Annotated in this window: 47 protein-coding genes and 2 pseudogenes (2 of these 49 cut by a window edge); 30 read left to right on the plus strand and 19 right to left on the minus strand. The window is 73.3% G+C overall.

Going from position 1 to position 56,892, the window contains the following annotated elements:
• The 3 genes from ACIGAQ_RS26665 to ACIGAQ_RS26675 all read left to right on the plus strand — a co-directional run.
• Positions 1 to 189, plus strand: the 3' portion of a protein-coding gene (locus ACIGAQ_RS26665; RefSeq protein ID WP_094051890.1) for a ferredoxin. The gene continues 186 nt to the left of window position 1, outside the view; only the last 189 of its 375 coding nucleotides appear in the window; the start codon falls outside the window, past its left edge; its stop codon occupies positions 187 to 189.
• A gap of 112 nt (positions 190 to 301) precedes the next feature.
• Complete coding sequence (locus ACIGAQ_RS26670; protein ID WP_399786908.1) at positions 302 to 1,480, plus strand: acyl-CoA dehydrogenase family protein; 1,179 nt, start codon at positions 302 to 304, stop codon at positions 1,478 to 1,480.
• 137 nt (positions 1,481 to 1,617) lie between these two features.
• A complete protein-coding gene (locus tag ACIGAQ_RS26675) occupies positions 1,618 to 2,058 on the plus strand; it encodes a pyridoxamine 5'-phosphate oxidase family protein (protein WP_362281294.1) in 441 nt (146 codons plus the stop codon).
• A gap of 65 nt (positions 2,059 to 2,123) precedes the next feature.
• Here ACIGAQ_RS26675 and ACIGAQ_RS26680 read toward each other — a convergent pair whose 3' ends face one another.
• Positions 2,124 to 3,875 carry an ABC transporter permease subunit gene (locus tag ACIGAQ_RS26680; protein WP_399786911.1) on the minus strand — a complete coding sequence of 584 codons (1,752 nt, stop codon included), beginning with the start codon at positions 3,873 to 3,875 and terminating at the stop codon, positions 2,124 to 2,126.
• Between the two features lie 13 nt (positions 3,876 to 3,888).
• Positions 3,889 to 5,406 (minus strand): ABC transporter substrate-binding protein, encoded by a 1,518-nt coding sequence (locus ACIGAQ_RS26685; RefSeq protein ID WP_399786914.1) that lies wholly within the window; start codon positions 5,404 to 5,406, stop codon positions 3,889 to 3,891.
• 189 nt (positions 5,407 to 5,595) lie between these two features.
• Here ACIGAQ_RS26685 and ACIGAQ_RS26690 point away from each other — a divergent pair.
• The 4 genes and pseudogenes from ACIGAQ_RS26690 to ACIGAQ_RS26705 all read left to right on the plus strand — a co-directional run.
• Positions 5,596 to 5,886 (plus strand): annotated as a pseudogene (locus ACIGAQ_RS26690) (DUF2236 domain-containing protein); the annotation flags it as partial.
• A gap of 68 nt (positions 5,887 to 5,954) precedes the next feature.
• Positions 5,955 to 8,198 carry a tetratricopeptide repeat protein gene (locus ACIGAQ_RS26695; RefSeq protein ID WP_399786917.1) on the plus strand — a complete coding sequence of 748 codons (2,244 nt, stop codon included), beginning with the start codon at positions 5,955 to 5,957 and terminating at the stop codon, positions 8,196 to 8,198.
• 141 nt (positions 8,199 to 8,339) lie between these two features.
• Positions 8,340 to 9,917: a phytoene desaturase family protein gene (locus tag ACIGAQ_RS26700; protein ID WP_399786920.1), complete on the plus strand. Its 1,578-nt coding sequence runs from the start codon at positions 8,340 to 8,342 to the stop codon at positions 9,915 to 9,917.
• 95 nt (positions 9,918 to 10,012) lie between these two features.
• Entirely contained in the window at positions 10,013 to 10,204 is a 192-nt protein-coding gene (locus tag ACIGAQ_RS26705; RefSeq protein ID WP_311679029.1) for a DUF2795 domain-containing protein, read from the plus strand.
• Positions 10,205 to 10,330: 126 nt separating this feature from the next.
• Here the strand turns inward: ACIGAQ_RS26705 and ACIGAQ_RS26710 are convergent, their stop codons facing one another.
• Positions 10,331 to 12,112 carry a serine hydrolase gene (locus ACIGAQ_RS26710; RefSeq protein ID WP_399786923.1) on the minus strand — a complete coding sequence of 594 codons (1,782 nt, stop codon included), beginning with the start codon at positions 12,110 to 12,112 and terminating at the stop codon, positions 10,331 to 10,333.
• 162 nt (positions 12,113 to 12,274) lie between these two features.
• On the opposite strand from ACIGAQ_RS26710, the gene ACIGAQ_RS26715 reads away from it, so the two are divergent.
• Genes ACIGAQ_RS26715 through ACIGAQ_RS26730 form a run of 4 tightly spaced genes read left to right on the plus strand, consistent with a single transcriptional unit; the run spans position 12,275 to position 17,385 of the window.
• Positions 12,275 to 13,387, plus strand: a complete 1,113-nt coding sequence (locus ACIGAQ_RS26715) for a nitronate monooxygenase family protein (RefSeq protein WP_311679025.1) — start codon at positions 12,275 to 12,277, stop codon at positions 13,385 to 13,387.
• Between the two features lie 5 nt (positions 13,388 to 13,392).
• Positions 13,393 to 14,943 carry an acyl-CoA synthetase gene (locus ACIGAQ_RS26720; RefSeq protein ID WP_399787171.1) on the plus strand — a complete coding sequence of 517 codons (1,551 nt, stop codon included), beginning with the start codon at positions 13,393 to 13,395 and terminating at the stop codon, positions 14,941 to 14,943.
• A 51-nt stretch (positions 14,944 to 14,994) separates the two neighbouring features.
• The gene (locus ACIGAQ_RS26725) at positions 14,995 to 16,497 is read left to right on the plus strand and encodes an acyl-CoA synthetase (protein ID WP_399786926.1); all 1,503 of its coding nucleotides are present in this window, start codon (positions 14,995 to 14,997) and stop codon (positions 16,495 to 16,497) included.
• A gap of 54 nt (positions 16,498 to 16,551) precedes the next feature.
• Entirely contained in the window at positions 16,552 to 17,385 is an 834-nt protein-coding gene (locus tag ACIGAQ_RS26730; RefSeq protein WP_399786929.1) for an alpha/beta fold hydrolase, read from the plus strand.
• Positions 17,386 to 17,453: 68 nt separating this feature from the next.
• Here the strand turns inward: ACIGAQ_RS26730 and ACIGAQ_RS26735 are convergent, their stop codons facing one another.
• On the minus strand, positions 17,454 to 19,049 hold the full coding sequence (locus ACIGAQ_RS26735) for a sulfatase (protein ID WP_399786932.1): 1,596 nt from the start codon (positions 19,047 to 19,049) through the stop codon (positions 17,454 to 17,456).
• A 423-nt stretch (positions 19,050 to 19,472) separates the two neighbouring features.
• The gene (locus ACIGAQ_RS26740) at positions 19,473 to 21,092 is read right to left on the minus strand and encodes an acyl-CoA synthetase (protein WP_399786934.1); all 1,620 of its coding nucleotides are present in this window, start codon (positions 21,090 to 21,092) and stop codon (positions 19,473 to 19,475) included.
• Positions 21,093 to 21,268: 176 nt separating this feature from the next.
• Between ACIGAQ_RS26740 and ACIGAQ_RS26745 the strand changes: the two genes are divergently transcribed.
• From ACIGAQ_RS26745 to ACIGAQ_RS26780, 8 genes are all read left to right on the plus strand, one after another.
• On the plus strand, positions 21,269 to 22,069 hold the full coding sequence (locus ACIGAQ_RS26745; protein ID WP_399786937.1) for a crotonase/enoyl-CoA hydratase family protein: 801 nt from the start codon (positions 21,269 to 21,271) through the stop codon (positions 22,067 to 22,069).
• Between the two features lie 17 nt (positions 22,070 to 22,086).
• The gene (locus ACIGAQ_RS26750) at positions 22,087 to 23,028 is read left to right on the plus strand and encodes an OB-fold domain-containing protein (protein ID WP_362281262.1); all 942 of its coding nucleotides are present in this window, start codon (positions 22,087 to 22,089) and stop codon (positions 23,026 to 23,028) included.
• Complete coding sequence (locus tag ACIGAQ_RS26755) at positions 23,025 to 24,089, plus strand: thiolase domain-containing protein (RefSeq protein ID WP_399786940.1); 1,065 nt, start codon at positions 23,025 to 23,027, stop codon at positions 24,087 to 24,089. The genes ACIGAQ_RS26750 and ACIGAQ_RS26755 overlap by 4 nt, the downstream gene beginning before the upstream one ends.
• Positions 24,086 to 25,252, plus strand: coding sequence for a thiolase domain-containing protein (locus ACIGAQ_RS26760; protein ID WP_399786943.1), 1,167 nt, complete (start codon positions 24,086 to 24,088; stop codon positions 25,250 to 25,252). The genes ACIGAQ_RS26755 and ACIGAQ_RS26760 overlap by 4 nt, the downstream gene beginning before the upstream one ends.
• An 83-nt stretch (positions 25,253 to 25,335) precedes the next feature.
• Complete coding sequence (locus ACIGAQ_RS26765) at positions 25,336 to 25,578, plus strand: DUF397 domain-containing protein (RefSeq protein WP_094052129.1); 243 nt, start codon at positions 25,336 to 25,338, stop codon at positions 25,576 to 25,578.
• Between the two features lie 162 nt (positions 25,579 to 25,740).
• Positions 25,741 to 26,655: a universal stress protein gene (locus ACIGAQ_RS26770; protein ID WP_399786946.1), complete on the plus strand. Its 915-nt coding sequence runs from the start codon at positions 25,741 to 25,743 to the stop codon at positions 26,653 to 26,655.
• Between the two features lie 29 nt (positions 26,656 to 26,684).
• Entirely contained in the window at positions 26,685 to 27,353 is a 669-nt protein-coding gene (locus ACIGAQ_RS26775) for a CGNR zinc finger domain-containing protein (protein ID WP_399786948.1), read from the plus strand.
• A gap of 70 nt (positions 27,354 to 27,423) precedes the next feature.
• Entirely contained in the window at positions 27,424 to 27,921 is a 498-nt protein-coding gene (locus ACIGAQ_RS26780) for a hypothetical protein (RefSeq protein WP_311679009.1), read from the plus strand.
• A 79-nt stretch (positions 27,922 to 28,000) separates the two neighbouring features.
• Here the strand turns inward: ACIGAQ_RS26780 and ACIGAQ_RS26785 are convergent, their stop codons facing one another.
• Positions 28,001 to 29,140, minus strand: coding sequence for an aminoglycoside phosphotransferase family protein (locus tag ACIGAQ_RS26785; RefSeq protein ID WP_362285225.1), 1,140 nt, complete (start codon positions 29,138 to 29,140; stop codon positions 28,001 to 28,003).
• A gap of 234 nt (positions 29,141 to 29,374) precedes the next feature.
• Between ACIGAQ_RS26785 and ACIGAQ_RS26790 the strand changes: the two genes are divergently transcribed.
• Positions 29,375 to 30,868: a hypothetical protein gene (locus ACIGAQ_RS26790; RefSeq protein ID WP_094051872.1), complete on the plus strand. Its 1,494-nt coding sequence runs from the start codon at positions 29,375 to 29,377 to the stop codon at positions 30,866 to 30,868.
• Positions 30,869 to 30,872: 4 nt separating this feature from the next.
• On the opposite strand, the gene ACIGAQ_RS26795 is transcribed toward ACIGAQ_RS26790, so the two are convergent.
• Together ACIGAQ_RS26795 and ACIGAQ_RS26800 are read right to left on the minus strand one after the other, a co-directional pair.
• Entirely contained in the window at positions 30,873 to 32,282 is a 1,410-nt protein-coding gene (locus tag ACIGAQ_RS26795) for a PP2C family protein-serine/threonine phosphatase (protein WP_399786953.1), read from the minus strand.
• A gap of 273 nt (positions 32,283 to 32,555) precedes the next feature.
• On the minus strand, positions 32,556 to 33,650 hold the full coding sequence (locus ACIGAQ_RS26800) for a chemotaxis protein (RefSeq protein WP_399786956.1): 1,095 nt from the start codon (positions 33,648 to 33,650) through the stop codon (positions 32,556 to 32,558).
• Between the two features lie 295 nt (positions 33,651 to 33,945).
• Here ACIGAQ_RS26800 and asnB point away from each other — a divergent pair, with 295 nt between their 5' ends.
• On the plus strand, positions 33,946 to 35,787 hold the full coding sequence (gene asnB / locus ACIGAQ_RS26805) for an asparagine synthase (glutamine-hydrolyzing) (protein WP_399786959.1): 1,842 nt from the start codon (positions 33,946 to 33,948) through the stop codon (positions 35,785 to 35,787).
• 27 nt (positions 35,788 to 35,814) lie between these two features.
• On the opposite strand, the gene ACIGAQ_RS26810 is transcribed toward asnB, so the two are convergent.
• Complete coding sequence (locus ACIGAQ_RS26810; RefSeq protein WP_399786962.1) at positions 35,815 to 37,386, minus strand: alpha/beta hydrolase; 1,572 nt, start codon at positions 37,384 to 37,386, stop codon at positions 35,815 to 35,817.
• A gap of 272 nt (positions 37,387 to 37,658) precedes the next feature.
• Between ACIGAQ_RS26810 and ACIGAQ_RS26815 the strand changes: the two genes are divergently transcribed.
• Positions 37,659 to 38,339: a chaplin gene (locus tag ACIGAQ_RS26815; RefSeq protein WP_399786965.1), complete on the plus strand. Its 681-nt coding sequence runs from the start codon at positions 37,659 to 37,661 to the stop codon at positions 38,337 to 38,339.
• A 54-nt stretch (positions 38,340 to 38,393) separates the two neighbouring features.
• Here ACIGAQ_RS26815 and ACIGAQ_RS26820 read toward each other — a convergent pair whose 3' ends face one another.
• The 3 genes from ACIGAQ_RS26820 to ACIGAQ_RS26830 all read right to left on the minus strand — a co-directional run bounded on the left by ACIGAQ_RS26820 (position 38,394) and on the right by ACIGAQ_RS26830 (position 44,065).
• Positions 38,394 to 39,128 (minus strand): class I SAM-dependent methyltransferase, encoded by a 735-nt coding sequence (locus tag ACIGAQ_RS26820; protein WP_399786968.1) that lies wholly within the window; start codon positions 39,126 to 39,128, stop codon positions 38,394 to 38,396.
• Positions 39,129 to 39,134: 6 nt separating this feature from the next.
• Positions 39,135 to 43,442, minus strand: a complete 4,308-nt coding sequence (locus ACIGAQ_RS26825) for an aminotransferase class I/II-fold pyridoxal phosphate-dependent enzyme (protein ID WP_399786971.1) — start codon at positions 43,440 to 43,442, stop codon at positions 39,135 to 39,137.
• A 137-nt stretch (positions 43,443 to 43,579) separates the two neighbouring features.
• Positions 43,580 to 44,065, minus strand: coding sequence for a nucleoside deaminase (locus ACIGAQ_RS26830; protein ID WP_362285245.1), 486 nt, complete (start codon positions 44,063 to 44,065; stop codon positions 43,580 to 43,582).
• A gap of 144 nt (positions 44,066 to 44,209) precedes the next feature.
• Here ACIGAQ_RS26830 and ACIGAQ_RS26835 point away from each other — a divergent pair, with 144 nt between their 5' ends.
• Entirely contained in the window at positions 44,210 to 45,001 is a 792-nt protein-coding gene (locus ACIGAQ_RS26835; protein WP_399786975.1) for a GNAT family N-acetyltransferase, read from the plus strand.
• 96 nt (positions 45,002 to 45,097) lie between these two features.
• Here ACIGAQ_RS26835 and ACIGAQ_RS26840 read toward each other — a convergent pair whose 3' ends face one another.
• On the minus strand, positions 45,098 to 45,535 hold the full coding sequence (locus tag ACIGAQ_RS26840; protein WP_311678991.1) for an SPW repeat protein: 438 nt from the start codon (positions 45,533 to 45,535) through the stop codon (positions 45,098 to 45,100).
• A gap of 224 nt (positions 45,536 to 45,759) precedes the next feature.
• Here ACIGAQ_RS26840 and ACIGAQ_RS26845 point away from each other — a divergent pair, with 224 nt between their 5' ends.
• Positions 45,760 to 45,939, plus strand: coding sequence for a hypothetical protein (locus ACIGAQ_RS26845; protein ID WP_311678990.1), 180 nt, complete (start codon positions 45,760 to 45,762; stop codon positions 45,937 to 45,939).
• Positions 45,940 to 46,026: 87 nt separating this feature from the next.
• On the opposite strand, the gene ACIGAQ_RS26850 is transcribed toward ACIGAQ_RS26845, so the two are convergent.
• Complete coding sequence (locus tag ACIGAQ_RS26850) at positions 46,027 to 47,076, minus strand: acyl-CoA dehydrogenase family protein (protein WP_362285252.1); 1,050 nt, start codon at positions 47,074 to 47,076, stop codon at positions 46,027 to 46,029.
• Between the two features lie 239 nt (positions 47,077 to 47,315).
• Between ACIGAQ_RS26850 and ACIGAQ_RS26855 the strand changes: the two genes are divergently transcribed.
• The 3 genes and pseudogenes from ACIGAQ_RS26855 to ACIGAQ_RS26865 form a co-directional block, all read left to right on the plus strand.
• Entirely contained in the window at positions 47,316 to 48,206 is an 891-nt protein-coding gene (locus ACIGAQ_RS26855) for a glycoside hydrolase family 19 protein (protein ID WP_311678986.1), read from the plus strand.
• 71 nt (positions 48,207 to 48,277) lie between these two features.
• Positions 48,278 to 49,639 (plus strand): phospholipase, encoded by a 1,362-nt coding sequence (locus ACIGAQ_RS26860; RefSeq protein ID WP_399787174.1) that lies wholly within the window; start codon positions 48,278 to 48,280, stop codon positions 49,637 to 49,639.
• Positions 49,640 to 49,681: 42 nt separating this feature from the next.
• A pseudogene (locus ACIGAQ_RS26865) lies at positions 49,682 to 50,226 on the plus strand (aldo/keto reductase); the annotation flags it as partial.
• Between the two features lie 93 nt (positions 50,227 to 50,319).
• On the opposite strand, the gene ACIGAQ_RS26870 reads toward ACIGAQ_RS26865, so the two are convergent.
• From ACIGAQ_RS26870 to ACIGAQ_RS26880, 3 genes are read right to left on the minus strand one after another with little or no spacing between them, the layout of a single operon-like run.
• On the minus strand, positions 50,320 to 50,709 hold the full coding sequence (locus ACIGAQ_RS26870) for an STAS domain-containing protein (protein WP_399786980.1): 390 nt from the start codon (positions 50,707 to 50,709) through the stop codon (positions 50,320 to 50,322).
• On the minus strand, positions 50,706 to 51,779 hold the full coding sequence (locus ACIGAQ_RS26875) for a B12-binding domain-containing protein (protein WP_399786982.1): 1,074 nt from the start codon (positions 51,777 to 51,779) through the stop codon (positions 50,706 to 50,708). The genes ACIGAQ_RS26870 and ACIGAQ_RS26875 overlap by 4 nt, the downstream gene beginning before the upstream one ends.
• Before the next feature lie 11 nt (positions 51,780 to 51,790).
• Positions 51,791 to 53,455: a PP2C family protein-serine/threonine phosphatase gene (locus ACIGAQ_RS26880; protein WP_399786985.1), complete on the minus strand. Its 1,665-nt coding sequence runs from the start codon at positions 53,453 to 53,455 to the stop codon at positions 51,791 to 51,793.
• A gap of 260 nt (positions 53,456 to 53,715) precedes the next feature.
• Here ACIGAQ_RS26880 and ACIGAQ_RS26885 point away from each other — a divergent pair, with 260 nt between their 5' ends.
• Both ACIGAQ_RS26885 and ACIGAQ_RS26890 read left to right on the plus strand, forming a co-directional pair.
• The gene (locus tag ACIGAQ_RS26885; RefSeq protein WP_399786988.1) at positions 53,716 to 54,108 is read left to right on the plus strand and encodes a VOC family protein; all 393 of its coding nucleotides are present in this window, start codon (positions 53,716 to 53,718) and stop codon (positions 54,106 to 54,108) included.
• 45 nt (positions 54,109 to 54,153) lie between these two features.
• Positions 54,154 to 55,233, plus strand: coding sequence for an adenosine deaminase (locus ACIGAQ_RS26890; RefSeq protein WP_399786991.1), 1,080 nt, complete (start codon positions 54,154 to 54,156; stop codon positions 55,231 to 55,233).
• On the opposite strand, the gene ACIGAQ_RS26895 is transcribed toward ACIGAQ_RS26890, so the two are convergent.
• A complete protein-coding gene (locus ACIGAQ_RS26895) occupies positions 55,215 to 55,730 on the minus strand; it encodes a DinB family protein (protein ID WP_399786994.1) in 516 nt (171 codons plus the stop codon). The genes ACIGAQ_RS26890 and ACIGAQ_RS26895 overlap by 19 nt on opposite strands.
• A 133-nt stretch (positions 55,731 to 55,863) precedes the next feature.
• A complete protein-coding gene (locus tag ACIGAQ_RS26900) occupies positions 55,864 to 56,748 on the minus strand; it encodes a LysR substrate-binding domain-containing protein (protein ID WP_311678977.1) in 885 nt (294 codons plus the stop codon).
• 118 nt (positions 56,749 to 56,866) lie between these two features.
• Between ACIGAQ_RS26900 and mgrA the strand changes: the two genes are divergently transcribed.
• Positions 56,867 to 56,892, plus strand: partial view of an L-glyceraldehyde 3-phosphate reductase gene (gene mgrA, locus ACIGAQ_RS26905; protein WP_362285264.1) — the start only. It continues 967 nt past the right edge of the window; the window shows 26 of its 993 coding nt (coding positions 1-26); it begins with the start codon at positions 56,867 to 56,869; its stop codon lies off the right edge, out of view.

Genomic DNA, 56,892 nt, shown 5'->3' on the forward strand with positions numbered 1-56,892 from the left:
ACCTGCCGTGTGCTGTCCGAGCAGAACCAGGTGGACGAGAACAGCATCCGGGTCCAGGTGGAGTGGTGCCGGACCGTGTGCCTGGAGGCCGCGCACGTCTTCGACCGGCAACCGGGGGCCGAGGACTCGGCGGCGGCCTGCCGTGCCTGCGCGCGGGCCTGCACGGACTTCCTCGCGACGCTGAACTGACCGCCCGGCGGGCCGTCCCGCACCACCGCGGCCCGCCCTCGCCATTCCCAATTTCTGAAACACGTTCTACGGTGTGCGCCGACAGGACCGCTCTGGGGACCCTGGAGGCGCCGTGCACCTCGACCACACGCCCGAGCAGCAGCGGCTGCGCAGCGAACTGCGCGCGTACTTCGCCGAACTGGTCCCGGACCAGGCGTACGCCCGGCACACGGACCCGGCCGCCCAGAAGCGGTTCTACCGCGAGACCATCCGGCGGCTCGGGGCGGACGGCTGGCTAGGGGTGGGCTGGCCGCGGGAGTACGGCGGACGCGGCATGTCGGCGATGGAGCAGTTCATCTTCTTCGACGAGGCCGCCCAGGCCGGGGTCCCGCTGCCGCTCATGGCGCTGAACACCGTCGGCCCGACGATCATGCGGTACGGCACCGACGAGCAGAAGGCGTACTTCCTGCCGCGGATCCTCTCCGGCGAGATCGACTTCGCCATCGGCTACAGCGAACCGGGCGCGGGCACCGACCTCGCGGCACTGCGCACCCGCGCGGTGCGGGACGGCGACGAGTACGTCGTCAACGGGCAGAAGATCTGGACGACCAACGGCGACACCGCCGACTGGGTGTGGCTGGCCGTGCGCACCGATCCCGCCGCGCCGCCGCACCAGGGCATCACCATGCTCCTGGTGCCGACCTCCGACCCCGGCTACTCCTGCACCCTCATCAACACGCTCGCCTCGCACGACACCACCGCCAGCTACTACGAGAACGTCCGTGTCCCCGTCTCCCACCGGGTCGGCGCCGAGAACCAGGGCTGGCGGCTGATCACCAACCAGCTCAACCACGAACGCGTGACCCTGGCCGCCCACGGCACCATGGCGATCCGCGCCCTGCACGATGTGCAGCGCTGGGCGAGGGAGACCAAGCTCGCCGACGGGCGCCGCGTCGCCGACCTGCCCTGGGTGCGCCGCCTGCTGGCCCGCACCCACGCCCGCCTGGACGCGCTCGCACTGCTCAACCGGCAGATGGTCGGCGCCGTCCAGGACGGCACCCTCACCCCGCAGGACGCCTCCGCCGTCAAGGTGTACGGCTCGGAGGCCCGGCGCGACGCCTACGCCTGGCTCCTGGAGATCACCGCTGCCCCCGGCGCGCTCAAGGAGGGCTCGGCGGGCGCGGTCCTGCGCGGCGAGCTGGAGCGCGGCTACCGCTCGGCGGTCATCTTCACCTTCGGCGGCGGCAACAACGAGATCCAGCGGGAGATCATCTCGTGGCTCGGCCTGGGGATGCCGCGGGTGCGGCGCTGAGCCCGGGTGAGCCGGAGTCCGCCGAGGGGGTCCTTCGTCACCCGGCCGAGGGCCGATGGGCCCTGGTCCGGCACGGTCGCCCGCCCCAGGATGAGATCACGCAGCACGGCGGCACCGGACGAGAGACGAGACGGCGGATGGACCCGAACGACGGATTCCGTGAACTGGGCAGGCAGGAGTGCCTGCGGCTGATGGCCCAGGTGCCCGTGGGGCGGATCGTGTTCACCCGGCGGGCCCTGCCCGCCGTACGTCCCGTCACCTTCGGCCTGGCCGCCGACGGCTCGGTCCTGCTGCGCACCTCGGTGACGTCCGAGCTGGTGAGCGCCATCGCCGGGGCGGTGGTCGCCTTCGAGGCCGACGCGTTCGACGCGCGCACCCGGGCCGGCTGGAGCGTGGTGATCACCGGCACGGCCACCCTGGTCACCGACCCGGCCGAGCACACCCGGCTGCTGCGGGAGGGCCCGCCGTCCTGGGTCCCGGCCCCGGACGAGGTCTTCGTCCGCGTCGCGCCGGAACTCGTCACCGGGCGCGAACTGGCCGGTGGACGCACCCTCCACGGAGTCGAGCTGACCTCCTGACCGGCCGGGGGCCGGGCCGTGGAGGCGGAGGCGGCGTCCGGTCGGCCCCGGAGGCGTGCGGCCCGCTACCCGTCCTTCCCCCGTCCCAGCGCACTGCCCGTCACCGCCAGTACGGACAGCACCACCAGCGCGGCGGCGGGGCCGAGGACGGTCCAGGGGGCCAGTTCGGCGTACGGCTGGTTCTCCGACAGCAGGCGGCCCCACTCGGGGGTGGGCGGCTGTTCGCCCAGGCCCAGGAAACCGAGCGAGGCCAAGACCAGCACCGTGGTGGGCAGCCGCAGCAGGGCGTTGCGCAGCAACGGCGGCACCACCGCGGGGAGCAGATGGCGGCGCAGCAGGTGCAGCCGCCCCGCGCCGAGAGCCACCGCCGCGGCGATGTGACCGCCTGCGCGTTCCTGTTCGAGCAGCGCCGCGGTCTGGGCGGCGTAGGGGCTCCAGCCGACCACGCACACCGCGCAGGCAGCGCCCCACACCGACGGCCCGGTCACGCCCGTGACGAGCAGCCCCGCGAGGACGGCGGGCAGGGTCGACACCACTTCGGTCGGGCCGGCGCTCAACCGCGGTGCCATGCCGAGCAGGAGCCCGGCGAGCGCGCTGACGGCTGTCACGGCGAGGGCGACACCGGCCGTGCGCAGCGCCCCGTGGCCCAGCCGGGCCAGCAGATCCCTGCCCAACGCGTCCGTACCCAGGGGGTGTTCGGGGGACGGGGCCAGCAGCCGCGCGGCCGTGTCGACCTGGAGGGGGTCGCGCAGCAGGCCCGCCGCGACGAGCGCGAGCAGGGCGAGCGCGCAGGCCGCCGTGGTCCAGCGCAGGAAGCGCGGCACGGTCAGCGGGGGCCGGTGCAGGGCCGGCAGCGCGCCGTCCCGCAGGGGCCGGCCGAGGAGCGCGTGGCGCAGGGCCCGGATCAGGGCGCCGGCGCTCACCCCGAGCAGGACCAGGGCCAGGGTGGCCGTCTGCAGCACCGGGAGGTCCTGGGCGACGGCGGCCTCCAGGGCGAGCCGTCCGAGTCCCGGGATGTTGAAGATCTTCTCCACCGCGACCGCGCCGCCGACCAGGGCCACCACGGTCGGCAGCAGCTGCGGCAGCACGCCGGGCAGGGTGCGGCGCACCGCGTCGCGGGCGATGTGCCCGGGTGGGAGCCCGGCGGCGTGGGCCGTGCGGGCCCAGGGTTCGTGGAAGGCGGCCGGCAGCGCCTGGTCGAGCAGCCCGCCGAGCATGGCACCCGAGGGGACGCCGAGGGCGAGCGAGGGCAGCACCATCGACTGCGGCCCCTCCCACCCACTGGACGGGAACCACCCCCACCACACCCCGCACACCGTCGCCAGCACCGAGGCGAGCAGGAACTTCGGCAGGGCGGCCAGGACGGCGGCCGTGCCGCCCGCCCGGTCCTGCCGCAGCCGCCGCCGCGAGCCGAGGACGACCGTACGGGCACAGATCAGTCCGGTCACCAGGACCGTGACGGCCAGCGCGCCCAGCATCAGCGTCAGGGAGACCGACAGAGCGGTGGCCACCTGCGGCAGGATGGGCTCGCCCGACACCCATGAAACGCCCGCGTCCCCGCCCGGCAATCCGCCCAGCCAGTGCGCGAGGTGCGCGAACGGTCCCTCGTCCAGCCCCAACTGCCGGCGTACGGCGTCCAGTTCCGCGGGGGTGGGGTTCTGGTCGGCGGAGCGGGCGCGCAGCACGGTGCGGGCCGGGTCCGCACCGGACAGCCACGGCAGCAGGGCCACCGCGCCGAGCAGCGCGGCTGCGGCGAGGACCCGGCCGGCCGCGGTGGGCCAGACGGGGGGACGGGCGGGGGCGTGGGCGACGCTCACGGGTGATCCGGGCCTAGTCGAGGTGCGTGCCGACGTCGATCAGGGAGCGCTCGCGCGGGTCGAGGATCACGCCCTCGACATCCGACGCGATGCCCTGCACGGCCTGCTCGTGGACGAGCGGCACCACCGCGTCGGTGCGCAGGATCTCCGCCTCCGCCTTCATGACCTTCTCCCGGCGGCGCTCGGTGTCGCTCTCCCCGGCGGCGGCCCGGATGGCCTCGTCCACCGCGGAGTCCTTGAGGCCGGCGATGTTGTAGACGCCCTCGCCGGTGAAGTCGCTGGCGAGGTAGTCGACCGCGTCACCGGTGTCCAGGAGCGTCACCCGGGAGAAGACGAGGGCGTCGTACTTCCCGGCGAGGAGGTCGGACTCCATCTGCGTGTACTCGCGCACGTCCTGCTTCACCGTAAACCCGGCCCGCTCCAGCTGCTGCTGGAGCACGGTCGCGGCCTCGGGCAGCTCGGCCCGGTTGGTGTAGGTGGCCAGCCGCAGCGTCCTGCCCCTGGTCGCGGTCTTCACCCGGGCGGCGGGCGTGGCCTCGGCGCGGCCGGTCACCTTCACGCGCCGGTCGGCGGCCCAGCCCACGGCGGGCCCGAACAGGCCTTGTGCGGGATCGGCGTAACCGCCGAAGACGGAGTCGACCAGCGCGGAGCCGTCGACGGCCTCGCGGGCGGCGGCGCGCAGCCCGGCGTCGGCGAACAGGCCGCTGCGGGTGTTGAGGATCAGGCTGTCGGTGCGCACCGACGGAACCTCGTGGCGGGTCGCACGGTCGAGCAGCTTCGCCTGGGCGGTGGGGATCCACTCGGCGATGTCGGCCTCGCCGCCGCGCAGCGCGTTGGCGCGGGCCGTGCCGTCCGCGATCCAGCTCACGTCGATCCCCGGGGCCTTGGCCCTGCCGCCCCAGTAACCGTCGTAACGGTCCAGCGTCGCCTTGGTCCTGCCGCCGAGCCGTGTGATCTCGAAGGGGCCGGTGCCGGTGCCGACCGGGCTGACGGTGCCGTCCTTCGCGTAGGCCTTCGCCGACAGGATCGCCAGCGCGGGGCTGGCCAGGCGCAGCGGCAGCACCGGGTCGGGGGACTTCGTGGTGAGGGTGACGGTGTCGGCGTCCACGGCCTCGGCGGTGAGGCTCACGTCGCTCAGGACCCGGGGCCTCGGCTCGGCCGCGTTCGCGTGGTCCAGGGCGTCGACGACGGACCGGGCCGTGAGCTTCGTGCCGTCCTGGAACGTGGCCGGGCGCAGTTCGAAGGTCCAGGTGGTGTCGTCGTCCTGCTGCCAAGACTTCGCCAGCGCGGGCTCGGCCGTACCGTCCCGGCCGAGCGCGGTGAGGCCCTCGGCGACGGACAGCTTGCTCAGCACGGTGGCGTCGTTGCTGTACGGGGAGAGCGCCTGGACCGGCGGCACGGCCAGCGCGACCCGCAACCGCCCGCCCGGTCCCGCCCCGGCACCGTCGTCGCTGTCGCCCGGTGCGAAGCAGCCGGCCAGCAGCGGCGTGAGGGCGAGCGCCGTGACGAGGGCGCGGGAGGTGGTGCGCATGTCGGATCCTGTCGTGCGTGAGGCGGGGCATGCCGCTGCGGCCCGGTCCCGGGCTCGATCGGCCGCGCCAGCATATAAGGGCAGCCTTACCAACCTTCCGCCGGGTGGATGAATGCTCAACTACTGGACGGTGGTGCCGGCCCCGACGCCGAACCGGGGGGTTGTGACCGGCTGTTCGGGCCGAAGGAGGACGACTGCCCGGTCCGTTCTCCGACGCACCCGCCGCTCGTACCGGCGCGCGAAGCGCTGTGGCAGCGCGTGGCACATCTGGCGTACGCCTCCCTGCCGCCGTGCGCCCACAAGCCGTACGGCGGAGCGGCCCCCGAAGCCGCCACCGTCACCGGGCAACCGCGCCTCACACGCCTCCTGCTGCGCCGTGTTCCCGCACGTGTGCGGGGGCAACTCCCTCCGGAACACCTCCTGCGCGCGCCGGCTCGTCCCGGCCCCCACGCGCGTCCGGCACCGTACAAACTCGGATGACGGGCCGCCATACTGGACGGGCCAGGGGCGGGGCGGGCGAACGGCTACCGGGGGGAGCGTCGCGCGACATGGGGGACACCAGGCTGATCCACGGCCGTTACCGGCTGCTCGATCTGATCGGGCGCGGCGGCATGGGCGAGGTGTGGCGGGCACGGGACGAGTCCCTGGGCCGGCACGTCGCCGTCAAGTGCCTCAAACCGCTGGGCCCGAACCACGACCACGCCTTCACCCGCGTCCTGCGGGAGCGGTTCCGCCGCGAGGCCCGGGTCGCCGCCGCCCTGCAGCACCGCGGCATCACCGTCGTCCACGACTTCGGCGAGTCCGACGGCGTCCTCTACCTCGTCATGGAGCTGCTCGACGGCCGCAACCTCAGCCAGCTCCTGGAGGACAACAAACAGCACCCGCTGCCGGTCCCCGACGTCGTGGAGATCGCCGAACAGGTCGCCGCGGCGCTGGCCTACTGCCACGAACAGGCCATCGTGCACCGGGACCTGAAGCCCGCCAACATCGTGCGGCTCGGCGACGGCACGGTGAAGATCTGCGACTTCGGCATCGCCCGCCTCGGCCACGACATCGGCTTCACCTCGCGCCTGACCGGCACCGGCATCGCCATGGGCACCCCGCACTACATGTCGCCCGAGCAGATCGGCGGCACCGAGGTCGACCAGCGCAGCGACCTGTACTCGTTCGGCTGCGTGCTGTACGAGATCGCCACCGGCGTACCGCCGTTCGACCTCGACGACGCCTGGGCGATCCTGGTCGGACACCGCGACACCCCGCCCCGGCCGCCGCGCGAGCACCGCCCCGGACTGCCCGGCTACCTGGAGCGGGTCATCCTGGACCTGCTCGCCAAGGAACCGGCCGAACGGCCCGGCGACGCCCGCGAGCTGGCCCGCAGAATCAGCGCCCACCGGGCCGCCCCGGTGTATGTGCCGGCCGTCGTGGCACCCCGTCCCACTGCCGACGCGCCGGCGGGTGCGGGCCGGCTGCCCTCCTGGACGCACGGGATGACCACCGGCCGCAGGGCCGCCGGCACGGGACTGCGCACCGCGCCGGACCCGGCGGCCGCACTGTCCGGCGAGTGGGTCGCGCGGCCCGCCACCGGCCCCGTCGGGGAACCCGTCCCCGAGAAGCGGCCCACCCCGTCCCCCGAGGTCCTCGACGCCCTGGCCGGCCGGCACAACGCCGGCCTCAGCCTCGGCCGGCTCGGCCGCTGGACGGAGGCGGGGGAGGTGCACCGGGCGGTCGCCGCCGAACGCGAGCACCTCCTCGGCCCCGACCACCCCGACACCCTCGCCAGCCGCTACGAGATCGCCTTCACCCTCAGCCGCACCGGCCGGGCGCCGGACGCCCTGCGCGAGTACAAACGCGTCACCGAGGCCAGGATCCGCACGCTCGGCGCCGACCACCCCGACACCCTGGCCGCGCGCCAGGAGATGGCCTACGTGCTGGGCCGGCTGGGCCGCCCCTTCGACGCCCACCGCGTCTACACGTCGGTCCTCACCGCACGCGAGCGCACGATGGGCCCCGACCACCCCGACACCCTGCGCTGCCGGCACAACCTCGCCTTCAACCTCAGCCGCCTCGGCCGCCTGGAGGACTCCCACCGCATGGCCCGCGAGGTGGCCGCCGCGCGCGCCCGGGTGCTCGGCCCCGATCACCCCGACACCCTGGTCACCCGCTACGAGGTCGCCTACGCGCTCGGCCAGCTGGGCCGCTGGGCCGAGGCGCTGCAGACCTACCGGGAGGTCGCCGAGGCCCGCGCCCGCGCCCTCGGCCCCGACCATCCCGACACGCTCGCCGCCCGCCACGAGATCGGCATCAGCCTCGGCCGCCTCGGCCGCAGCGCGGAGGCCCTCGACCTCTACACCGTCCTGGCCGCGGACCGCGGCCGGGTCCAGGGCCCCACGCACCCGGAGACCCTGCGCGCCCGGCACGGGCGGTGCGTCAACCTCGGGCGGCTCGGGCGCTGGGAGGAGGCCCTCGCCGAGTCCCGCGAGGTGAGCACCGTCCGCGAACAGGTCCTCGGCCCCGACCACCCGGACACCCTGGTCAGCCGTCGCGAGGTGGCCGTGGGCCTGGGCTGGCTGGGCCGCTGGGGCGACGCGCTCACCGAGTACCGGCGGGTGGCCGCGGCCCGCGAACGCGTCCTCGGCGCGGACCACCCCGACACCCTCGCCAGCCGCAACGACGAGGCGCACTGCCTCCAGCAGCTGGGCCACGCCACGGAGGCGGCGGAGCTGTACCGCAGGGTGGCCACCCTGCGCGACCGGCGAGCATCCGGCGGCCGGCGGGCAGCGAGCGGCTCCTGACCTCCACCGCGCCGCCCCCGGCGTACGTCTCGGCGCACCTCTCGCCGGACCCGGGCCTCCGACCGATCCGGCCCTCAGCCCGGCCGCCGGAGGTGCCCGGCTTCTCTGGCCGACCGGGATCACCCCGTGTTACGAAGAACCATGACCGCACCCCTGGGACCCCGCGCACACCGGACGTACGACGCCGTCATCGTCGGCGGTGGCCACAACGGCCTGGTCGCCGCCGCCTACCTGGCCCGGGCCGGCCGCTCCGTGCTGGTGCTGGAGCGGCTGGACCACACCGGCGGAGCGGCGGTCTCCACCCGTCCCTTCGCGGGCCTCGACGCCCGGCTCTCGCGCTACTCGTACCTGGTCAGCCTGCTGCCGAAAAAGATCGTCCGGGACCTCGGCCTCGACTTCCGGGTGCGCACCCGCACCGTCTCCTCCTACACCCCGGCCGAACGCGATGGCCGGCCCACCGGCCTCCTCGTCGGCGGCGGTGAGCGGCGGACCAGGGAGGCCTTCGCCCGGCTCACCGGCTCCGACCGCGAGTACCGGGCCTGGCAGGACTTCTACGGCATGACCGGCCGCGCCGCGCAGCGGATCTTCCCGACCCTCACCGAGCCGCTGCCCACGCGCGAGGAGCTGCGCGGCCGCCTGGACGACGACAAGGCCTGGCGGACGCTGTTCGAGGAGCCGATCGGCATCGCCGTCGAGGAGCACTTCGACGACGACCTGGTGCGCGGCGTGGTCCTCACCGACGCGCTCATCGGCACCTTCGCCGACGCCCACGACCCCTCCCTGAAGCAGAACCGCTGCTTCCTCTACCACGTGATCGGCGGCGGCACCGGTGACTGGGACGTGCCCGTCGGCGGCATGGGCGCCCTCACGGACGCGCTCGCCGGCGCGGCCCGCGCCGCCGGCGCCGTCCTCGCCACCGGCCACGAGGTGCTGCGCATCGCCACGGACGGCCGCACCGCCGAGGTCACCTACCGCACGGCCGACGGCGAGGGCACGGTCGCCGCCCGGCACGTCCTGGTGAACGCCTCACCGCAGGCCCTCGCCGAGCTGACCGGCGCCACACCGCCCGCCCCCGCCGAGGGCGCCCAGCTGAAGGTCAACATGCTGCTCACGCGGCTGCCCCGGCTCCGCGACAGCTCCGTCGACCCGCGCGAGGCCTTCGCCGGGACCTTCCACATCGCCGAGGGCTACGAGCAGCTGGCCACCGCCCACGCCCAGGCCGCCGCCGGCGAACCCCCCGCCGCGCCGCCCTCCGAGATCTACTGCCACTCGCTCACCGACCCGACGATCCTCGGCCCCGACCTGGCCGAGCGGGGCTACCAGACGCTCACCCTGTTCGGCCTGCACACCCCGGCCCGCCTGTTCGCGCGGGACAACGACGCCGTTCGCGAGGACCTGCTGAAGTCGACACTCGCCCAGCTCGACGCGCATCTCGCCGAACCCCTCGCCGACTGCCTGGCCACCGACGCCGAGGGCCGCCCCTGCATCGAGGCCAAGACCCCGCTCGACCTGGAACGCGACCTGGGTCTGCCCGGCGGCAACATCTTCCACCGGGAGCTCAGCTGGCCCTACGCGCAGGACGGCACCGGCCGCTGGGGCGTGGAGACCCCGCACGCGAACGTCCTGCTGTGCGGGGCGGGCGCGGTGCGCGGGGGCGGTGTGAGCGGGGTGCCGGGGCACAACGCGGCGATGGCGGTACTGGAAAGCCGAACGGACTGAATCGCACGCCGATCGAGGGGCACTCCGACAGGACGAAGAGATCCGTACCCGCCGGCCGCCCCACGCGGACGGTCGCACCACCCCGGGAGGCCCTCATGGCCGAGCTCAGCCCGACCGATCTCCAGAAGGCCCTCAAGGGCATGGACTACCCCACGGACAAGCAGCACCTGGTGGAGCGTGCCCGCAGCAACCACGCCGACGAGAAGGTCGTCAGCACCCTCGACGGCCTGAAGGAGAACCGCTTCGACGGCCCGAACGAGGTGCAGAAGGCCGTCTTCAACCAGTGACCCGGAATCCGTGACCCGGTATCCGTGACCCGGTCCGCTCGGTGACCCGGAGCCCGCGACCGGCACGACCCGGTCCACCCGGTCCACCTGGTCCACCCGGTCCACCCGGTCCCGGGACCGTCCGTCTCAGTCGGCCGACGGCGTCCAGCCCACCGCCTCGATCCGAGCCGCGTCCGCCGGGCGCGCCTCGTCGAACAGGACGCCGCCGGCCGCCGTCACGCGGGGCGCGTCCACGTAACAGCCCCGGCCCACGTACAGCCGGTCCGTCGTGTACCGCCAGCGCAGCGTCAGGGCCCGGGCGGCGGGCAGACCGGCGGTGAGCCGGTGCCAGACGCGGCCGGACCAGCCGGTGACCGACCCGGACGGGTGCGGCTGCGGGTCGGCGCCGCGGCGCGCGGTCGTGAAGGGCACCGGCTGCCAGGCCGTGCCGCCGTCGGTGGAGGCCTCCAGAACCAGGGCGTCGGCCTTCGGCTCGGTGTCCCACCACAGCGCGCAGTCCAGCCGGGCACTGCCGGAGGAGGTGTCGAGCGAGGGGAGGGTGAGCGTCGCCGTCGAGGCGACCGCCATGCCGGAGAACCAGGCCGTGCGGCCCCGCGCCGGACGCACCGGCACGGCCCGTGCCAGATGGTTCGCGGCCGCCACGCGGGGCGCCGAGCCGGAACGCCAGCTGCGCACCGGGTGCACGGAGTTGCCGAGCACGACGAGGAACGAGTCGGTCGTCGGGTCGAGCACCAGCGAGGTGCCCGTGAAGCCGGTGTGCCCCGCGCTGCGCGGCGTGGCCATCGCGCCCATGTACCAGTGCTGGTAGAGCTCGAAGCCCAGGCCGTGCTCGTCCCCGGGGAAGGCGGTGTTGAAGTCGGTGAACATCAGCTCCACCGACTCCGGCCGCAGGATGCGCGCCCGTCCGTAGACGCCGCCGTTGAGCAGCGTGCGGCCGAGGACCGCGAGGTCCCACGCGTCGGAGAAGACGCCGGCGTGGCCCGCGACTCCGCCCAGGGAGAAGGCGTTCTCGTCGTGCACCTCGCCCCACACCAGGCCCCGGTCCAGGCCGGACCACGGTGGGCGCGCGTCCTCCGTCGCCGCGATCCTCGGCCGCCAGGAGGCAGGCGGGTTGTAGCGGGTGCGGCGCAGGCCGAGCGGCGCGGTGATCTCGTCCCGCAGCAGCGTGTCCAGGGCGCGGCCTGTGACCCGCTCGAGCACCAGCTGGAGCGAGATGAGGTTCAGGTCCGAGTACAGATAGGCCGTGCCCGGCGCGCTGACCGGCTGCTCGTCCCAGATGCGCCGCAGCTTCTCCTCGTACGTGGGCGCGGTGTACAGCGGGATCCAGGCCCGGAATCCCGAGGTGTGCGTGAGCAACTGGCGGATCGTGATGTCCTGCTTGCCGGCGCGCCCGAAGTCCGGCAGGTACGAGGCGACCGTCGCCTCCAGGCCGAGCGCACCCCGCTCGATCTGCTGCACCGCGAGGATCGACGTGAACAGCTTCGACACCGACGCCAGGTCGAAGACGGTGTCCTCGGCCATCGGGATCTGCCGGTCCGGCGGGAACTCCACACCGGTGTCGGTCTTCTCGTCGTAGGCCCGGTACCGCACCGCCGTGCCGATGGGCCGGTGCAGCGCCACGGTGCCGCCGCGGCCGGCGAGCAGGACGGCTCCGGCGTACCAGGGGTGCGTGGGGGAGGGGCCGAGGAACGCCTCGGCGTCGGTGACGAGGCGGCGCAGGTGGGAGGCGAGCAGTCCGGCGCGGGCGGCGGAGCCGCGCCGCAGCGTGGGCCGCGGGCCCCCTGCCGCCGGGGCGGCTCCGGCCGGTCCGGCCGGCAACGGGGCGAGGGCGAGCGCACCGCCCAGGGCCAGTCCCGCCCGGCCGAGTTGACGCCGGGTCAGTTCGCCGTTCGCCGGTCTGTCGGTCACCGCGTACCCCTTCGCCTCAGCCGTCTCGCACGTCCCCCGGAGTATGTCCGCCGCACACCCATGCGAACCGGCCACGGGCCGGGGAAGCCGGATACGGGCTGGATCTGACGGAGCATCAGAAAAGCTCTTCCGTCCTCCGGGGTACTCCGGCATCCTGCGCCCATGCAGACGGAGCTGAGCCAGCAACTGGGAATCGAGCACGCCGTCTTCGGCTTCACGCCGTTCCCCGCCGTCGCCGCGGCCATCAGCCGCGCCGGCGGCCTCGGGGTGCTCGGCGCGGTCCGCTACACCGCCCCGGACGAACTCGCACGCGACCTGGACTGGATCGAGGCGCACGTGGACGGCCACCCCTACGGCCTCGACGTCGTGATGCCGGCCAGGAAGGTCGAGGGCGTCACCGAGGCCGACGTGGAGGCGATGATCCCGGAGGGGCACCGCCGGTTCGTCCGGGACACCCTCGCCAAGCACGGCGTACCGGAACTCGCCGAGGGCGAGGCGGCCGGCTGGCGCATCACCGGCTGGATGGAGCAGGTCGCCCGCAGCCAGCTCGACGTCGCCTTCGACTACCCGATCGGACTGCTGGCCAACGCCCTCGGCTCCCCGCCCGCCGACGTCATCGCCCGCGCCCACGACCGGGGCGTCCTCGTCGCCGCGCTCGCGGGCAGCGCCCGGCACGCCGTCAAGCACAAGGACGCCGGGATCGACATCGTCGTCGCGCAGGGCTACGAGGCCGGCGGCCACACCGGGGAGATCGCCTCCATGGTGCTCACCCCCGAGGTCGTCGACGCGGTCGCCCCGCTGCCCGTGCTGGCCGCCGGCGGCATCGGCAGCGGACAGCAGGTGGCCGCCGCACTCGCCCTCGGCGCTCAAGGCGTGTGGCTGGGCTCCCTCTGGCTGACCACCACCGAGGCGGATCTCCACTCACCCGCCCTGACCCGCAAACTCCTCGCCGCGGGATCCGGCGACACGGTCCGCTCCCGCGCCCTGACCGGCAAACCGGCCCGGCAGTTGCGCACCGAGTGGACCGACGCCTGGGACGACCCGGCCGGGCCCGGACCACTGCCCATGCCGCTGCAGGGCCTGCTGGTCGCCGAGGCCGTCTCGCGCATCCAGACGTACGAGGTCGAACCGCTGCTCGGCACCCCGGTCGGGCAGATCGTCGGGCGGATGACCAGCGAACGCAGCGTCCAGCAGGTCTTCGACGACCTCACCCGCGGCTTCGAGAGGGCCGTGGACCGCATCAACCGCATCGCCGGAAGGAGGGGCCGGTCGTGAGCACGGTGAGCACACCCCCGGCGGGCTTCTGGGCCCAGGCCGCACAGGACCCGGACCGCACGGTCCTCGTCGGACCCGACGGGCAGGAGTGGACGGCGGGACGCCTGCACACCGCCGCCAACCGGCTCGTGCACGGCCTGCGCGCGGCCGGGCTGCGCCGTGGCGACACCTTCGCGGTGGTGCTGCCCAACGGCGTCGAGTTCCTCACCGCCTACCTGGCCGCCGGCCAGGCCGGGTTCTACCTCGTGCCCGTCAACCACCATCTGGTCGGCCCGGAGATCGCCTGGATCGTCTCCGACTCCGGGGCCAAGGTCCTCCTCGCCCACGAGCGCTTCGCCGACGCGGCCCGCGCGGCCGCCGACGAGGCGGACCTGCCGGGCACCCACCGGTACGCCGTCGGCACCGTCGAGGGCTTCCGCCCGTACGCCGAACTCCTCGCCGGGCAGCCCGCGTCGCCGCCCGCCGACCGCACCCTCGGCTGGGTCATGAACTACACCTCGGGCACCACCGGCCGCCCCCGCGGCATCCGCCGCCCGCTGCCCGGAAAACCACCGGAGGAGGCCTACCTCGGCGGCTTCCTCGGCATCTTCGGCATCCGCCCGTTCGACGACAACGTGCACCTGGTGTGCTCGCCGCTCTACCACACGGCCGTGCTCCAGTTCGCCGGCGCGTCCCTGCACATCGGGCACCGGCTGGTCCTGATGGACAGGTGGACCCCCGAGGAGATGCTCCGGCTCGTCGACGCCCACCGCTGCACCCACACCCACATGGTCCCCACCCAGTTCCACCGGCTGCTCGCCCTGCCCGACGAGGTGAAGGACCGCTACGACGTCTCCTCCATGCGGCACGCCATCCACGGCGCCGCCCCCTGCCCCGACCACGTCAAACGGGCCATGCTCGACTGGTGGGGCCCCTGTGTGGAGGAGTACTACGCGGCCAGCGAGGGCGGCGGCGCCTTCGCCACCGCCGAGGACTGGCTCAAGAAGCCCGGCACCGTCGGCAAGGCCTGGCCCATCAGCGAACTCGCGATCTTCGACGACGACGGCAACCGGCTGCCGCCCGGCCGGCTCGGCACCGTCTACATGAAGATGACCACCGGCGGCTTCTCGTACCACAAGGACGAGGCCAAGACCCGCAAGAACCGCATCGGGGACTTCTTCACCGTCGGCGACCTCGGTCTCCTCGACGAGGACGGGTATCTCTTCCTGCGCGACCGCAAGATCGACCTGATCATCTCCGGCGGGGTCAACATCTACCCGGCCGAGATCGAGTCGGCCCTGCTCGCCCACCCGGCCGTCGCGGACGCCGCCGTCTTCGGCATCCCGCACGACGACTGGGGCGAGGAGGTGAAGGCCGTCGTCGAACCCGCCCCCGGACACCGGCCCGGACCGGCCCTCGCGGCCGACCTCCTCGACCACTGCGCCCACCGCCTCGCCGGGTACAAACGGCCCCGGAGCGTCGACTTCATCGCCGAGATGCCCCGCGACCCCAACGGCAAGCTGTACAAGCGGCGGCTGCGCGAACCGTACTGGGCGGGGCGGGACCGCGGCATGTGAACGGACGCGGTGCCTTGACCCGCCCCGGCGGTGAGCCGAGGATCATGTGCCATGACGACGCCCGGACACGGCAGCACGGTAGACGGAGTCCTGCGGCGCAGCGCCCGGCGCACCCCGGCGCGCGTCGCGGTCGAGTACGGCGACCGCACCTGGACGTACGGCGAACTCGACTCCGCCGTCTCCCGCGCGGCGAGCGTCCTCCTCGGCCAGGGGCTCGCGCCCGGGGACCGGGTCGGCGCCTACGGCCACAACTCCGACGCCTACCTGATCGCCTTCCTGGCCTGCGCCCGGGCGGGCCTGATCCACGTCCCCGTCAACCAGAACCTCACCGGCGACGACCTCGCGTACATCGTCGGCCAGTCGGGCAGTTCCCTGGTCCTCGCCGACCCGGACCTGGCCGGCCGGCTCCCCGGCGGCGTACGGACCTTGCCCCTGCGCGACGCCGACGACTCGCTGCTCGCGCGGCAGGACGGGGCTCCCGCGTACGACGGGCCCGAGCCGCGCACCGAGGACCTCGTGCAACTGCTGTACACGTCCGGGACGACCGCCCTGCCCAAGGGCGCGATGATGACGCACCGGGCCCTGGTGCACGAGTACCTGAGCGCGATCACCGCCCTCGACCTGAGCGCGGGCGACCGCCCCGCGCACGCGCTGCCGCTGTACCACTCGGCGCAGATGCACGTCTTCCTGCTGCCCTACCTCGCCGTCGGCGCGACGAACATCGTCCTCGACGCACCCGACGGCGACCGGCTCCTCGACCTCGTCGAAGCCGGCCGTGTGGACAGCCTGTTCGCCCCGCCCACCGTGTGGATCGCCCTGTCCCACCGCCCCGACTTCGCCACCCGCGATCTCAGCGGTCTGCGCAAGGCCTACTACGGGGCGTCGATCATGCCGGTCCCGGTCCTCGAACGGCTGCGGGAACGCCTGCCGGACCTCGCCTTCTACAACTGCTTCGGCCAGAGCGAGATCGGCCCCCTGGCGACCGTCCTCGGCCCGGAGGAGCACAAGGGCCGCATGGACTCCTGCGGCCGGCCCGTCCTGTTCGTCGACGCCCGGGTGGTCGACGAGGACGGCAACGACGTTCCCGACGGCACCCCGGGCGAGATCGTCTACCGTTCCCCGCAACTGTGCGAGGGCTACTGGGACAAGCCCGAGGAGACCGCCGAGGCCTTCCGCGACGGCTGGTTCCGCTCCGGCGACCTCGCCGTGCGCGACGCCCACGGCTACTACACGATCGTCGACCGGGTGAAGGACGTCATCAACTCCGGCGGGGTCGTCATCGCCTCACGCCAGGTCGAGGACGCGCTGTACACCCATCCCGGCGTCGCCGAGGCGGCCGTCGTGGGCCTGCCCGACGAGCGCTGGATCGAGGCCGTGACGGCGATCGTCGTCCCGCGCGGGGACGTCACGGAGGCGGAGCTGATCGACCACGTCAGGCAGCGGCTCACGCCGTTCAAGGCGCCGAAGCGGGTGGTGTTCGTGGACGAACTCCCGCGCAACGCCAGCGGGAAGATCCTCAAGCGCCGGCTCAGGGACGAACTCGGCAGGCACTAGCCCGGCGAGGGACCACGCTTGTGCCGGACCGTCCCGGGCGCCAGGATCGACGGCATGCCGATCTTCGACGCCCCCGACGGGACCCGGCTCGCCTTCCACGCACGCGGCGAGGGCGAACCGCTGATCGTGCTGCTCGGCGGCCCCATGCGGGCCTCCGCCTACCTGGGCAACCTCGGCGGACTGGACGCCCACCGGCGGCTGGTGCTGCTCGACCTGCGCGGCACCGGGGACTCCGAGGTGCCCGCGGATCCGTCCACGTACCGCTGCGACCGGCTCGTGGACGACGTCGAGGCGCTGCGCGTCCGTCTCGGCTTGGAGCGGATGGACCTGCTCGGGCACTCGGCGGGCGGCAGCCTCGCCCTGCTCTACGCGGCCCGGTACCCGCAGCGGATCGCACGGCTGGCGCTGGTCACCGCCACGCCCTGGGCCCTGGGATGGCCCGCGACGGCCGACGACCGGCGCACGGCGGCCCGGCTGAGGACCGCGGAACCCTGGTTCGCGGACGCGTTCGAGGCGTTCGAGGCCTGGCTGGACGGTTCGGGCGACTTCGACCCGGTGTTCGTGCCGTTCTTCCACGGGCGCTGGGACGACACCGCCCGGGCCCACGCCGCCCGCGAAGAGGCCGAGACCAACGACGAGGCGGCCGACACTTACGGCGGGGACGGCGCCTGGGACCCGGAGGCGACCCGCGACGCCCTGACGCGGCTGACCGCGCCCGTGCTCGTCCTGGCCGGCGGGGCCGACGGCGGGCCCTCCCCGGCCCTGGCCCGCCGCACCGCCGGCGTCTTCCCGCACGCCGAGTGCGTGGTGCAGCCGGGCGCGGGGCACTTCCCGTGGCTCGACGACCCGGAGTGGTTCACCCGGCGCGTGTCGGCCTTCTTCTCCTGACCGCTCCGGCATCCGCACGGCATCCGCGGGGCCGTCGGCGGCGGACGGCTGCCGGCGGACCGGCCGTGTCAGGGCCGCGGGCCGTACGCCGTCATGAAACGGTCGCGGAACTTGTCCATGCCCCAACGGGGCGCGTCCTTCGCCGGCTTGAGACCCTCCGTCCAGCCCCAGCCGGCGACGCGGTCCAGGACCTTCTCGTCCTTGGCGACGATGCTGATCGGCACGTCCTTGCCGGTGTCCCCCGCGGTGACGGTCGGCACCGGCTGGTGGTCGCCGAGGAAGACCAGCACCGTGTCCTCGTCCCCGTAGCGCTCCATCCACTCGGTGAGGCTGCGTATCGAGTACTCGATGGCCTTGCGGTACTCGGCCCGCACCTTCTCCGGGTCCTTCCAGACCTCGGCGGGATCGGTGCCCTCCTTCTTGATGCGGTGGAACACCGAACCGTCGCCCAGGTCCTCCCAGTCGATCATCCGCGCGAGGGGGGACCAGGGGTTGTGGCTGGAGGCCAGGATGATCTCCGCCATGATCGGCTCCCGGTCCTTCCTGCCGTGCTCCAGGCGCTGGAAGGCCTCCATGCTGAACTGGTCGGGCACGGGCGTCCAGCTGAAGTACGGCCCGTGGTAGCCGAGGTGCTCGGAGTCGTAGATGTGGTCCAGGCCGAAGAACGTGCCCTCCGGCCAGGCCCGCCGCACGCCCGGCACGATGCCGACGGTCCGCCAGGCGCCCGTCCTGCCGAAGTACTTGGTCAGTGTCATGCGGTCGCTCGTGGTCAGACTGCGGTACCGCTGCTGGTTCTTGATCCACAGTCCGGACAGGAACGTCGAATGGGCGAGCCAGCTGCCGGCGCCCGTCACCGGCGACTGCAGCCAGCCGCTGCGCGACGCGAACCCGGCCGCCTCCAGCCTGCCGGTGCCCTCCGTGAGCACGGCGTCGGTCTGCTCCGCCATCGCCGGGTCGTCGATCGCCACCCGGCCGTAGCTCTCGATGAAGGTGAACAGCACGTCCTTGCCGCGCAGTCCGGTCAGCAGCCGGTCGGGCGGTGTCTTCGCGAAGGCGTCCACGGCGGCCTGCTTCTCGAAGACGCGGGCGTCCTCCAGTCCCGCGCGGATCTGCTCCACGCGGTTGCCGATGAACTCCGCGTTGCCCTTGGTCGCGATCGGCACGGTGCCGAGCTGCACGCCCAGGGTCATGCAGGTGATCCACGCCGTGCCGAGGACCAGGGTCGTACGGGTGGCGACCGGCCGGTGCCGCACCATCAGATTCGTCAGCCGCACGACCGCGAGCGTCGTGAGCACGAGCACGGCGACGAAGAGGACGAGCACGCCGATCACGGCCAGCACCTGGCCGGTACGGCCGAAGGTCTCCCGGAGGAAGTCGGTGGCGTGCTCGATGAGGATCCAGTCCAGGACCAGGTCGAACGGCCGGGCCAGCACCTGGTAGAAGCCCATGTCGACGAACTTCAGGATCGTGATCAGCCCGAGGAAGGCGCCCGCCACGACGGACGTGATCCGCCGGGGCCGCGGGGGCAGCGCGAGCAGCAGGCCCGCGAGCAGCACCCCTTCGGCCGGGATCCGCAGGAACGAGGCGAACTCGATCCGCTCGATCCGGTTGGGCACGAGCAGCGCGAACACCACGAGCAGCGCGGCCAGCACGGTCGTCCCCACGGAGACGCCCCGCGCGGCACGGGGGTGGCGCAGCCGCCGGCCGAACCACCCGGCCCCGCCCGCACGCGCCGCACGACCCGTCCCACCGCTGTCCCCCCGCACCTCCGCGGCACCGTTCCCGCCGCCGGTCCCGGCCCTGTCCTGGGCGCCGTCCGCGCCTTGGGCCGACGTGCCGGTGTCTGTGTCGGTTTCGGTGTCGTCCTTCGCTCGGGACGTTCCGCTCGGCCCCGCCGGACCCGTGTCGGCGTCCGGTTCCGTTCCGCTCTCGGTCCGGTCCGGCTGCTGATGCGGGCGAGTGAAGAGCGACACCCGGTGGTCCTTCCGTGCGGTCGTGCGATGGCATGGCAAACAGAGCCCAGTGCCGAGCCTGCCACCACCAGTACGTCCGTACGTCACCACCGGTTCAATTCCGGGGCCGGCGAATCACCCGTCCGCAGCCGCCGCCACCTCCCGCGCCCACCGGTAGTCCGCCTTGCCGCTCGGCGACCGCCGCACCTCGTCCGTGATCACCAGCTGCCGCGGGATCTTGTAGCCGGCGAGCCGGTCGCGGCAGTGCGTCCGGATGTCCTCCAGCGACGGCCGCGCCGCTCCCTCGCGCAGTTGCACCACGGCCGCCACATGGTGGCCCCACCGGGGATCGGGCACCCCGGCCACCAGCGCGTCGTAGACGTCCGGGTGGGCCTTGAGCGCCTGCTCGACCTCCTCCGGGTACACCTTCTCGCCGCCGGTGTTGATGCACTGCGAACCCCGGCCGAGGACGGTGACCACGCCGTCCGCGTCGACGGTGGCCATGTCGCCCAGCAGCACCCATCGCTCGCCGCCCTTCTCGAAGAAGGTCTCGGCGGTCTTGGCCGGGTCGTTGTAGTAGCCCAGCGGGACATGGCCGCACTGCGCGACCCGCCCCACCTCCCCGGCCGCCACCGGCTCGTGCGTCGCGGGATCCACCACCTGAGTGCGGGCGTTGACCCGGACCCGGAAGCCGCGCTCGGGCCCCGAGTCCTCGGTCGCCGTGCCGTTGAACCCGGACTCCGACGAGCCGAAGTTGTTCAGCAGCAGGGCGTTCGGCACCAGCTCCCGGAACTGCCGGCGCACCGTGTCCGACATGATCGCGCCGGACGACGACACGCTGAACAGCGACGAGCGGTCGATGTGCCGCAGCGGGCCCCTCAGCGCGTCGACCAGCGGCCGCAGCATCGCGTCGCCCACCAGAGAGATGCTGCTGACCCTCTCCTTCTCCACGGTCCGCAGCACCTCCTCGGGCACGAACTTGCGGTGGATGACCACCCGCTGCCCGAAGTGGAAGCCGATGAACGCCGTCAGCGTGGAGGTGCCGTGCATCAGCGGAGCCGTCGGGAAGAAGGTGATCCCGTCCCCGCCGGCCGCCACCCGCTCGGCGAGCTCCTCCGGCTTCTTCACCGGTTCACCCGTCGGCGCGCCCCCGCCGAGACCCGCGAAGAACAGGTCCTCCTGCCGCCACATCACGCCCTTGGGCAGCCCGGTCGTACCGCCGGTGTAGATGATGAACCGGTCGTCGCCCGAGCGGGCCGGAAAGCCCCGCTCGGCGGCCCCGGCGGCCACCGCCCGGTCGAACTCCGCACACGGCATCCCCGCGGCGCCCGGTGCCGGGGTCCCCACCTGGATCAGGTGCCGCAGCTTCCCGGCCCGGAGCCGCGCCGCCGCCACCCGGTCGGTGAACTCCGCGTCGAAGACCAGTGCGACCAGATCCGCGTCCCGGTAGAGGTACGCCAACTCGTCTTCCACATACCGGTAGTTGACGTTGACCGGGACGATCCGCGCCTTCAGGCAGCCGAGCACCGTCTGCAGGTACTCCACGCAGTTGTAGAGGTGGAGCCCCAGATGCTCACCGGGCCGTATCCCGCTGTCGAGCAGGTGGTGGCCGACACGGTTGGCGGCCGCGTCCAGCTCCGCGTACGTCAGACGGCGCTCCGCGCCCGTACCGGGATGGTCGACGTGGACGAGCGCCTCGCGGCCGGGAACGACGTCGACGACCGACTCGAACAGGTCGGCAAGGTTGAACTCCACCGCTCCTCCTGACCCCGGGACGTGCCTGGCATCGGACGGTTCGCCGGTCATCAGAGCAAAGGGCGCCACAACTGTGAAGGGTCCGCACCGGAAAATCTGACTGCCTGTCAGAAAACCCTTGAAGTGACTCCCCGCCTCCTGCAACCTGTTCTCGTTCCGGGAGAGGGGAGTTGTCCATGGGTGGGACGGAACACCTCACCGTGCAGCGCGAAGGCGCCACAGTGGTGCTCACGCTCAACAGGCCGGAGGCCAGGAACGCGCTCTCGTTGCCGATGCTCGTCGGCCTCCACGACGGTTGGCTGGAAGCCGACGCGGACGACTCCGTCCGCTCGATCGTCCTCACGGGCGCGGGCGGCGCGTTCTGCTCCGGCATGGACCTCAAGGCCCTCGCCGGGAACGGCATGGCGGGCGAGGAGTACCGCGACCGGCTCAAGGCCGACCCCGACCTGCACTGGAAGGCGATGCTGCGCCACCACCGCCCGCGCAAACCGGTGATCGCCGCCGTCGAGGGGTACTGCGTGGCGGGCGGCACCGAGATGCTCCAGGGCACCGACATCCGCGTCGCCGGCGAGTCCGCGACCTTCGGCCTGTTCGAGGTGCGGCGCGGCCTGTTCCCCATCGGCGGCTCCACGGTCCGTCTGCCCCGCCAGATCCCCCGCACCCACGCCCTGGAGATGCTCCTGACCGGCCGCCCCTACAGCGCCCGGGAAGCCGCCGCCATCGGCCTGATCGGCCACGTCGTGCCCGACGGCACCGCGCTCGACCGGGCCCTGGAGATCGCGGAGCGGATCAACGCCTGCGGTCCGCTCGCCGTCGAGGCGGTGAAGGCCTCCGTGTACGAGACCGCCGAGATGACCGAGTCCGACGGCCTCGCGGCCGAACTCGCGCGCGGCCGGCCCGTCTTCGACACCGCCGACGCCAAGGAGGGCGCCCGCGCCTTCGCGGAGAAACGACCGCCCGTCTACAAGCGCGCCTGAGCGAAGGAGCCCGCGGCATGCCCGAAGTCCTCAAAGCCCCGCTCGTCGTCGAGTTCCCCTTCACCCGCTCCCTCGGCCCCGTCCAGAGCGCCTTCCTGACCGGCCTGCGCGAACGCGTCGTCCTCGGCGTGCGCACCGGCGACGGCCGCGTCCTCGTCCCGCCCGTCGAGTACGACCCCGTGACCGCCGAGGAGATCCGCGACCTGGTCGAGGTCGCCCCCACCGGCACGGTCACCACCTGGGCCTGGAACCACGCCCCCCGCCGCGGTCAGCCCCTCACCACCCCCTTCGCCTGGGCCCTGGTCCGCCTCGACGGCGCCGACACCGCCCTGCTGCACGCCCTCGACGCCCCCGGCCCCGACGCCGTGCACACCGGCATGCGCGTCCGCGTCCGCTGGGCGGAGCAACGCACCGGCGCCATCACGGACATCGCCTGCTTCGAGCCGTACGACGGCGACGCTGCCGAACCCGCCGGGCACACCGGCGTGTTCCAGGACCCCGTCACCGGCATCGTCGCGCCCGCCCGCCTCGACTACACCTACTCACCCGGCCGCGCCCAGACCGCCTACATCGACGCCCTCTCCGGCCGCCGGACCGTCGGCGAGCGCTGCCCGGCCTGCCGCAAGGTGTACGTCCCGCCGAGGGGTGCGTGCCCCACCTGCGGGGTGGCCACGTCGGAGCAGATCGAGGTCGGACCGCGCGGCACGGTGACCACCTTCTGCATCGTCAACATCAAGGCGAAGAACCTCGACATCGAGGTGCCGTACGTCTACGCCCACATCGCCCTCGACGGCGCCGACCTCGCGCTGCACGGCCGGATCGGCGGCATCCCCTACGACGAGGTCCGCATGGGGCTGCGCGTCGAACCCGTGTGGACCGAGGGCGCCCGCCACCCCGACCACTACCGCCCCACGGGCGAGCCCGACGCGGACTACGACACCTACAAGGAGCTGCTGTGACGAGCGCACCGCCGCACCGCGAGATCGCCGTCGTCACCTTCGCCCAGACCGTCCACCGGCGCACCAGCGACGAGCTCTCCGAGGTGGAGATGCTCATGCCGGTGCTGCACGAGGTCCTCGACCGCACCGGCCTGAAGACCGCCGACATCGACTTCACCTGCTCCGGCTCCAGCGACTACCTCGCCGGCCGCGCCTTCTCCTTCACCCTCGCCCTCGACGGCGTCGGCGCCTGGCCCCCCGTCTCCGAGTCCCACGTCGAGACGGACGGCGCCTGGGCACTGTACGAGGCCTGGACCGAACTCCTCACCGGCGACGCCGACACCGCCCTCGTCTACGCGTACGGCAAGTCCTCGCCCGGCCCGGTCCGCGACGTCCTGACCCGCCAGCTCGACCCGTACTACGTGGCCCCCCTGTGGCCCGACTCCGTCGCCCTCGCCGCCCTCCAGGCCCAGGCCCTCATCGACACCGGCGCCGCCGACGAACCCGCACTCGCCGCCGTCGCCGCCCGCAACCGGGAGAACGCCGCCGCCAACCCCCACGCCCAGCTGCGCCACCGCGTCCCGCAGGGCGACTACCTCGTGCGGCCCCTGCGCACCGGCGACTGCCCGCCCATCGGCGACGGCGCCGCCGCCGTGATCCTCGCGGCCGGGGACCGGGCCCGGGAGCTGTGCGCGCGGCCCGCCTGGATCCGTGGCATCGACCACCGCATCGAGGCCCACGGCCTCGGCGTGCGCGACCTGACCGACTCGCCCTCCACCCGGCTGGCCGCCGAGCGGGCCGGCGCCTTCGCACGGCCCGTCGACACCGCCGAACTGCACGCGCCCTTCACCGCCCAGGAGATCGTCCTGCGCAGGGCGCTGCGCCTGGGCGACGACGTGACCGTCAACCCCTCCGGCGGGGCGCTCGCCGCCCACCCGATCATGGCCGCCGGGCTCATCCGCCTCGGCGAGGCCGCCGCCCGCATCCACCGCGGCGACTCCGACCGCGCCCTCGCCCACGCCACGTCCGGCCCCTGCCTCCAGCAGAACCTGGTCGCCGTCCTCGAAGGGGAACCCCGATGAGCAAGGAGCCCGTGGCCGTCGTCGGCATCGGCCAGACCAAGCACGTCGCGGCCCGCCGGGACGTCTCGATCGCCGGTCTGGTCCGGGAGGCCGCCCACCGGGCCCTGGAGGACGCCGCGTTGACGTGGGCCGACGTCGACGCCGTCGTGATCGGCAAGGCGCCCGACTTCTTCGAGGGCGTCATGATGCCGGAGCTCTACCTGGCCGACGCCCTCGGCGCCGTCGGCAAACCCATGCTCCGCGTGCACACCGCGGGCTCCGTCGGCGGCTCCACCGCCCTCGTCGCCGCGAACCTCGTCGCCGCCCGCGTCCACGGCACGGTCCTCACCCTCGCCTTCGAAAAACAGTCCGAGTCCAACGCCATGTGGGGCCTGTCCCTGCCCGTCCCCTTCCAGCAGCCCCTGCTGGCCGGCGCCGGCGGGTTCTTCGCCCCCCACATCCGCGCCTACATGCGGCGCAGCGGCGCCCCCGAGACGATCGGCGCCCTCGTCGCCTACAAGGACCGCCGCAACGCCCTGAAGAACCCCTACGCCCACCTGCACGAGCACGACATCACCCTGGAGAGGGTGATGGCCTCGCCGATGCTGTGGGACCCCGTCCGCTACTCGGAGACCTGCCCCTCCTCCGACGGTGCCTGCGCCATGGTCCTCACCGACCGCGCCGGAGCCGCCCGGGCCCCGCGCCCGCCCGCCTGGATGCTCGGCGGAGCCATGCGCAGCGAACCGACCCTCTTCGCGGGCAAGGACTTCGTCTCCCCGCAGGCCGGCCGCGACTGCGCCGCCGACGTCTACCGCCAGGCCGGCATCACCGACCCCCGCCGCGAGATCGACGGCGCCGAGATCTACGTGCCGTTCTCCTGGTACGAACCCATGTGGCTGGAGAACCTCGGATTCGCCGACGCGGGCGAGGGCTGGAAGCTCACCGAGGCGGGCGTGACCGAACTGGACGGGGACCTGCCCGTCAACATGTCGGGCGGGGTGCTGTCCACCAACCCCATCGGCGCCTCCGGCATGATCCGCTTCGCCGAGGCGGCACTCCAGGTGCGCGGACAGGCCGGAGAACACCAGGTGGAGGGCGCCCGCAGGGTCCTCGGACACGCCTACGGCGGCGGATCGCAGTTCTTCGCCATGTGGCTCGTGGGAGCACGGCCGCCGGCCTCCTGAAAGGTCCCGCTCACGTGCTCTGTCCGCGGTGGGACACGATCGCTAGGCTGGCCGCGGACGACGCAATCGGGAGGAGCACGGACGTGGCCGAGACCACCACCCAGCAGCGCCCGCTCATGGGCTGGGACAAGCCGGATCTGGACCTCAGCAAGGCACAGTGGCAGTCCAGCAGCCGTGGCCTGGGGGATGTGCAGATCGCCTTCGTGGAGGGCTTCATCGCCATGCGGAACAGTGCCCGCCCCGAAAGCCCTTCCCTGATCTTCACGCCCGCCGAGTGGGGCGCGTTCGTCTCGGGAGCGCGGGAAGGGGAGTTCGACCTCACCTGACGTCAGGGAGCCGACCGCCCCGGGCGGCCGTGTCCGACGGCCGATCCGGGGGTCTTCCGCCCGCGTTCGCGGACACGCGACCCCGAGCAGCCTCCCTCGGCCGGCCCTTGCGTCAGGCTGGTACCGGGGAGGGGACGGTCGGCACCCGGAAGTGAGGCACCCATGAGCACCCTGCCCGTCGTCGCGGCGGTCGACGGTTCGGACGACAGCCTGCGCGCCCTGGAGTGGGCCGTCGACGCGGCGCGCGGGCGCTCGGCCCCGCTGCGCGTGGCCCACGTACGCCAGTACGCCCACTGGGCCCAGCCCGAGGTCCTCGCCGCCGGGCCCGCCGACCCACGACAGGACCCCGTCCTCGACCGGATCCGCACCCACCTGGACAACCGCACCGGCCTGCCGGAGACCGAGTACGTCGGCCTGGAGGGCGCGACCGGCGTGGTCCTGCCCGAACTGGGCGCCGGCGCCCAGCTGCTGGTCCTCGGATCGCGGGGCCGCGGCGGCTTCGCCAGCCTGCTGCTCGGCTCGACCAGCCTGGCCGCCGCCCGCGACGCCGAGTGCCCCGTCGTCGTGGTGCCCCGGCCCGGACGGGAGGTGCACGGCGCGGGACCGGCCGGGCCGGCCCCGCGCGTGGTCGTCGGCCTGAAGGTCGACGGCCCCGACGACGCCACGCTGGAGTTCGCCTTCGCCGAGGCCGCCCGGCGCGGGGCCCGGCTCCAGGCCGTCGCCGCCTACCCGTGGCCCGCGCAGCCCTGGATGCTGCCGGGGGAGATGCCCCCGCCGGTCGTCGACCAGGACGTCGTCGAGGACGAGGCCCGGGTCCTCGCCGAGGGCTTCCTCGCCCCCTACCGCGCACGGCACCCCGATGTCGAGGTCGAGCCGCTCCCGGCGGCCGGGGACGCGGCCGGGCACCTCGTCGCCGCTTCCCGGGACGCCGACCTCGTCGTCGTGGGGCGCCACCGCCGGCACCTGCTGGCGCCCGCCCGGATGATGGGCTCGGTCACCCACGCCGTGCTGCTGCATGCCGCCAGCCCCGTGGCGGTGATCCCTCCGGCACCACCCGAGGACCGGGCCGCGAGGTAATGGATACGGGCCCGCCTATCATTAGGGCCATGCGGGAACCCATCAGCAGGGACGCACGGCTCGCCCTGGACCTCGCCCTCACCGTCCGGCACGACGGCAACGGAGGCGTTACCGACGACCTGACCACCCCGGCGGACCTGACCGCCTGGGTGCGGGCCCACCCCGAGGTCCTGCCGGACATCGATCGCGACCGGGCCACCCCGCACCGCCCGGGACCGCCGGCCCGGGAGGAAGGCGACGGCGCCGGATTCACCGCCGACGCCGCGCAGCTCACCGCCGTCCGCGAGCTGCGGGCCGCCGTGCGCGCCCTCTTCGCCCGGGCCGTGCGCCCCGGCGCACCGAGCCCCGCCGACGCCGCCCATCTGATGCCGGCGGCCGAAGCCCTGCGGCGGCTGAACGAGGCGGCCTCCCGCACCCCGATCGTGCCCGTCCTGGACTGGCCCGAGGACACCGCTCCCGTCGTCCTGCACCGGCCCGTCCGGGACGCGAGCGATCCGGCCGCGACCCTCGCACGAGCCGTGATCGCGTTCCTCACGAGCCCCGACCGCGACCGGCTGCGCGCCTGCCACGCACCGCGCTGCGTGCGGTACTTCCTCAAGGACCACCCCCGCCAGGAATGGTGCAAGCCCTCCTGCGGCAACCGGGCCCGGGTGGCCCGCCACCACCGCCGGCACCGGACGGCCGCGGACACGGCTTAGGGCCGGCCCCTGCCCGATCGAGACGCCGCCCACCCGACACGTCGCAGGCCCGGGCACGTACCATGGCGACATGTCGTTCCTCCGCCGCCGCAGCGCCACTCCCGCCGGGCCCGACTTCGACGTACTGGCCATGGACCCGGGCGACTGGCCCGGCAACCTCGGTGCGGGACTGCTGCCCGCGCCCGACGGCACCTGCCAGGGCGTCTTCCTGCGCTACGACCTGTTCGGCGGCCGTGGTCCCGCCATGATCATCGGCAATCTGCCGGAGGGCTCCCCGGCCCGCGACGTCCCCGAGGGCGAGGTCCCCTTCGAGGTGGCGCAGCTCCTCCTGGCGTTGGAGAACGACGAGGAGGTCACCGTCGTCGGCACCGAGGACGTGCCGGTGATGCAGGGCGACAACCTCCTGATCGTGCGCCGGGTCAAGCTCTCCGAGAGCCGGATCTCCTGCGTGCAGTTCGACCGCAGCGACAACGTCCTGGTGACCATCGCCGCCTGGGACCGCCCCATCACGGACGATCTCTACGCGCTCCTCAAGCCGCTCCCGGCGGAGCTGTTCCAGCAGGGCTGACCCGACGCGGCGGTACGCCCGCACACACGAAGCGGCCGCTGTACGCCCGGCCGGGCGTACAGCGGCCGCTTCGTCCCCGTCAGCGAGTGCCGACCGCCGCGCGCACGGCCCGCCGGGCCAACTGGCAGTCGTCGTGCAGCCGCCGCAGCAGCAGCCGCTGTTCCTCGCCGGACGGCGCAGCACCAGGATGGGCCGGGCCCGGTGCCGCCGGGGCCGCGTCGTGCATCGAACGCTGCACGGCCGTCTCATAGGTGCGGATCTCACGCGTCAGCACCAGCATCAGGTTCACCAGGAAGGCGTCCCGGGACGCCGGGCCCGCCGACTGTGCGATCTGGCTGATCTGCCGGCGCGCGACCGGTGCGTCCCCGAGCACCGACCACAGCGTCGCCAGGTCGTAACCCGGCAGGTACCAGCCCGCGTGCTCCCAGTCCACCAGCACTGGACCGGCCGGTGACAGGAGCAGGTTCGACAGCAGGGCGTCGCCGTGGCAGAACTGGCCCATGCCCTGCCGCCCGGCGGCCTGCGCGATGCCGTGCAGCAGCTTCTGCAGGTCGCCCAGGTCGCGGTCGGTGAGCAGCCCCAGCTCGTGGTACCGGGCGATCCGGGCCGCGTAGTCCAGCGGGGCGTCGAAGGTGCCCGCGGGCGGCCGCCAGGCGTTCAGCCGACAGATCGCGCCGAGCGCCGCCCTGATGTCCGCCCGGGGCGGCGCCTCGGCCGGGTGCCGCTGGAGGGCCGCCACCCGGCCGGGCATCCGCTCGATGACCAGGGTGCAGTTGTCCGGGTCCGCCGCGATCAGTCTCGGCGCCCGCACGGGAGGGCGGTGCCGGACGAACGAGCGGTACGCCGCTATCTCGTGGCGGATCCGCTCGGACCAGGCGGGGGAGTGGTCCAGTAAACACTTGGCGACGGCCGTGCTGCGACCGGTCGTGCCGACCAGGAGCACGGAGCGGCCGGTGCGGCGCAGCACCTGGACCGGGGCGAACTCCGGGCAGATGCGGTGCACCGACGCGATCGCCGTGCGCAGCTGCGCGCCCTGGGGGCCGGACAAGTCGAGTCTCCCGCTGAGCGGTTGGGTGCCGAGCACCGCGCCGCGCCGAGCCCTGCCCGCTCCGAGCACGGGGGCCGCCGGCCGCGCGGGGGCGAGGTAGGGGCCGCTGTCCGTGGGACGCGGGTGGAGCGACCGGGGCGGTGCGGACACGGAGGACGATGCTGCGTACATGGGCGAGACAGATCCCTTCGTGTGCCTGCGACGACAGCGCCTCACCCGGCCCGGACGCCCGGGATCACCCTGGGGAATGTCCCTGCGGCGACCGGGTCGGGGTGGCGCGTTCCTACCTGACACCGGATGGCCGGTGGCACACCATCTGGCGCACCCTGGCGAACCCTGGCGAATAGTCGCCCGGCAAGTCTCCCCGGGCTACTGTCAACTCAGCCGAGAACCTGGGGGCTTGACGTGAGCGGACAACCCAACACCCGGCTCGCGGACCTGTTCGGCCTGGCCGGCTGGTCCAAGGGCGAACTCGCGAGGCTGGTCAACCGGCAGGCGGCGGCCATGGGCCATCCCCAGCTGTCGACCGACACCTCCCGGGTGCGGCGGTGGATCGACATGGGAGAGATCCCGCGCGATCCGGTGCCGCGGGTGCTGGCGGCTCTGTTCACCGAGCGTCTCGGCCGTGTCGTGACCATCGAGGACCTCGGTCTGGTCCGGCACGGGCGTGCGGGGAAACGGCAGGGCGGCGGGAGCCCGGAGGCTCCCGACGGTGTGCCGTGGGCGCCCGAGCGGACGGCTGCGGTCCTCACCGAATTCACGGGAATGGACCTCATGCTCAACCGACGCGGCTTGGTGGGCGCGGGCGCCGCGCTCGCCGCGGGATCCGCACTCAGCAGCGCCATGTACGACTGGCTGCACTCCGACCCTGCCCTGGCTGCCGACGCCCCCGACCTCGACCATCCCCTGCACGCCGACCCCGCTGGGTTCGACCGTTACGAGGCCGCCCCCATCGGGTCGCAGGAGATCGAGGAACTGGAGCGCTCGGTCGAGGTGTTCCGCGCCTGGGACGCCGCCCGCGGCGGCGGGCTCCAGCGCAAGGCCGTGGTGGGCCAGCTCAACGAGGTGGGCGGCATGCTCGCCTACCGTCACCCTCCCCATCTCCAGCGGCGCCTGTGGGGCGTCGCCGCCAACCTGGCCGTCCTCGCGGGCTGGATGTCGCACGACGTCGGCCTGGAGCCCACGGCCCAGAAGTACTTCGTCATCGCCGCGCACGCGGCCAGAGAGGGCGGGGATCGGCCCCGCGCGGGAGAGGCGCTCTCCCGCGCGGCCCGCCAGATGGTGCACCTGGGCCGGCCGGACGACGCACTGGACCTGATGAAGCTGGCCACGTCCGGCTCGGGCGAGGAGGTGCTGCCCCGCACCCGGGCGATGCTCTACACGATCGAGGCCTGGGCGCAGGCGTCGATGGGCAAGGGCCAGGCCATGCGCCGCACGCTCGGCCGGGCGGAGGACCTGTTCGTCTCCGACAAGGCCGACGTCCCCCCGCCGGACTGGATGCAGACCTTCAAGGAGGAGGACCTCTACGGCATGCAGGCCCTGGCCTACCGCACGCTCGCCGAGTTCGAGCCGGGCGCGGCCGCGCATGCCCAGCACTACGCGGAGAAGGCCCTGGCCCTGCGGGTCGACGGCCGGCAGCGCTCGAAGATCTTCGACTACCTGTCGATGGCCTCGGCCTGCTTCATCGCCGACGACCCCGAACAGGCCGACCGCTACGCCCGGCTGGCCCTGGTGTCGATGGGGTCCAACTCCTCCCACCGCACCTGGGACCGGCTGCGCCAGATGTACCGGCTCACCGCGCAGTACTCGGGCTATCCGAAGATTCAGGAGCTCCGGGAGGAGATCAAGCTCGCCCTGCCCAAGACGAAGGGCAGGGGCGGTGCCGCCGCACAGGCCTGAGTTGCTATGACATGACCTTGGCGACGAGCACGCAGGCGTTGTCCTCGCGCTCGCTCGCGCCGAACTCCTCGACGACTGCCCGTACGCAGTCCTCCGCGCCGGCGGACCCCGTCAGACGCGGCGCCAGATCGAGGAGGAGATGCGCGGCCGCGGCTCCCGTGTGCCCGGGCACCAGCCCGTCGGTGTGCAGGAGCAGCAGGTCACCGTCCTGAAGGGTCTCCTCGGCCTGCCCGTACACGGCGCCCGAGGTGGCGCCGAGCAGGACGCCGTCCGGGGTGTCCAGGACACGCCCCGTCCCGTCGCGGAAGAGCAGCGGGGCGGGGTGTCCGGCCTGCGCCCACACCAGGGTGCGGGTGGCGGGGCGGTAGCGGCAGCAGACGGCGCTGCCGAGGGCGGGCTGCACGGTGGCGTCGAGTAACTGGTTCAGCCAGGCCATCAGCTGCCCGGGCGGGGCCCCGGCCATCGCCATCCCGCGCACGGCGCCGAGCAGCATGGTCATGTTCGACGTGACCCCGACGCCCTGCCCGGTGAGGTCGCCGACGCTCAACAGTGTGTCGCCGTCGGTCAGTTCGAGCGCGTCGTACCAGTCGCCGCCGATCAGGGTGCGTGTGGACGCCGGCAGGCAGCGGGCCGCGAGGTCGAGGCTGCGCGGGCCGCGGTGCGGGAGCCGCAGGGAGCCGCGCCAGGGCGGCAGCACGGCCTCCTGCAGTTCGACCGCGAGCCGGTGCTCGGTCCGCGCGGCCTCCCGCTGGTGGTGCAGCGAGTCACGGGTCCGGCTCACCACCCGCTGGCTGCGGCGCAGTTCGCTGACGTCGCGCAGCACGGCCCACATCGAGGCCGTGCTCCCGTCGGCGTCGAGTACCGGTTCGCCCATCATGTGCACGGTCCGGACGCCTCCGTCGGGGCGTGCGATGCGGAACTCGCCGTCGATGGGCCGGGCGTCGACGAGGCAGTTGGTCACCATCGCCGTCAGCCCGGGCCGGTCCTCGTCGAGCACCAGGGACGGCAGCTCGTCGAGGGTGAGCGGGGGAGCGGCGGGGTCGCGGCCCAGGATCTGGTAGAGCTCCCCGGACCAACTGGCCTCGTCCGTGAGGAGGTTCCACTCGGCGCTGCCGACCCGGCTGAGCAGCGAGCCCTGTGCGGGCGTGGCCGGATCCGGGTCCGGGGCAAGGGGGAGGGGGCCGTCGCGCAGCTGGGCGAGGTGCTCGTCGAGGTCGTCGAGCTGGTGCAGGGCGAGGTCGCACAGGGCGCGCTGCCAGCGTCCGCGCGGGTGGTCCGTCCCGTCGTCCTCGGTGTCCCGGCGCACCGCGTCCACCTCGCCCTTGAGCCGCCGCGTCTGCGAGATGAGCGCGTCGACCGAGCCGCGTCCGGGCGGCTGGGCGGCGGGGCGGTCCGCGGAGAGGTGGGACGGCATGACGCACTCCGATGCGGGACGGTACGACCAAGGCGGACGGAGGGACCGTTACGACTGTCGCACAGCCCGCGACGCCCTGTAAGGGATTTGGCACCACACGATACGGTGGTGCTTCCGGCATATGCCACCGTCTCGCGGAGTTACTCCGAGGTAGCGGGAAAGCGTGTCACCCGGAGTGCCAAGTCGTAGATTACACAGGGCATTTGACGCCCCGTCGGGACGGCGGCGGGGCTCCCTCACGCGTTCGACGACCTGGTGTTCGAGGCGCTGTTCTCAGTACCGCAGGACCCCGGCGATGCCGTCCGCCTCACCGAGCGCGCCGTCGGGCACGAAGCGGACGTCGGCGCCCGTCTCCAGGCACTGCTCGACGATCTCGTCCACGATGTCCTCGCGCGAGTCGAGGTCGCCGCTCCGGGCGAGGACCAGATGGTCGCCGGCGTCGCGGACGGTGACGCGGTAGTTCTCCTCGACGGCCAGCAGCCGGACGCGGCCGTCCCGGGCGCTCTGCCACAGCTCGTCGACGCCGGCCGCGAACGCCCGCCGTCCACGGGCGGTTTCCAGGGCCCGGGTCACGTCGTCCGTGCTGCTGCGGGCCTCCGCCTCCAGGACCGGACGCAGGGCCTGCCACGCGGTCTCGGGCGTGCCGTGCGCCAGCCCTCCGTGCGGGACGCGGACCGCTCCCGCGGTGGCGCTGCCGGCCTCGTCCAGCAGGGAGAGGGCGGCCGGCTCGCCGGTGACGTAGAGCGGGCGCGGATGATCGCGCAGGACGGCGCCCATCGCGGTGTCGGTCTCCCGCAGGAACCGGCGGGTGCGCTCCTCCCGGAAGGCGCTCGGCTGGTCGCCGATGCGCTGCTGCCGCTCGGGGTCGAAGTTCTCCACGCGCCGGGTCAGCGGGAAGCCGCCGAGCCGGGCTTCGGTGACACGGTCGACGCCGCCGCTCCAGAGGGTCGCGCGGTCGGCGGCGAGCGAGAGCGCCCAGAACGGCCGTCCGGCCGTGTGGGCCGAGACGAGATTGCGGGTGAGGAAGGTGTCCGAGAGGACCACGCGTTCGGGCACGGGCCGGGCCAGCGACCACACCTGGTGCTCCCCGGGGGCTGCGAAGATCGCCAGTCCGTCCTCGGCGTGGGTGAGGTCGACCTCGGACAGGGCCCGGTCGAGGTGGTGGGCGACCTCGGCGCGCCGCTCCCGGGTGACCGCCGGATCCGCCTCCAGCTGCCGTTTCGCCTCGGCCACCACGTTGCGCAGCCGGACCTGGTCCTGGGCGCTGTAGGGCTCGCGCCGGTGTGTCGGCGTCAGCACGGAGACCGCGGGGTAGGGGCGCGGGCGCCGCAGCTCGGCAAGGGTCGCGGGACTCAGAACGTGCTCCATGACAGCACGATAGAGCCGATTCACGATTAGGGCATTCGGGGCATCCGGCCCACTCTCCACTCGCCCCCTGCCGACCCTCGCGGCCCGGGAGTTGGGGAAATTTTTGCCGCTGGCGGATTTCCGACGGCGACGGCCCCGGGGGAGAGCGGCTCATCGAGTATTGCGCGTGCAAAGCCCGGCTGGAATGAGGTGGGTGCCGGAGGCGCGGCCGGGGTGGATGAGTTGACCGGTGCTGGCCCGTGTAACAGGCTCGAAATATAGATGGCCACTACATTAAATTTGCGGAGGTACGTGTATGTGCGGCATCACCGGCTGGGTCTCCTTCGACCGTGATCTGAGGGCCGAGGCCGTGACCCTGGACGCGATGACCGAGACGATGGCCTGCCGCGGGCCGGACGACCGGGGCGTCTGGGCCGAGGGCCCCGCCGGGCTCGGTCACCGCAGGCTCGCGATCATCGACCTGCCCGGGGGCCGCCAGCCCATGACCGCCGCGACGCCGCACGGCACCGTCGCCCTCGTCTACTCGGGAGAGGCCTACAACTTCACCGAGCTGCGCGGTGAGCTCGCCGCACGCGGTCACCGCTTCGCCACCGACTCCGACACCGAGGTCGTGCTGCGCGGCTACCTGGAATGGGGAGACGCCGTCGCGGAGCGCCTCAACGGCATGTACGCCTTCGCCGTCTGGGACGGCCGCACCGACCGGCTCGTGCTGATCCGCGACCGCATGGGCATCAAGCCCCTCTACTACCACCCCACCTCCGACGGCGTCCTGTTCGGCTCCGAACCGAAGGCGATCCTCGCCAACCCGCTGACCCGGCCCCGCGTCGGCCTCGACGGTCTGCGCGAGCTGTTCACCATGATCAAGACGCCCGGTCACGCCGTGTGGGAGGGCATGCGCGAGGTCGAACCCGGCACCGTCGTCACCGTCGACCGCACCGGCCTGCGCCGGCGCGTCTACTGGGAGCTGCGCACCTGCCCCCACGAGGACGACCGCGCCACCACCCTCGCCACCGTCCGCTCGCTCCTCGACGACATCGTGCGCCGTCAGCTCGTCGCGGACGTGCCCCGCTGCACCCTGCTCTCCGGCGGACTCGACTCCTCCGCCATGACGGCCCTCGCCGCCCGGCAGCTCGGCGCGCAGGGGGAGAAGGTCCGCAGCTTCGCCGTCGACTTCGCCGGTCAGGCCGAGCACTTCGTCGCCGACGAACTGCGCGCCACCCCGGACACCCCCTTCGTGCACGACGTGGCCCGCGCCAGCGGAACCGAGCACCAGGACATCGTGCTCGACCCGGACGCCCTCGCCGACCCCGCCGTACGCGAGAAGGTGATCAGGGCGCGCGACCTCCCGGCGGGCCTCGGCGACATGGACGCCTCCCTGTACCTGCTGTTCAAGGCCATCCGCGAACGCTCCACGGTGGCCCTGTCGGGCGAGTCGGCCGACGAGGTCTTCGGCGGCTACCGGCAGTTCTTCGACGAGGAGGCCCGCACGGCCGACACCTTCCCCTGGCTGGTGAGCTTCGGCCGGCACTTCGGCGACGACACCGAGGTCCTGCGCCCCGAGCTGGTCAAGGCCCTGGACCTGGAGGCGTACGTGGCCGACGGCTACCGCTCCGCCGCCGCCCGGGTCGAGCGCCTCGACGGCGAGAGCGACTTCGAGTTCCGGATGCGCCGCATCAGCCACCTCCACCTCACCCGGTTCGTGCGGATCCTCCTCGACCGCAAGGACCGCGCCAGCATGGCCGTCGGACTGGAGGTCCGGGTGCCGTTCTGCGACCATCGGCTCGTCGAGTACGTCTACAACGCGCCGTGGGCGCTGAAGTCCTTCGACGGCAGGGAGAAGAGTCTGCTGCGGGAGGCGACCGCGGACCTGATCCCGCGGTCCGTCTACGACCGGGTCAAGAGCCCCTACCCGTCCACGCAGGACCCGCGCTACGCGGTGGCCCTGCGGCACCAGGCCGAGGACCTGCTCGCCCGGCCGGACCACCCTGTCTTCGACCTCGTCGACCCCGAGCGGCTGCGCCGGGTCGCCCGCAGCGACACGCCAATCAGCGGCCAGGCCGCGCGGCGCGGCCTGGAACGGACCCTGGACCTGGCGATGTGGCTGGAGCTGTACGCACCCGAGGTCGCCCTCGGCTGAGGGCGCGGTCCCGGGGCCCGCACCGGCTCACTCGGTGTCGTGGTCGGAGCCGCAGGAGCTGCCGTCCGGCGGGAGGGTGCCGTACAGCAGGAACGCGTCGACCTTGCGGTGCACGCACGTGGAGGAGCCGTAGCCGGTGTGGCCCTCACCGCGGTTGTCGAGCACCACGGCGGACGATCCCAGCCGCTCGGCCGTCTCCACCGTCCAGCGGTACGGCGTGGCCGGGTCGCCCCGGGTGCCGACCAGCAGCATGCGCGGTGTGTCGACGTCCTTGACCTTGTCGCGGATGAAGTCCGTGCCCTTGGGGCGGCCGTAGCACATCAGCACCTGCGTGAGCCGGTACGGCCCGAAGACCGGGGACGCCTGCTCGTACCGGGCGCGCAGCCGGCCGAGGTCCCGGGTGATCCGCGCGGCGCCCGGGCGGTCGGGATCGTCCGCGCAGTTCACCGCCATCAGCGCCGCCGGCAGGTTGTCCAGGGGCACGTCCGCCGGGTCGGTGAGCCCACGGTGGGCCCTGCCCGGCGGCGGGAGCGTGAAGCCGCCGTGCAGGAAGGCCTCCAAGCCGCTCGTGTCGCCCTCCTCCAGCAGCCGGGCGACGGCCCGCTGGAGCGAGGGCCACAGCTCCCTGCTGTAGAGGCCCTGCCCGAGGGCACCGGCGAAGTCCTGGCCGGAGAACGCCTCGCCGAAGTCCGTCGGCACCGGGCCCTCGTCGAGCGACTTCACGACCTCGACGACGTGCTCCTCGGCCTCGCGCGCGTTCTGCCCGAAGGGGCAGGCGATGTCCTCGGTGCACCAGGTGAGGAAGTTCTCCAGCGCGGTCTGCTGCCCGCGTGCGCTGACCACGCCCTGCTCGGCCAGCGGCTCGGTCAGCGTGTCGACGCCGTCCAGCACCATGCGGCCGACCTTCTCCGGGAACTGCGCCGCGTAGACCGCGCCGAGCCGGCTGCCGTAGGAGAAGCCGAGGTAGTTCAGCTTGCCGTCCCCGAGCGCGTCGCGCAGGACGTCCAGGTCACGGGCGGCGTTCACCGTGCCGATGTGGGGCAGGACCGGGCCCGAGTGCTCGGCACACTCGGCCGCCGCCTCGCGCAGCTTCGTCAGCACGGCCTGCGGGTCGGTCACGTCGGCGTTGCCGTCGGTCGCGTCCAGGGCGTCGTCGGAGGCGTTGCCGCAGCTGACCGGGGAGGAGCGGCCGACGCCGCGCGGGTCGAAGGAGACCACGTCGTAGCCGTCGGTCAGGTCCATGAACTCCTTGCCGGCGAGCGCGAGCTGGCCCACGCCCTGGCCGCCGGGGCCGCCGAAGTTCAGCAGCACCGAGCCCCGGGAGGCGCCGGTGGCCCGGTAGCGGGCCACGGCGAGGTCGAGCGTGCCCCGCTCCGGCCGGTCGTGGTCGAGCGGGACGGTGACCTTGCCGCACTGCAGGTCCTTCGGCATGTCCGGCCCCGCGCAACGGGACCACTTCACCTTCTGGTCGTAGAAGCGCTCCAGGCCGGGCGAGGGGTCGGCGGCGGTCGGCAGGCCCGCACCCAGCAGGGCCAGTCCGCACGCGCCGGCGACCGCGCAGCGCCGGATCGAAGGGCGCGTGGACAGCTTGGCCAGCATCGATGCCTCCAGGGACGCCCCACGGCGCCCTCGCCCACGATAAGCGCGCCCCGTGGGGTGCGCCTCCGGGCGGGCGGGGCGGGCGGAAGTGGCCTACCCTGCGCGGTTTCACCTGCCCGTTTCCTCACGCATACGAAGGTCTTTACCGCTAGTTCGACAACCCGGCCGCTCGATGGAGTGAAAGGCCGATAAGCCATAACTCGGATCGGGCGCCCCGCGTTTTATCTCGTGCGGGTGAGTGCCCGCGACGATGTCTGGAAGGCAGGGAACCTATGAAGCGGGTCACCCGAAACGGTGTGATCGCCGTCGCCGCCGCCTCGGGCGCGATGGCCATGACCGTCCCCGCGTACGCCGGTTCCGGGGCGGACGGCTCCGCGGCCGGTTCGCCCGGGGTGGTCTCCGGCAACACCGTCCAGCTGCCGGTGCACGTCCCGGTCAACGTGTGCGGCAACACCGTGAACGTGGTGGGGCTGCTGAACCCCGCCGCGGGCAACGCCTGCGCCAACCGCGACGGCCGGGCGGCCGAGCGGCCGGGGCGCTCCGGCGGTGCGGTCGCCGAGAGCCGGGGAGAGGACGCGCCGGGCGTGGTCTCCGGCAACGGCGTGCAGCTGCCGGTCCGGCTCCCTGTCAACGTCACCGGCAACACGGTGGACGTGGTCGGCATCGGCAACCCGTCGACCGGCAACGAGTCCTCCAACACGCCCGGCGACCGCCCGGCCCGGCCGCACGTCCCGGCGAAGCCGGCCGCCCCGGAGCCGTCCGACCCGCCGCGCACGCGCCCGGTTCCGGAGCAGATCCGGCACACCACGCCCCAGCAGGCCCGGGGCGCCCTGGCCCACACGGGCGCGGACCACACGCTCCAGACCGTCGCCGCGGGTGCGGCGCTGGTGCTCGGGGGAGTGGTGCTGCGCAGGCGCTTCCGCCCGGCCGGGAACGGGGAGACCGACGGCTGAGCCGTCCGACCGCGGCCCCGGCCCTGTTCGGCAGGGAGGAGAAAGGCGCCCGGGTCAGACCGCCTCCGCCACCCCCGTCAGCAGCACCATCCCCGAGTCGCCGTAGTCCGGCAGGGTCGGATCCGTGTCGATGTGGGTGATGTCCAGGTCGCGGGTCAGGGGGCCGAAGACCTCGGTGACCGTCGCCGGGCCGACCGGGCAGCCGGGCCAGCGCGAGGCCGGGCCGATGCGGTAGGTCGGCATGTTCTCCATGAACGCGGCCACCAGATGACCGCCGGGGGCGACCGCGCGGACGAAGGCACGGCAGAAGTCGGCGAACTCGGCGAAGTCCTCCGTCACGCTCTCCGCGACGAAGTGCATGGAACCCAGCTCGTACGTGCCCGGCGGCAGGGCCCGGACGTCGGCGTGGACGACGTTCACCGGCGCCAGCGCCCCGGCCAGCGTCGCGGGCACCCGTGGATCGAGCCGCCGGCACAGCGCGTGGAACGGCAGCCAGCTCGCGTCGATCCGGTGGCAGATCTGGTCCTGGAGATAGGCCACGTTGCTCGCGCCCGCCTCCACGGCGTCGATCCGGCGGCACGCGGCGGACGCGAGCATCAGCGGATAGAGGTTGGGCCCTGCCCCGAACTCGACCGCGCGCGCGATCCCGCCGGCCGGCAGGGCACGGTAGAACGCGGCATGGTGCGCGATGACGGCCGCGTCCGACGCGTGCACCTCGCGGTAGTTCTCCGCGAGGTAGTCCGCGACCGGCCAGCGGTCCCAGTCCACGTCGTCGTTGTGCGTCGTCATGGCCGTCTAGCCCTTCATCCGCAGCGGGAAGCGTTCGGACAGCCGGGTCAGCGTCCCGTTGAGCCGCTCGATGTCCTCGTCGGAGTTGAGCGCCGTGAGCTGGACGCGGAAACCCACCCGGTCGCGCGGCACCAGCGGGTAGGCGGCCAGCGTCACGTAGATGCCCTCCTCCCACAGGAACGCGGCGACCGCGTCCAGGTCCGCCGGGTTGGCCAGCGGCACCTCCACGATGGGCAGCCGGTCCGTGTTGAGCGTGTGCACGCCCATGCCGTCCAGGTGGTCGAGCACCCGCACCGTCTTGCGGTACAGCTCGGCCCGGATGACATCGCCCCGGCGCTCGTTGACGTCCAGCCCCGCCAGCGCCGTGGCCAGGGACGCCGTCGGGGACGGCCCCGAGTACAGATAGGGAGCGGCCGCCGTCTTCAGCCGGTTCTTCAGCTCCGGCGGCAGCGCGAGGAACGCCAGCAGCGACGAGTACGCCTTGGAGAACCCGCCGACCAGGACGATCCCGTCGTACGACTCGCCGGTGTGCCGCACCACGCAGTTGCCGCGCATCCCGTACGGGCAGGTCTCGCCCGGCCCGCGTTCCCCGATCACGCCGAAGCCGTGCGCGTCGTCGACGTACAGCGTCGCCCCCTCGGCGCGGCAGACCGCCGCCAGGGCCGGCAGGTCCGGGACGTTGCCGCTCATGCTGTTGACGCCGTCCAGGCACACCAGGCGGGGCGTGCCCTTCGGCACGCCGGCCAGCAGGGCCCGCAGTTCGTCGAGGCGTTCGGCGTGGAAGCGGTGCAGGGTGGCGCCCTGCGCGCGGGCCACCACACAGCCGTCGTAGACCGTGCGGTGCGCGGTCGCCTCCACGAACACGTGCCCGTCCTCGGCCAGCGCCGGGATCACCGAGGAGTGCACCAGTGTCAGCGTCGGCAGCAGCAGCGTGTCCGGCGCGCCCAGCAGCGCGGCGAGCCGCTCCTCGATGTCGGGGTACAGCCGCGGGCTGCCCAGCAGCCGTGACCAGCTCGGGTGGGTGCCCCACCGGCGCACCGCGGGCTCGACCGACTCCATGACCTCCGGGTCCCAGTCGAACCCCAGGTAGTTGCAGGAGGCGAAGTCGATCAGCCAGTGGTCGCCGCTGCGGATGTGCCGGCCGCGCACCTCGTCGAGCACCGCGTCGCTCATCGGGCTGGTGCGCCGCAGATGCTCCAGGTCGGCCCAGCGCGCCTCGCGGCGTCCCCGGGCGGCGGTGTCGACGCGCGGCCGCGGGGTGCGGCGCGGCGCGAAGGGGCGGGCGCTGGGCTCGCGCAGCACATGCGCGGTCTGCTCCACGGTCATGGGGCGGGCGAACAGGAACCCCTGACCGAACCGGCACCCCATCCCGGCCAGCAGGTCCCGCTGCGCGGCGTCCTCGATGCCCTCCGCGATGACCTGCAGGCCCAGCGTGTCGGCGATCCGCACGATGCCCTCGACGAGGGCGACCTGCTGGGCGTCGCGCGCGATGTCGTCGATGAACGACTTGTCGATCTTCAGTACGTCGATCGGGAAGTCCCGCAGATACCGCAGGGACGAGAAGCCGGTGCCGAAGTCGTCGACCGCGATGTGCACCCCGAGTTCCTTCAGCGTGTGCAGCACCGTCTGGAGCCGGTCGTCACGGTGCAGCAGCACCGTCTCGGTCAGCTCCAGTTGCAGCGACCCCGGTTCCAGCCCCGGGGTGCTGAGCGCCTGGCCGACCTGTTCGACGAACCCGGCGTCGCGGAACTGGCGGGCGGAGACGTTGACGCTGACGTAGGGCGGCCGGACCGGGCCCGGCAGCCGCTGCAGGTCCGCGATGTCGTTGACCGCGTTCTCCAGCACCCACGAGCCCAGCGGCGCGATGTGCCCCGTCTCCTCGGCCAGGCTGATGAACTGGTCCGGCGGCACGTGCGGCCGCTGCCCGTGCGGCCAGCGGACCAGAGCCTCGAATCCGACGACCTCGCCCGCGGTGATGTCCACGACCGGCTGGTAGCGCAGGTCGAACGCCTTGTCGGCGACCGCCCGGGCCAGCTGGGACTGCAGGTCGTGCCGTTCGACCATACGGCTGCGCAGCAGCGGCCGGAACCGGCGCCACTGCCGTTTGCCGGCTGCCTTCGCCGCGTACAGCGCGAGGTCGGCGTGGCCCAGGAGCTCCTCCGCGTCCGTGCTGTCGCGCGCGGTGGCGACCCCGACGCTCGCGGAGACCGTGACCGACTCGTCGGCCAGGTCGAACGGCCGGCCGAGCGTCTGGATCACCTGCGCCGCCAGGAGCTCCGCGTCGAGCGGCTGCTTGGCGTCCTCCATCAGCACGGCGAACTCGTCGCCGCCCAGCCGGGCCGCGGTGTCACTGCGGCGCAGCGCCCGGGACAGCCGGTTGCCGACCGCGATCAGCAGCTGGTCGCCCGCACGGTGCCCCATCGTGTCGTTGACGAGCTTGAAGTCGTCCAGGTCGATGAAGAGCAGGCAGGTCAGCGACGACTCGCGGCGGCCGCGCAGCAGGGCGCGTTCGATCCGCTCCAGCAGCAGGGTCCGGTTGGGCAGGCCGGTCAGCGAGTCGTGGAAGGCCCGCTGCGTCAGCTCCTGCTCCAGGCGCCGTTGCTCGGTCACGTCCCGCAGGGTCACCACCAGTCCGGACACCGTCCGCTCGTCCCGGAAGTCGCTGCACCGCACCTCCACCTCGACGCGTCCGTCCCGGCGCCGCACCCACCAGTGGTCGTGCCCCGCCCGCGGGCCCTGCTCCCGGACGGTGGCCAGCTCGCGCGCGGCCCGCTCCCGGTCCCCGGAGTCCACCAGCTCGGGCAGGGGCACGCCGACGAGGTCGTCGGTGCCGAACACGGAGCGCGCCGAGGGACTGGCGTACCGGATGGTGTCGTCGTCCTCCAGGATCAGGATGACGTCGGAGGCGTTGCGCACGAGGGTGCGGAAGTACGCCTCGTTCTCCCGCCGGATGACCTCCTGGCGCAGGGTGACCCGCTCCATGGCCAGACCCGCGTGCGACGCCAGGATCTCCAGCGAGCCGGAGGTCTCGCGCAGCCGGCTCTCCGGCGCGGCGACCAGCAGGACGCCCGGGACCGCGCCGGCCGGCCGGCCGGGCTGGGTCATGGGGCAGACCAGCACGGACGGCAGCGCGTCCAGCCGGGCGGCGATGTCCGGGGCGAGCGCGGCCGGGCTCACCAGGTGGGTGGAACGGGTGTCGAGCTCTCCGGCCCGCTCCGTCGGCAGCAGCATGGTCCGGTGCGGTACGTCGGGGCCCATCAGCCGGTCGACCCCCGCGCGGCACGACTGGTCGATCTCCTCCTGGCGGAAGGCGGAGACCAGGGACGCGGCGGCCTTGCGCAGGGCGAGTTCGCGCGTGACGGCCCGCCGGTGGGCCACGACCATGCCCGCGAGCCGCAGGATCACCAGCAGGAACAGCACCCCCGAGAACCCGGCGATCACGGCGGCGTCCCGGGTCTGGTCGCTCAGCCCTTCCCAGAGCAGGATCCCCGGCGCGATCAGCGTGACCACCGCGAGCACGACCAGCCGGCGCGGCGGCGGCAGCAGCGATTCCCGCTGGGGCACCGAGGCGGTCAGCTCGACCATGGAAGGGTGCAGCGCGGCCAGGCCCCAGGCGGTGTAGAAGGCGACCCAGCCGAGGTCCAGCAGGCTGCCCGTCTGCCACACGTCGTTCAACTGCAGGATCCCGTAGGCGATGTCGGTGGCGAGCAGGGTGACCGTGCCGATGACCAGCAGGCGTACGGCATGGTTGGAGCCGTCGACCGGGCTGGGCGTGAGCAGCCGCGCCAGCAGCGCCAGCACGAGGATGTCGCCGAGGGGATAGGCGATGCTGATGGCGCGCTGCTGCCAGGTCAGGCCCTGCACCACCGTCAGCGGCTGCACCAGGTACACCCACACGGGCAGTGCGAGACCGGCGGTGACGATCAGCGCGTCGAGCAGGCTGGGCAGATCGCGGTCGGCCCACCGGTGCCGCACGAGCCCCGACAGGCCGATCGCGAACAGCGGGTACATGGCGAGGTAGCAGGCGTCGGCCGGGGACGGGAACGGATTGGAGGCCCCGAGGTACTCCTCCATCACGAAGTAGTACGTATCGCCCGCGATGAAGGTGAGCAGGCCGGCGGCCAGCACCCACCAGGGCCACCGGTGGGCGGGCCGGTGGATGTGGGTGCCGGTCAGGATGGCGACGACTCCCGCCAGCCCCATGACGGCCCACATCGCGGGCGCCACCACCGGCACGGTCATGTACACGATCGTGACGCCCGCGACCAGGGCGATATAGCCGACCGTGAGCAGCCGGCTGGCCTGCGAGGACATGCGCCTCCCCCCGTCGGGGAGACCGGGGTGTACACCTGGTCTGGTTGAATTCGATCGTAGGTTCGCATGCGGTGCCCTGCATCTCGGGCCCCGGCCCCCGGGCCGTCCCTCGGGAGGGGCGGCGCGGCCCGTCGCCCTCAGCCGCGTCCGCGCTGGAAGCGCACGTGCAGCTCCCGCACCCGCTCCGTGAGTTCGGGCACGGGACCGTCCACGACGACCTCCGGCGCGATCTCCCGCACGGGCAGCGTCCTGACCGGCGGCGCCGGGACCCCCAACTCCGCCAGCCACGAGGCGAGTTGTTCCGAGGAGGCGACGTAGACGATCCGGCCAAGGCCGACCCAGGCGTGGGCCGCCGCGCACATCGGGCAGTGTTCGCCGGAGGTGTAGACGGTGGCGGCCGCCCGCTCCCCGGGCGTGAGGTGCGCGGCGGACCAGCGTGCCAGTTCGAACTCGGGGTGGCGGGTGCGGTCCCCGGAGGCCACCCGGTTGTGGTCCTCGTTGAGTACCGTGCCGTCCCCGCCGACCAGGACCGAGCCGAAGGGCTCGTCCCCGGCGTCGAGCGCCTCGGCCGCCAGCTCCACGCAGCGGCGCAGATACGGCAGTTCCCTGTCCTGGACGACCATCGTGGGCTCCTTGGATGACGAGGTGATCACCAGGACCCTAGAGCGCCGGCCCACGGGGCGAAAGGAACGGCGTGCCCCCGGGGAGCCCCGGACGCCGCCGAAAACCCGTTGCCCGGCCCCGGGGCCGGTGCTGGGATGGCCGGCATGGATCATGCCGCGCTGCTCGCCCTGTTCGACCGTGACCTGCGCGAGGGGGCGCGGCCGGACGGTCCCGGCGACGCCCGGGTCGAACGGGCCGGCGCGGTGGTCCGCCAGACCGCCGCCGCGCCGGGGTACAGCTGCGTCCTGTGGTCCGACCTCGACGAGGACACCGCCGACGCGGTGATCGCCGAGCAGATCGCCCACTACACCCGGCTCGGCCTGAACTTCGAGTGGAAGCTGTACGGGCACGACCGTCCGGCGGACCTCGGGCAGCGGCTGCGCGCGGCCGGCTTCGCCCCCGGGCCGCAGGAGACGCTGATGATCGGCCGGATCTCGGAACTGACCCTGGACGCCGGACCGCCGCGGGGCGTCCGCTTCTTGCCGGTCACCGACGCCCGCGGAGTGGAGCTCGTGGCCGCCGTCCACGAGAAGGCGTTCGGCGAGGACAGCTCCTGGCTGCGCGGCGAACTGCTCGCCCGGCTGGCGGCCGGCCCGGACACCGTCGTCGCCGTCGTGGCGCTGGCCGGTGACGAGCCCGTCAGCGCCGGCCGCATGGAGCTCGTGCCCGGCACGCGCTTCGCCGGCCTGTGGGGCGGCGGCACCGTCGAGGCGTGGCGCGGCCGCGGCATCTACCGCGCGCTGGTGGCCCACCGTGCCCGCACCGCCGCGGCCCGGGGCCACGACCACCTCCGGGTCGACGCCTCCGACCGGAGCCGTCCCATCCTGGAACGCCTGGGCTTCACGCCGCTGACCTCCACGACGCCGTACGTGTACACGCCGCGCTCCGGCGGCTGACCGCGGACCTCTGCAGCGCCGTACGCGCCACCACCGTTCCGCGGGCACGAAAGGGCCGGTCCGAGGACGCGGACCGGCCTTCGCTTCCGGCGGGGGCTAGGGCCGGGAGGCCTTCGCCGCCGTGCCGGCGCACACCAGACCCAGGATCACGGCCAGCGCACCGATGATGATGTTGTTCCACACGACACCGGCGTCCGGGCTGTCGCCGACGATCCACGGCGACACGATCAACCACACCCCGAGAGCGCACATGGCCCAGCTCAGGCCGTACATGCGCTCCGGAGCGCGGGTGAATCCGAGCGCCAGCATGCCGATCGCGATGCCCATGATCAGGTTGTGCGTCACGAGCGACGGCTGGCTGGCCGTGTAGTGGACGATCCACGGGGAGGCGGCGCAGTACAGACCGAGCAGGAACACCGGTCCGTCCACGAGCGCCACATCGCGGCCGCCGAGCATCCGGGCGTACCGGGCCCGCATCTCGGAGGCATCGGGATGGCTGGTGATGTCCCCTCTGGTGGGCGAGACGTTGGCCATGACTCGTCTCCTTACGTCGTGCGGGGGACCGCGTTCGGAGTGATGTGCGGTATCCGCCGCGTTAGCGTCATTCTGCTCTTATTTCTCCTTTATGTGTAGAGGCCGACGTGGTGCGGTGTACCGGCCGGTACATGTCCGGGCGGATCGGGGGCAACCGGATGTGTACGACAGCGACGGAACGTCGCCGCCCGGCGGGCGGCGCAGGACAGGGGAGGGCAGCGGACGTGACTGTGGCCATCAGTGCGAAGGTGTTGGAGCGGTTCCCGGCGGGGTCGCCGCGCGGCTCGTGGCCTGCCGAGGAGTACGCGGCACGCCGCCGCGCCGAGGGCGAGCCCGCCACCGTCGTGATGGACCTGGAGTCCGACGCCTTCCTCGTGGTGGTGCCGTCGGACGACGAGGGCTGAGCCGCCCGCACGGCTCGCGCGACCAGGGCGGGTTCCACGGCAGGGTCCGGTCCCCAGGGACGAACCGTCGCCCCTGCCCGGACCGCGCTAGCCGGCCGCCAGCGAGCCGAGGTGCGCGCGGCGTGCCTCGGCCGTCTGGCCCTGCACCAGCAGGAACATCCCCTCCCGGGCCAGCCGTTGGGCCCGGCTGTCCAGGGCCATGGCGCGGCCGCCCCCGGCGACGATCGCCGCGGTCGTGGCGGCTCGCATGACGTCGTACGCCCGTGTCCTCACGGCCAGCCGCTGCGGGACGCACGCGTGCGGGACCGGGTGATCGGCCAGCTCGTAGGATTCCCGCCGGACCGCGTCGAGCCGCTCCCGCAGCACCCGGGCCGTCTCCTCGCCCTCGGGGGAGCGGGCCACCAGCTCCAGCGCCGCGTCCGCCACCCCGAACACGGCCGGACCGGCGTTCGCCGCGCGCGGCAGGTCGACCCGGGCGAACTCCTCCTGCCCCATGCGCAGCACCACGGACTCCTCCGGCACCCACAGGCCGTCCAGCTCCAGGGAGACCGTGCGGGCGGCGGTGAGGGCGGCCAGCCGCATCGGCGCCGACGGGGTCAGCCCGGGCTGCTCGCGGGCGTCGGCGACGACGAACACCACCTCGGCCGCGTCCGTCACCCCGGCCAGCAGCATCACGTCGTTCAGGCCCCAGCCCGTGTACCAGGGCACCCGCCCGTCGAACCGCCAGCCGCCCCGCTCGGCCACCGCCCGCACGGGCACGCGGGGGAAGGCGCGGACATGGGCGAACGCGATGCCGGCCATCAGCCCGCCCGTCGCCAGCGGCCGCAGCAGCTTCTCCCGCACCGGCGAGTCGTAGGTGGCGATCAGCTTCACCGGCGTGTGGTGCTGGGTCTGTACGAACCAGGTGGAGCAGCACGCGCCGGCCAGGATCTCCGCGGTCTCACGGGCGACCGCGACGGGCGCGTCCGCCCCGCCGTACTCGCGGGGCGCGCCCACGCCGAGCAGCCCCGCGCGCCTGAGTGCCTCGACATGACTCGCCGGCACCTCCTCCTGATCGACGCGCTCGGCCTGCGGGACGAGGAGCTCGCGTGCCAGACGCCGTGCGGCGGTCACCAGGGGGTGGGCTGTGGTGGTCATGGGGGCAATTCTGGCGGTCGCCCGTCGCGGCACGCCGACCGCGCAGGTCCGAGTGTCCGACCTGACGATGACTGGTCTACACCCTTGACTGGTACAGACCAACGCGGTTGAGTGTGCCTCCACAACCCCCCACCACGGCCGCGCCCACGCCGTGACCGGTTCGCCGGTGCGTGCGCGAAGGCTCTGCTCCGCCCTGCCCTCGGCCGGGAGCGGCCGTGTCGCACAAAGGAGTTGATCCCGTGTCGAGACGCCGTGTCTCCGCCGTCCTGGCCGCACTCGCCCTCGCGGGCACCGCCCCGGTGCTCCTGCCGGCCTCGAACGCCGTCGCCGCCTCGTGCTCCAGCTATCCCAACTGGGTGGCAGGGAAGTCGTACAACGCCGGTGACATCGTCCGCTACACCGACGGCAAGGCCTACATAGCCGAGCACGCCAACCCGGGCTACGACCCGATCATCAGCACCTGGTACTGGGAGCCGTACGCCTGTGACAGCGGGCCGACCACGCCCGACGCGCGCTTCGTCGTGTCCGAGGCGCAGTTCAACCAGATGTTCCCGAACCGGAATTCGTTCTACACCTACAGTGGCCTCACCGCGGCCCTGAGCGCCTATCCGGGCTTCGCCAACACCGGCAGCGACACGGTGAAGAAGCAGGAGGCCGCGGCCTTCCTCGCCAACGTCAGCCACGAGACCGGCGGTCTGGTGCACGTGGTGGAGCAGAACACCGCCAACTACCCGCACTACTGCGACTGGAGCCAGCCCTACGGCTGCCCGGCCGGTCAGGCCGCCTACTACGGGCGCGGCCCGATCCAGCTGAGCTGGAACTTCAACTACAAGGCCGCGGGCGACGCGCTCGGCATCGACCTGCTCAACAACCCCTGGCTGGTGCAGAACGACTCGGCCGTCGCCTGGAAGACGGCCCTGTGGTACTGGAACACCCAGAGCGGCCCCGGCACCATGACCCCGCACAACGCCATGGTGAACGGCGCCGGATTCGGCCAGACCATCCGCAGCATCAACGGCTCCCTGGAGTGCGACGGGAAGAACCCGGCACAGGTGCAGAGCCGCGTGAACAACTACCAGCGGTTCACGCAGATCCTCGGCGTTTCACCCGGCGGCAACCTGTACTGCTGACGCCGGACCACCGGGCGTGGTGTCATGCGGGATGTCATGCACCTGACCTGACGGAGGGCATCCCCATGCGCCTGCGCACCCCCCACGCCCTGCTCGCCACGACCGCCGCGCTCGCCGCGGCGGTCGTGGCGCCCCAGCCCGCTGCGGCCGCCGTACCGGCCCCGGGCGCGTACTACGTCCAGAGCGCCACGACCGGGCTCAACGCGGCCGACTCCGGTGGGGCGGTCGAACAGCACAGACCCCGCGGCAACGAGGACCGCCAGCAGTGGCAGCTCAAGCCGAACGGGTCCGCGTACCTCCTGGAGAACACCGACGCCCCGGGCCGCTGTCTCGGCCGCGGTGGCGAGCAGGCCGCGACGGTCGCCTGCACCGGCGCCGAGGCCCCGTGGGAGATCGCCCCGGTCGGAGCCGACCGCTACACGCTGAAAGCCCCGGGCACCACGCGGTACCTCACCGTGGCCCCCAAGCCGTCCGGTGCCAACCACCCCGCCCGGCTCGCCCTCGGCGGCGCGGGCGACCTCGCGGCCTGGTACCTCACCCCGGTCAGCCCCGTCACGGCCCCCATGCCACCGCAGGACCGCCGCACCCTGGACCAGGTCACCTTCCTCACCACCCACAACGCGTACGCCAACGGCGCCGACGGCGGTTTCGCCCCGCCCTTCGTCAACCTCGCGCCCAACCAGACCCGCGGCATCACACGCCAACTCGCCGACGGGGTACGCGGGTTCATGCTGGACATCCACCAGACCCCGGACGGCGCGATCCTCTGCCACAACAGCTGCACCCTCGTCAGCAGGCCGGTCGCGCTGTGGGTGGACCTCCAGCGCACGGTCGACTTCCTCAAGGCCCATCCCGACCAGTTCGTCACGGTCTTCCTGGAGGACTACGTCGACCCGGGCGTGCTGCGCGCCGAACTCGCCCGCGTGAACGGCCTGGCGGACGTGCTGTACCGGCCCGACCTCACCGGCGTCCGGCAGAACGGCTGGCCGACGATGGCCGAACTGATCGCCGCGAACGACCGGCTGCTGATCTTCACCGACCACAGCCGCTCCGCCGACCAGGCCGCGGGCCTGACCCGGGACAGCTTCGGCGTCATGTACCAGCGTGAGTGGACCGTCGAGAACTACTGGTCCATGGGCTCGGGGCTCGGATCCTCCGACTGGTCCTGCTACAGCCGCTGGTACGACGCCGGCACGAACATCCCGCTGACCCGGACCGAGCCCGGCTTCCGCCCGCTGTTCGTCATGAACCACTTCCGGGACGTCCCGTTCACCGCCACGGCCGGCACGGACAACGGCAAACTCGCCGACCGGGCCCAGCGGTTCTGCCAGCCCGCCGCCCGCAAGAAGCCCACCTTCCTCGCCGTGGACCACTACGACCGCGGCGACCCGGCCTCCGCCGTGGCGACCCTCAACACGTACATCTATCCGTAAGCGCCCGGGCGCGTCCGCGGCGGCGTGTGTGAGACTCCGCCGATGAGCTCGCGGAAGATCACCGCGGACGCCGCGGGCACCTGGAGACTCGGCGACCTGTCCGTCCACCGCCTCGGCCTCGGCGCGAGGCGGCTGACGGGCAGCGCCGCCTTCCACCACGGCACACCCGGCGACCGCGACCGGTCGATCGCCGTGCCGCGCAGGCGATCGACCTCGGCGTCAGCCACATCGACACCACCGCCTTCTGCTTCTCGTCGCTGCCCAGCGCCAACGAGCTGATCAACAGCGCCCTGTCGCCCTACCCCGGCGACCTGGTCGTCGTCACCACGGTGGACCCGCACCGGAGGTACTCGGGGGAGTGGGGCGCCGCCCCGTGACCCGACGAACTGCGCGGCCAGGTCGAGGAGAACCTGCGCCGGCTGGGCCGCGACCACCTGGACGTGGTCGACCTGCGCAGGATGCCCGCGTACGACTCCGTGGCCGAGCACTGCGGCGCCGTCGCGGAGCTGCGCGAGGCGGGCCTGATCCGGCACCTCGGCGTTTCCGACGTCACCGCCCGGCACCTCGCCGAGGCCCGGGCCACCGCCCACGACGAGGAACGGCGACGGCTCGACGCGGTGCGGCGGAAGACGCGGTGACCGGGGCGGGTGGGCCGGGCCGGCCGGTGCCCGGCCGTCCGCTCAGGTGGCCCCGGCCTCGGTGACGTCGTCGCTCCGCTCGTTTCCGTCCGCCCGGGCCGCGGTGGCGGTCAGATGGTCCAGGACATTGATGAGCTCCAGCATGCGCTCCAGGAACCCGGGCCGATGGTCCAGGTGCAGAATCGTGCCTGCGGCGCTGGTGTGGCGATGGACCATCAGCAGTGCCGACAGGCCGGAGGAGTCGATCCACGCCAGGTCGGTGAAGTCCAGGCGCACGTCGCGCAGCCCCGTGGCGTCGTACAGCTCACGGACGACGGCGTCGACGAGCTCGCCGCAGGTGTCGTAGTCGAGCTCGCCGGCCACCCGCACGGTCAGCGTGGGCGGTTCGCGGTCGGCGGTGACGGTGAACTGAATCGGTGGCAGGTTCGTCATGCGGGAGTCTCGGAGCCGGGGACAGGACGGGCGGGGCGGCCGCACAGGGCGGCGGTGCCCTCGCGGATCAGGGCGAGAGCACGGGGGAAGTCGCGTATCTGCCCGGCGAGGATGTCCAGGCCGGCGATCAGCGACCGGGCGGGCACGTGCCGGGCTTCGAGGATGTCGGCGGTCCAGGTCAGGAACGACGTGAACAGCTCGGTGTCGTCGACGTAGAGCGCGGTGGCCAGGAACTCCACGATGTGGGCGAGGTCCTCCGCCGTGCGTTCGAGCTGCTCGCTCGTGTAGGACCGCATCGCCGGGAAGCGGTCCTCCAGGTCGGCCAGGGTCCGTCTGACCAGCTGGACGCGGCTCTGGACGACCATCGTGTACTCCTGGTCGGCCAGGTGCGGGAGGTCGTCCACGGCCTGCCGGAGCGCCGCGGGTGTGGGCCGGGCGACGCCCTCCTCCAGCGCCGCGGCCGCCCGCCGGGCGTCCGCGGCCCAGCGGTCGGCGCCCAGAGCGCGGGCGTAGCGCCCGTCGGGCCCGAAGGCGCGGCCGCCGGCCATGACGGGGGTGCCGATGGCCTGGCACGCGGTGATGGCGCTGTGGGCGGCGGGCAGGTGGGTGGGGATCGAGCTGGACAGCAGCACCGCGTCCGGGTTGGTGCGGTGCAGATGCGCGATCAGGTGCTGGGTGGGCGTCTGGGCACCGAGGTAGTCGACCTGCCAGCCGCGCAGCCGCAGGGTCTCGGCGACGAGCCGGGCCGGGAAGGCGTGCCATTCGCCGTCGATGCAGGCGACCGTCACCCGGCCCCGCGCGGCGGAGCGTCCGGCGCCGTCCGGGTCGCGGTGGGCGAGAGCGGCGACGGCGCGTTCGTTGATGGCCGTGGCGGCGTGCTCCTGGGCCACGGTGAGACGGTCGGCGGCCCACTCGGCGCCGACCCGCTCCTGCACGGGCGCGATCACGTCCAGGAGCAGCGCCTCTTCGCCGAGCCCTTCGGACAGGGCCTTCGACAGGACGTCCACGGCGGCGTACTCGTCGCCGTCGGCCACGGCCCGCCACAACCGGTTCTGCAGTGCCACTGACATCGCGGGGTCGTTCACCCGTCCTTCCGGCCGGTGCCCCGGCGCCCGTCGACGACCGACAGCCCGCCCGTCCTCGGCGCGCTGATGGCGACGACGGCCATGTCGTCGTGCCGGCCGGTGCCGAGCCACTGGGCGGCCACCATCTGCACCCGTTCCACCACGGCCTCGGCGGGCAGCCCGCCGCACTCGGCCAGCACCCTCTTCAGGCGCTGCTCACCGAACAGTTCGTCACCGAGGGGGCCGCCCCGGGCCTCGGTGATGCCGTCGGTGTACAGCAGGCAGGTGTCTCCCTGGTCCAGGGCCGTCTCCACGGTGTGCGCGGTCACGATCGGCAGGGCGCCGATGAGGGTGCCGCGGGAGGGCACCTCCTCCACCCGGCCGTCGGCCCGGACGATCAGCGGCGGCAGGTGGCCGGCGCTGGTCAGCCGCAGCTGCGCCCGGCCCGCGCGGCGGCGCACCGAGGCGAGCACCAGGGTGGCGAAGCGGGTGTGCCGGGAGTTCAGCAGCGCCCCGTTGAGCAGGTCGAGCACCCGCTGGTGGTCGTCGGCCAGGGGCAGCAGGGCGTGCAGGGTGTTGCGGATCTTGCCGGTCAGCACGGCCGCGTCCAGGCCCTTGCCCGCCACGTCGCCCAGGACCACCAGGGTCTCCCGGGAGGGGTCGGAGCCGGGGTGGACGTCGTAGAAGTCGCCGCCGACCCGCTCGTGGTCCTTGGCGGCCCGGTAGCCGCCGGCGTACTGCACCCCGTGCACCCGCTGCAGGGGCGGCGGCAGCAGCTCGTCCATCAGGGTGGCGGTGATGGTCGCCTGCTCGGTGTACAGGCGGGCCGCCGAGAGCGCGGCCCCGGCCCGGGCGGCGAACAGGCGGGCGAAGACCTCCTCGCCCTCGGTGAAGGCCTGCTCGGTGCTGGAGCGCAGCAGGATGAGGGCGCCCGCGGGCACGCCGTGCCCGGGCAGCGGGGCGACGATCACGGACCCGACCGGCCCGGTGAAGCCGTCGGGGATCGCCCAGTCGGGAAGGGCCGACGGGTCGATCCAGCGCGCCGGTACCGGTGGGAAGCCCTGCAGGGCCTCGGGCAGACCGGGCACGCTGTGCGTGTCGATCTGCCGGGTGACCTGGACGACGGGACCGCCCTGCGGGGCGTAGGTGAGCGGGTGGCGGCGGCCCTGGGCCGGAGCGACGAGAACCGCGGCCTCCGCGAGATGCTGCGCTGCCATGGACGCGGCGACCTCCATGCAGCGGGGTACGTTCAGCGTCGACAGCAGCGTGGAGGAGACCTCGGTCAGGACCTGCGACCGCGTCTGCGCGCTGCGCACGGCCTCCTCGGCCACGCGGCGGTCGGTGTCGTCGACCAGCCACCACACCACGTCCCCGTCGGCGGCGGCGGTGGGGTGGGCCAGCACGACCCGTTCGTTGATGGACCCGCTCAGGGGAGCGGCCGGGGCAGCCTGGGGCTCGCCCGTGATGTTCCGGTGCGCGTCCGACAGCCAGGTGGGCGCCGTCTCGCGCAGCGGGTCCCCGCTCGCCGCTTCGGGCAGCAGGAGCCGCGCCGCGTCGTTCAGCTGGAGCAGGGTGCCGTGCCGGTCGACGACCAGCACGGGGCAGGGGGCGTCAGCCCACGAGCTGCCGACCTTGTCGTCGGCGCTGCGGGCTCGGGTGGAAGAGCTGGGGGAAGCGGTCACAAGCGGAGGCACGCATCCGCGCACCCCACCACCTTCCTGTAGGGGAGATCGGTGCAGACTGCAACCGTCCCGCATCCACGCCGATGGCGCAACCCACCCAGAAGAGCCCCATCCATGCACCGGATCTCGTCACATTCCTTCGACGGCTCGTTCGACACGGCTCGGGGCCGAGGCGCCCGGGACGGCCCGCACGAGTGGTTGGCGTTCATCGGGTTTTACGTATAACCTCTCCGGCTAACCCCGCGCTCCGAGAGGTCCCGATGCGACGTATCGCCCTGGTCACCCTCGTCGTCGACGACTACGACGAGGCGATCCGCTTCTACACCGAGGCTCTCGGTTTCCGGCTGGCCGAGGACGCGCCCCGGCCCGGCGGATCCCGCTGGGTCGTGGTCGAGCCGGGCGCCCCGGACGCGGGGACCGGGCTGGTGCTCGCCCGCGCCCGCGAGGAGGCGCAGTCCGCCCGGGTCGGGGACCAGACCGGCGGCCGCGTCGGTTTCTTCCTGCACACCGACGACTTCGCCCGCGACCACGCCCGGATGACCGCGGCCGGTGTGACGTTCCTGGAGGAGCCGCGGCACGAGCCCTACGGAACCGTCGCCGTCTTCCAGGACCTGTACGGCAACCGCTGGGACCTGCTCCAGCCCGCCGGCTGACCCCTCTCGCGCCCCCTGAGAACCGCTGCCAAGGAAAGATCCGCCATGACTGCTACGCGCGTAGACACCGCCGTGATCCACCGCCTCCCCAAGGCCGTCCTGCACGACCACCTCGACGGAGGCCTGCGCCCCGCCACCGTGGTGGAGCTGGCGGACGCGGTCGGCCACACCCTGCCGACCACCGACCCCGACGAGCTCGCCGCCTGGTACTACGAGGCCGCCAACTCCGGTGACCTGGTCCGTTACATCGCCACCTTCGAGCACACCCTCGCCGTCATGCAGAACCGGGAGGGGCTGCTGCGCACCGCCGAGGAGTACGTGCTGGACCTGGCCGCGGACGGGGTCGTGTACGGGGAGGTGCGCTACGCCCCCGAGCTGAACACCCGGGGCGGGCTGACCATGGCCGAGGTCGTGGAGACGGTCCAGGAGGGCCTGGCCTCGGGCATGGCCAAGGCGGCCGCCGCGGGGACGCCCGTGCGGGTCGGCACCCTGCTGTGCGGCATGCGGATGTTCGACCGGGTGCGCGAGGCCGCCGATCTGGCGGTGGCGTTCCGCGACGCCGGCGTCGTCGGCTTCGACATCGCCGGCGCCGAGGACGGCTTCCCGCCCGCCGACCACCTCGCGGCCTTCGAGCACCTGCGCCGCGAGAGCGTGCCCTTCACCATCCACGCCGGTGAGGCCCACGGCCTGCCCAGCATCCACCAGGCCCTGCAGGTGTGCGGCGCCCAGCGCATCGGGCACGGCGTGCGGATCACCGACGACATCCCCGACCTCGCGGCGGGCAAGCTCGGCCGCCTCGCCGGCTGGGTGCGCGACCGGCGCATCGCGCTGGAGATGTGCCCGACGTCCAACCTCCAGACGGGCGCCGCGACCTCGATCGCCGAGCACCCCATCACCGCGCTGAAGGACCTCGGCTTCCGCGTCACGGTCAACACGGACAACCGCCTGGTGTCGGGCACGACGATGACCCGCGAGATGACCCTGCTCGTCCAGGAGGCGGGCTGGAGCGTGGAGGACCTGCGCACGGTCACCGTGAACGCCCTGAAGAGCGCTTTCCTGCCGTTCGACGAGCGGAACGCGCTCATCCGCGACGTGGTCCTGCCCGGCTACGCGGCCGCGCTCTGAAGCAGGCCCTTGAGGTAGGCGGCCTGTCCGACGTGCTGCAGATCGTCGGACAGGACGCTGACCAGCCGCACGCCCAGCGTGACCGGCGGGTCCCAGCGCTCGTCGACGACGCGCTCCAGATCCCTGGCGGCGAGGCCCCTCAGGGCGTCCAGGCTCTGCTCGTGCACGGCGTCGTGGTAGCCGGTCAGCAGATCGCCCGAGTCGACCCTGACCTTGGCGACCTTGGCGGGGCTGTGGCCGTAGCCCGTGTCGTGGCGGGGCAGGCCCAGCCCGAAGCGCTTCTCCCAGTCCTGGGCGAGCCACACCTGGTCGAGGCCGAAGGCGTCGGCGACGTGGTCGTCCTGGACGCGGGTGAGGTGCCAGACCAGCCAGGCGATGGAGTTCGTGTCGGGGGAGGGGCGGGCGGTCAGTTCGTCCGGCCCGAGGCCCTCGACGGTGGCGTGGACTTCTTCCCGGATGCGGTTGTAGCCGTCGATGAGGATGTCCTTCGCATGCATGCCTCCACCATCGCGCATCCCCGCGTCCCGTGCGCGTGCCCGGCCCCGCGTCCGCGTCATGATCCGGACGACAGGCTCCTGGCGCACAGTGCCTTCGTCCGCCCGCAGGGCAGGAGGGGCTGTGCGGACAGGCCTAGTCGCCCGTGGTCTCCAGCAGCGCCATCAGCGCCCGGGCCGCCGGACTGGTCGCCTGCCGGGGCGGCAGCAGGGCCACCGTCTCGTAGACCGCCTCCCCGGTGCCCTTGACGGGCAGCGCGGTCAGGGAGGCACGCTTGTGTGCGAAGTGCCGCGGCACGACGGCCACGCCCAGGTTCTCGTCGACCAGGTCGAGCAGGGTGTGCACGTCGTTCACCTCCAGCGCCACGGTCCGGCGTACGCCCGCCGCTGCGAACACCGTGTCGGTGGTGCGCCGCGGCCCCCAGTCCGGGTGGAAGTCGACGAACACCTCCCCGCCCAGCTCCTCCGGTGTGACGGCCGCGCCGGCGGCGGCGAGCGGATGACTGCGGTGGCACAGCAGCGTCATCGACTCGCTGCTCAGCGGCACCGACCGCAACTGGTCGCCGTCCTCCTGCGTGCGCACGGCGAAGGCCAGGTCGAGCCGCCCGGCCTCGACGTCCTCCGCCAGCGCCCCGGACCCGGCCTGCCGCAGGCAGATCTCCACATCGGGATGCCGGTGCCGGAACGCGGCGAGCAGGCCGGCCAGGTTCACCCCGGCGATGCACTGCTCGCTGCCGAGGGTGAGCATGCCGCGCAGCACGCCCTGTACCGCCGCCACGGCCTCATGGGCCGCCCGCACCTGCGCCAGGATCCGCTCCGCCTCGCCGAGTAGCGCCCGCCCGGCCGGGGTGAGCGTCACCCGGCGGGTCGTGCGCACGAACAGCGGCGTCTGCAGTTCCCGCTCCAGCGCCCGGATCGAGGCCGACAGGCCCGACTGGGACACCAGCAGGCGTTCGGCCGCGCGGGTGAAGTGCTGGTCCTCGGCGACCGCGACGAAGTGCTGCAGATGGCGCAGTTCCATGACTGAGAAGCGTAGCCGCTGAATCCCATCGGATTCTTCTGTTGGACGCATGGGAGCAGGTCACGCCAGAGTGGACACCGGTTTCCCGTCCGACCGAGCCAACCCCTCTGGAGTCGCGTTGTACACCGCACACCCCGACCGCTA

The sequence above is a fragment of the Streptomyces sp. NPDC085932 genome (assembly GCF_044540525.1).
Lineage (GTDB): Bacteria > Actinomycetota > Actinomycetes > Streptomycetales > Streptomycetaceae > Streptomyces > Streptomyces levis.

What these genes read in the sequence shown, in the direction of transcription:
- ACIGAQ_RS26675 (WP_362281294.1), top strand. Translation starts at nt 1,618, where the DNA reads ATGGACCCGAACGACGGATTCCGTGAACTGGGCAGGCAGGAGTGCCTG.
- ACIGAQ_RS26685 (WP_399786914.1), bottom strand. Translation starts at nt 5,406, where the DNA reads ATGCGCACCACCTCCCGCGCCCTCGTCACGGCGCTCGCCCTCACGCCG.
- ACIGAQ_RS26695 (WP_399786917.1), top strand. Translation starts at nt 5,955, where the DNA reads ATGGGGGACACCAGGCTGATCCACGGCCGTTACCGGCTGCTCGATCTG.
- ACIGAQ_RS26700 (WP_399786920.1), top strand. Translation starts at nt 8,340, where the DNA reads ATGACCGCACCCCTGGGACCCCGCGCACACCGGACGTACGACGCCGTC.
- ACIGAQ_RS26705 (WP_311679029.1), top strand. Translation starts at nt 10,013, where the DNA reads ATGGCCGAGCTCAGCCCGACCGATCTCCAGAAGGCCCTCAAGGGCATG.
- ACIGAQ_RS26715 (WP_311679025.1), top strand. Translation starts at nt 12,275, where the DNA reads ATGCAGACGGAGCTGAGCCAGCAACTGGGAATCGAGCACGCCGTCTTC.
- ACIGAQ_RS26725 (WP_399786926.1), top strand. Translation starts at nt 14,995, where the DNA reads ATGACGACGCCCGGACACGGCAGCACGGTAGACGGAGTCCTGCGGCGC.
- ACIGAQ_RS26730 (WP_399786929.1), top strand. Translation starts at nt 16,552, where the DNA reads ATGCCGATCTTCGACGCCCCCGACGGGACCCGGCTCGCCTTCCACGCA.
- ACIGAQ_RS26745 (WP_399786937.1), top strand. Translation starts at nt 21,269, where the DNA reads ATGGGTGGGACGGAACACCTCACCGTGCAGCGCGAAGGCGCCACAGTG.
- ACIGAQ_RS26750 (WP_362281262.1), top strand. Translation starts at nt 22,087, where the DNA reads ATGCCCGAAGTCCTCAAAGCCCCGCTCGTCGTCGAGTTCCCCTTCACC.
- ACIGAQ_RS26760 (WP_399786943.1), top strand. Translation starts at nt 24,086, where the DNA reads ATGAGCAAGGAGCCCGTGGCCGTCGTCGGCATCGGCCAGACCAAGCAC.
- ACIGAQ_RS26770 (WP_399786946.1), top strand. Translation starts at nt 25,741, where the DNA reads ATGAGCACCCTGCCCGTCGTCGCGGCGGTCGACGGTTCGGACGACAGC.
- ACIGAQ_RS26775 (WP_399786948.1), top strand. Translation starts at nt 26,685, where the DNA reads ATGCGGGAACCCATCAGCAGGGACGCACGGCTCGCCCTGGACCTCGCC.
- ACIGAQ_RS26780 (WP_311679009.1), top strand. Translation starts at nt 27,424, where the DNA reads ATGTCGTTCCTCCGCCGCCGCAGCGCCACTCCCGCCGGGCCCGACTTC.
- ACIGAQ_RS26785 (WP_362285225.1), bottom strand. Translation starts at nt 29,140, where the DNA reads ATGTACGCAGCATCGTCCTCCGTGTCCGCACCGCCCCGGTCGCTCCAC.
- ACIGAQ_RS26795 (WP_399786953.1), bottom strand. Translation starts at nt 32,282, where the DNA reads ATGCCGTCCCACCTCTCCGCGGACCGCCCCGCCGCCCAGCCGCCCGGA.
- ACIGAQ_RS26800 (WP_399786956.1), bottom strand. Translation starts at nt 33,650, where the DNA reads ATGGAGCACGTTCTGAGTCCCGCGACCCTTGCCGAGCTGCGGCGCCCG.
- asnB (WP_399786959.1), top strand. Translation starts at nt 33,946, where the DNA reads ATGTGCGGCATCACCGGCTGGGTCTCCTTCGACCGTGATCTGAGGGCC.
- ACIGAQ_RS26810 (WP_399786962.1), bottom strand. Translation starts at nt 37,386, where the DNA reads ATGCTGGCCAAGCTGTCCACGCGCCCTTCGATCCGGCGCTGCGCGGTC.
- ACIGAQ_RS26815 (WP_399786965.1), top strand. Translation starts at nt 37,659, where the DNA reads ATGAAGCGGGTCACCCGAAACGGTGTGATCGCCGTCGCCGCCGCCTCG.
- ACIGAQ_RS26820 (WP_399786968.1), bottom strand. Translation starts at nt 39,128, where the DNA reads ATGACGACGCACAACGACGACGTGGACTGGGACCGCTGGCCGGTCGCG.
- ACIGAQ_RS26825 (WP_399786971.1), bottom strand. Translation starts at nt 43,442, where the DNA reads ATGTCCTCGCAGGCCAGCCGGCTGCTCACGGTCGGCTATATCGCCCTG.
- ACIGAQ_RS26830 (WP_362285245.1), bottom strand. Translation starts at nt 44,065, where the DNA reads ATGGTCGTCCAGGACAGGGAACTGCCGTATCTGCGCCGCTGCGTGGAG.
- ACIGAQ_RS26835 (WP_399786975.1), top strand. Translation starts at nt 44,210, where the DNA reads ATGGATCATGCCGCGCTGCTCGCCCTGTTCGACCGTGACCTGCGCGAG.
- ACIGAQ_RS26840 (WP_311678991.1), bottom strand. Translation starts at nt 45,535, where the DNA reads ATGGCCAACGTCTCGCCCACCAGAGGGGACATCACCAGCCATCCCGAT.
- ACIGAQ_RS26850 (WP_362285252.1), bottom strand. Translation starts at nt 47,076, where the DNA reads ATGACCACCACAGCCCACCCCCTGGTGACCGCCGCACGGCGTCTGGCA.
- ACIGAQ_RS26870 (WP_399786980.1), bottom strand. Translation starts at nt 50,709, where the DNA reads ATGACGAACCTGCCACCGATTCAGTTCACCGTCACCGCCGACCGCGAA.
- ACIGAQ_RS26875 (WP_399786982.1), bottom strand. Translation starts at nt 51,779, where the DNA reads ATGTCAGTGGCACTGCAGAACCGGTTGTGGCGGGCCGTGGCCGACGGC.
- ACIGAQ_RS26885 (WP_399786988.1), top strand. Translation starts at nt 53,716, where the DNA reads ATGCGACGTATCGCCCTGGTCACCCTCGTCGTCGACGACTACGACGAG.
- ACIGAQ_RS26890 (WP_399786991.1), top strand. Translation starts at nt 54,154, where the DNA reads ATGACTGCTACGCGCGTAGACACCGCCGTGATCCACCGCCTCCCCAAG.
- ACIGAQ_RS26895 (WP_399786994.1), bottom strand. Translation starts at nt 55,730, where the DNA reads ATGCATGCGAAGGACATCCTCATCGACGGCTACAACCGCATCCGGGAA.
- ACIGAQ_RS26900 (WP_311678977.1), bottom strand. Translation starts at nt 56,748, where the DNA reads ATGGAACTGCGCCATCTGCAGCACTTCGTCGCGGTCGCCGAGGACCAG.